This is a genomic window from Haloferula sp. BvORR071 (assembly GCF_000739615.1).
Lineage (GTDB): Bacteria > Verrucomicrobiota > Verrucomicrobiia > Verrucomicrobiales > Akkermansiaceae > Haloferula.
The window spans coordinates 1-57,671 of the sequence record NZ_BATP01000004.1; the positions used below are offsets into that span (position 1 = coordinate 1).

At 62.0% G+C, this 57,671-nt stretch carries 48 protein-coding genes and 1 pseudogene (1 of these 49 running past the window's edge); 30 read left to right on the forward strand and 19 right to left on the reverse strand.

The window, feature by feature from the left end; translation table 11 throughout:
* Positions 1-1,381: pseudogene (locus BV071_RS32435) on the forward strand (hypothetical protein); the annotation flags it as partial.
* 681 nt (positions 1,382-2,062) lie between these two features.
* Here the strand turns inward: BV071_RS32435 and hisC are convergent.
* Positions 2,063-3,166 carry a histidinol-phosphate transaminase gene (hisC, locus tag BV071_RS03260; RefSeq protein ID WP_035602145.1) on the reverse strand — a complete coding sequence of 368 codons (1,104 nt, stop codon included), beginning with the start codon at positions 3,164-3,166 and terminating at the stop codon, positions 2,063-2,065.
* A 280-nt stretch (positions 3,167-3,446) separates the two neighbouring features.
* Here hisC and BV071_RS03265 point away from each other — a divergent pair, with 280 nt between their 5' ends.
* Both BV071_RS03265 and BV071_RS03270 read left to right on the forward strand, forming a co-directional pair.
* Positions 3,447-3,977 (forward strand): hypothetical protein, encoded by a 531-nt coding sequence (locus BV071_RS03265; RefSeq protein ID WP_035602147.1) that lies wholly within the window; start codon positions 3,447-3,449, stop codon positions 3,975-3,977.
* A gap of 67 nt (positions 3,978-4,044) precedes the next feature.
* A complete protein-coding gene (locus BV071_RS03270) occupies positions 4,045-5,934 on the forward strand; it encodes an FAD-dependent oxidoreductase (RefSeq protein ID WP_265594020.1) in 1,890 nt (629 codons plus the stop codon).
* A gap of 10 nt (positions 5,935-5,944) precedes the next feature.
* Here the strand turns inward: BV071_RS03270 and BV071_RS03275 are convergent, their stop codons facing one another.
* The 4 genes from BV071_RS03275 to BV071_RS03290 all read right to left on the reverse strand — a co-directional run bounded on the left by BV071_RS03275 (position 5,945) and on the right by BV071_RS03290 (position 10,112).
* Complete coding sequence (locus tag BV071_RS03275; RefSeq protein WP_035602150.1) at positions 5,945-7,312, reverse strand: trypsin-like peptidase domain-containing protein; 1,368 nt, start codon at positions 7,310-7,312, stop codon at positions 5,945-5,947.
* 75 nt (positions 7,313-7,387) lie between these two features.
* Positions 7,388-8,650: a glutamate-5-semialdehyde dehydrogenase gene (locus BV071_RS03280; protein ID WP_035602155.1), complete on the reverse strand. Its 1,263-nt coding sequence runs from the start codon at positions 8,648-8,650 to the stop codon at positions 7,388-7,390.
* A gap of 121 nt (positions 8,651-8,771) precedes the next feature.
* A complete protein-coding gene (proB, locus tag BV071_RS03285; protein WP_035602158.1) occupies positions 8,772-9,542 on the reverse strand; it encodes a glutamate 5-kinase in 771 nt (256 codons plus the stop codon).
* A gap of 90 nt (positions 9,543-9,632) precedes the next feature.
* Positions 9,633-10,112 (reverse strand): hypothetical protein, encoded by a 480-nt coding sequence (locus BV071_RS03290; RefSeq protein ID WP_265594021.1) that lies wholly within the window; start codon positions 10,110-10,112, stop codon positions 9,633-9,635.
* 150 nt (positions 10,113-10,262) lie between these two features.
* Between BV071_RS03290 and hisI the strand changes: the two genes are divergently transcribed.
* The 6 genes from hisI to BV071_RS03320 all read left to right on the forward strand — a co-directional run bounded on the left by hisI (position 10,263) and on the right by BV071_RS03320 (position 14,709).
* A complete protein-coding gene (gene hisI / locus BV071_RS03295; protein ID WP_035602165.1) occupies positions 10,263-10,673 on the forward strand; it encodes a phosphoribosyl-AMP cyclohydrolase in 411 nt (136 codons plus the stop codon).
* A 137-nt stretch (positions 10,674-10,810) separates the two neighbouring features.
* Entirely contained in the window at positions 10,811-11,161 is a 351-nt protein-coding gene (gene rplS, locus BV071_RS03300; protein WP_035602168.1) for a 50S ribosomal protein L19, read from the forward strand.
* Positions 11,162-11,282: 121 nt separating this feature from the next.
* Positions 11,283-12,209: a hypothetical protein gene (locus tag BV071_RS03305; protein ID WP_265594022.1), complete on the forward strand. Its 927-nt coding sequence runs from the start codon at positions 11,283-11,285 to the stop codon at positions 12,207-12,209.
* 43 nt (positions 12,210-12,252) lie between these two features.
* Entirely contained in the window at positions 12,253-13,029 is a 777-nt protein-coding gene (locus BV071_RS03310; RefSeq protein ID WP_265594023.1) for a YdjY domain-containing protein, read from the forward strand.
* The gene (locus tag BV071_RS03315) at positions 13,026-14,180 is read left to right on the forward strand and encodes a prenyltransferase/squalene oxidase repeat-containing protein (protein ID WP_035602179.1); all 1,155 of its coding nucleotides are present in this window, start codon (positions 13,026-13,028) and stop codon (positions 14,178-14,180) included. Before BV071_RS03310 ends, BV071_RS03315 begins: the two co-directional genes overlap by 4 nt.
* Before the next feature lie 127 nt (positions 14,181-14,307).
* Entirely contained in the window at positions 14,308-14,709 is a 402-nt protein-coding gene (locus BV071_RS03320; RefSeq protein ID WP_035602182.1) for a hypothetical protein, read from the forward strand.
* Here BV071_RS03320 and BV071_RS03325 read toward each other — a convergent pair.
* A complete protein-coding gene (locus tag BV071_RS03325) occupies positions 14,700-15,962 on the reverse strand; it encodes a voltage-gated chloride channel family protein (protein ID WP_052572817.1) in 1,263 nt (420 codons plus the stop codon). The two genes, BV071_RS03320 and BV071_RS03325, sit on opposite strands and share 10 nt — an antisense overlap.
* Before the next feature lie 296 nt (positions 15,963-16,258).
* On the opposite strand from BV071_RS03325, the gene BV071_RS03330 reads away from it, so the two are divergent.
* On the forward strand, positions 16,259-16,759 hold the full coding sequence (locus BV071_RS03330; RefSeq protein ID WP_265594024.1) for a hypothetical protein: 501 nt from the start codon (positions 16,259-16,261) through the stop codon (positions 16,757-16,759).
* A gap of 72 nt (positions 16,760-16,831) precedes the next feature.
* On the opposite strand, the gene BV071_RS03335 is transcribed toward BV071_RS03330, so the two are convergent.
* Together BV071_RS03335 and mnmA are read right to left on the reverse strand one after the other, a co-directional pair.
* Entirely contained in the window at positions 16,832-17,917 is a 1,086-nt protein-coding gene (locus BV071_RS03335; protein ID WP_035602485.1) for a cellulase family glycosylhydrolase, read from the reverse strand.
* 551 nt (positions 17,918-18,468) lie between these two features.
* Positions 18,469-19,557 (reverse strand): tRNA 2-thiouridine(34) synthase MnmA, encoded by a 1,089-nt coding sequence (gene mnmA, locus BV071_RS03340; RefSeq protein WP_035602188.1) that lies wholly within the window; start codon positions 19,555-19,557, stop codon positions 18,469-18,471.
* Between the two features lie 169 nt (positions 19,558-19,726).
* Between mnmA and BV071_RS03345 the strand changes: the two genes are divergently transcribed.
* Positions 19,727-20,653, forward strand: a complete 927-nt coding sequence (locus tag BV071_RS03345) for an aldo/keto reductase (protein ID WP_265594025.1) — start codon at positions 19,727-19,729, stop codon at positions 20,651-20,653.
* A gap of 26 nt (positions 20,654-20,679) precedes the next feature.
* Here the strand turns inward: BV071_RS03345 and BV071_RS03350 are convergent, their stop codons facing one another.
* Complete coding sequence (locus BV071_RS03350; protein ID WP_035602190.1) at positions 20,680-21,480, reverse strand: ABC transporter permease; 801 nt, start codon at positions 21,478-21,480, stop codon at positions 20,680-20,682.
* Between the two features lie 183 nt (positions 21,481-21,663).
* On the opposite strand from BV071_RS03350, the gene BV071_RS03355 reads away from it, so the two are divergent.
* Complete coding sequence (locus BV071_RS03355) at positions 21,664-22,509, forward strand: hypothetical protein (RefSeq protein WP_035602193.1); 846 nt, start codon at positions 21,664-21,666, stop codon at positions 22,507-22,509.
* Positions 22,510-22,721: 212 nt separating this feature from the next.
* Positions 22,722-23,891 carry a cytochrome c peroxidase gene (locus BV071_RS03360; RefSeq protein ID WP_052572818.1) on the forward strand — a complete coding sequence of 390 codons (1,170 nt, stop codon included), beginning with the start codon at positions 22,722-22,724 and terminating at the stop codon, positions 23,889-23,891.
* Between the two features lie 102 nt (positions 23,892-23,993).
* On the opposite strand, the gene BV071_RS03365 is transcribed toward BV071_RS03360, so the two are convergent.
* On the reverse strand, positions 23,994-24,929 hold the full coding sequence (locus BV071_RS03365) for a choice-of-anchor A family protein (RefSeq protein ID WP_265594026.1): 936 nt from the start codon (positions 24,927-24,929) through the stop codon (positions 23,994-23,996).
* 272 nt (positions 24,930-25,201) lie between these two features.
* Here BV071_RS03365 and BV071_RS03370 point away from each other — a divergent pair, with 272 nt between their 5' ends.
* The 3 genes from BV071_RS03370 (at position 25,202) to BV071_RS03380 (ending at position 28,087) form a co-directional block, all read left to right on the forward strand.
* Complete coding sequence (locus tag BV071_RS03370) at positions 25,202-25,564, forward strand: hypothetical protein (RefSeq protein ID WP_265594027.1); 363 nt, start codon at positions 25,202-25,204, stop codon at positions 25,562-25,564.
* 70 nt (positions 25,565-25,634) lie between these two features.
* Positions 25,635-27,485 (forward strand): glycoside hydrolase family 16 protein, encoded by a 1,851-nt coding sequence (locus BV071_RS03375; protein WP_035602197.1) that lies wholly within the window; start codon positions 25,635-25,637, stop codon positions 27,483-27,485.
* A gap of 2 nt (positions 27,486-27,487) precedes the next feature.
* Positions 27,488-28,087 (forward strand): methyltransferase domain-containing protein, encoded by a 600-nt coding sequence (locus BV071_RS03380; protein ID WP_052572820.1) that lies wholly within the window; start codon positions 27,488-27,490, stop codon positions 28,085-28,087.
* 30 nt (positions 28,088-28,117) lie between these two features.
* Here the strand turns inward: BV071_RS03380 and BV071_RS03385 are convergent, their stop codons facing one another.
* The 4 genes from BV071_RS03385 to BV071_RS03400 form a co-directional block, all read right to left on the reverse strand.
* A complete protein-coding gene (locus BV071_RS03385) occupies positions 28,118-28,987 on the reverse strand; it encodes an alpha/beta hydrolase (protein ID WP_052572821.1) in 870 nt (289 codons plus the stop codon).
* A 29-nt stretch (positions 28,988-29,016) separates the two neighbouring features.
* Positions 29,017-30,381, reverse strand: a complete 1,365-nt coding sequence (locus BV071_RS03390; RefSeq protein WP_035602201.1) for a DUF1552 domain-containing protein — start codon at positions 30,379-30,381, stop codon at positions 29,017-29,019.
* Entirely contained in the window at positions 30,378-32,894 is a 2,517-nt protein-coding gene (locus BV071_RS03395) for a DUF1592 domain-containing protein (protein WP_265594028.1), read from the reverse strand. The genes BV071_RS03390 and BV071_RS03395 overlap by 4 nt, the downstream gene beginning before the upstream one ends.
* Positions 32,895-33,084: 190 nt before the next feature.
* Positions 33,085-35,280 (reverse strand): bifunctional rhamnulose-1-phosphate aldolase/short-chain dehydrogenase, encoded by a 2,196-nt coding sequence (locus BV071_RS03400; protein ID WP_035602206.1) that lies wholly within the window; start codon positions 35,278-35,280, stop codon positions 33,085-33,087.
* Between the two features lie 85 nt (positions 35,281-35,365).
* On the opposite strand from BV071_RS03400, the gene BV071_RS03405 reads away from it, so the two are divergent.
* The 3 genes from BV071_RS03405 to glpX all read left to right on the forward strand — a co-directional run bounded on the left by BV071_RS03405 (position 35,366) and on the right by glpX (position 38,796).
* Complete coding sequence (locus tag BV071_RS03405) at positions 35,366-36,133, forward strand: DeoR/GlpR family DNA-binding transcription regulator (RefSeq protein WP_035602210.1); 768 nt, start codon at positions 35,366-35,368, stop codon at positions 36,131-36,133.
* A gap of 92 nt (positions 36,134-36,225) precedes the next feature.
* A complete protein-coding gene (locus tag BV071_RS03410) occupies positions 36,226-37,698 on the forward strand; it encodes a rhamnulokinase family protein (protein WP_035602213.1) in 1,473 nt (490 codons plus the stop codon).
* A 48-nt stretch (positions 37,699-37,746) separates the two neighbouring features.
* Positions 37,747-38,796 carry a class II fructose-bisphosphatase gene (glpX, locus tag BV071_RS03415; RefSeq protein WP_035602216.1) on the forward strand — a complete coding sequence of 350 codons (1,050 nt, stop codon included), beginning with the start codon at positions 37,747-37,749 and terminating at the stop codon, positions 38,794-38,796.
* 27 nt (positions 38,797-38,823) lie between these two features.
* On the opposite strand, the gene BV071_RS03420 is transcribed toward glpX, so the two are convergent.
* Complete coding sequence (locus BV071_RS03420; RefSeq protein WP_035602499.1) at positions 38,824-39,570, reverse strand: ABC transporter ATP-binding protein; 747 nt, start codon at positions 39,568-39,570, stop codon at positions 38,824-38,826.
* 146 nt (positions 39,571-39,716) lie between these two features.
* Here BV071_RS03420 and BV071_RS03425 point away from each other — a divergent pair, with 146 nt between their 5' ends.
* From BV071_RS03425 to BV071_RS03450, 6 genes are all read left to right on the forward strand, one after another.
* Positions 39,717-40,553, forward strand: a complete 837-nt coding sequence (locus BV071_RS03425) for a ThuA domain-containing protein (protein WP_052572822.1) — start codon at positions 39,717-39,719, stop codon at positions 40,551-40,553.
* Positions 40,554-40,564: 11 nt separating this feature from the next.
* Positions 40,565-42,349 (forward strand): glycoside hydrolase family 9 protein, encoded by a 1,785-nt coding sequence (locus tag BV071_RS03430; RefSeq protein ID WP_081885761.1) that lies wholly within the window; start codon positions 40,565-40,567, stop codon positions 42,347-42,349.
* Between the two features lie 8 nt (positions 42,350-42,357).
* Positions 42,358-43,152: a ThuA domain-containing protein gene (locus tag BV071_RS03435; RefSeq protein ID WP_035602219.1), complete on the forward strand. Its 795-nt coding sequence runs from the start codon at positions 42,358-42,360 to the stop codon at positions 43,150-43,152.
* Between the two features lie 184 nt (positions 43,153-43,336).
* Positions 43,337-45,427 (forward strand): elongation factor G, encoded by a 2,091-nt coding sequence (gene fusA / locus BV071_RS03440; RefSeq protein WP_035602222.1) that lies wholly within the window; start codon positions 43,337-43,339, stop codon positions 45,425-45,427.
* A 182-nt stretch (positions 45,428-45,609) separates the two neighbouring features.
* The gene (locus BV071_RS03445) at positions 45,610-47,685 is read left to right on the forward strand and encodes a glycoside hydrolase family 172 protein (RefSeq protein WP_035602225.1); all 2,076 of its coding nucleotides are present in this window, start codon (positions 45,610-45,612) and stop codon (positions 47,683-47,685) included.
* Positions 47,686-47,741: 56 nt separating this feature from the next.
* On the forward strand, positions 47,742-48,077 hold the full coding sequence (locus BV071_RS03450) for a hypothetical protein (RefSeq protein ID WP_035602228.1): 336 nt from the start codon (positions 47,742-47,744) through the stop codon (positions 48,075-48,077).
* 169 nt (positions 48,078-48,246) lie between these two features.
* On the opposite strand, the gene BV071_RS03455 is transcribed toward BV071_RS03450, so the two are convergent.
* The 3 genes from BV071_RS03455 to BV071_RS03465 all read right to left on the reverse strand — a co-directional run bounded on the left by BV071_RS03455 (position 48,247) and on the right by BV071_RS03465 (position 51,114).
* The gene (locus tag BV071_RS03455; protein ID WP_265594029.1) at positions 48,247-48,882 is read right to left on the reverse strand and encodes an endonuclease/exonuclease/phosphatase family protein; all 636 of its coding nucleotides are present in this window, start codon (positions 48,880-48,882) and stop codon (positions 48,247-48,249) included.
* Between the two features lie 326 nt (positions 48,883-49,208).
* Complete coding sequence (locus BV071_RS03460; RefSeq protein WP_035602234.1) at positions 49,209-50,159, reverse strand: endonuclease/exonuclease/phosphatase family protein; 951 nt, start codon at positions 50,157-50,159, stop codon at positions 49,209-49,211.
* Positions 50,160-50,172: 13 nt separating this feature from the next.
* Positions 50,173-51,114 carry an endonuclease/exonuclease/phosphatase family protein gene (locus tag BV071_RS03465; RefSeq protein WP_035602237.1) on the reverse strand — a complete coding sequence of 314 codons (942 nt, stop codon included), beginning with the start codon at positions 51,112-51,114 and terminating at the stop codon, positions 50,173-50,175.
* Between the two features lie 125 nt (positions 51,115-51,239).
* Here BV071_RS03465 and BV071_RS03470 point away from each other — a divergent pair, with 125 nt between their 5' ends.
* Both BV071_RS03470 and BV071_RS03475 read left to right on the forward strand, forming a co-directional pair.
* A complete protein-coding gene (locus BV071_RS03470) occupies positions 51,240-53,282 on the forward strand; it encodes a sigma-70 family RNA polymerase sigma factor (protein WP_265594030.1) in 2,043 nt (680 codons plus the stop codon).
* Complete coding sequence (locus BV071_RS03475) at positions 53,279-54,556, forward strand: hypothetical protein (RefSeq protein ID WP_035602245.1); 1,278 nt, start codon at positions 53,279-53,281, stop codon at positions 54,554-54,556. Before BV071_RS03470 ends, BV071_RS03475 begins: the two co-directional genes overlap by 4 nt.
* A gap of 234 nt (positions 54,557-54,790) precedes the next feature.
* Here BV071_RS03475 and BV071_RS03480 read toward each other — a convergent pair whose 3' ends face one another.
* On the reverse strand, positions 54,791-55,297 hold the full coding sequence (locus BV071_RS03480; RefSeq protein ID WP_265594031.1) for a DUF3592 domain-containing protein: 507 nt from the start codon (positions 55,295-55,297) through the stop codon (positions 54,791-54,793).
* Between the two features lie 107 nt (positions 55,298-55,404).
* Here BV071_RS03480 and BV071_RS03485 point away from each other — a divergent pair, with 107 nt between their 5' ends.
* The 3 genes in view from BV071_RS03485 to BV071_RS03495 are tightly spaced (at most 1 nt apart) and all read left to right on the forward strand, a layout consistent with a single transcriptional unit that may run on beyond the window.
* Positions 55,405-55,866, forward strand: coding sequence for a GatB/YqeY domain-containing protein (locus BV071_RS03485; RefSeq protein WP_035602251.1), 462 nt, complete (start codon positions 55,405-55,407; stop codon positions 55,864-55,866).
* Position 55,867: 1 nt separating this feature from the next.
* Complete coding sequence (gene ispD / locus BV071_RS03490; protein WP_035602254.1) at positions 55,868-56,518, forward strand: 2-C-methyl-D-erythritol 4-phosphate cytidylyltransferase; 651 nt, start codon at positions 55,868-55,870, stop codon at positions 56,516-56,518.
* On the forward strand, positions 56,515-57,671 hold the 5' portion of the coding sequence (locus tag BV071_RS03495) for a pitrilysin family protein (protein ID WP_035602258.1). It continues 67 nt past the right edge of the window; the window shows 1,157 of its 1,224 coding nt (coding positions 1-1,157); the start codon lies at positions 56,515-56,517; the stop codon falls past the right edge of the window. The genes ispD and BV071_RS03495 overlap by 4 nt, the downstream gene beginning before the upstream one ends.

Sequence of the window (57,671 nt, forward strand, 5' to 3'; positions counted from 1 at the left end):
CCTTGGCAAGGCGTTCCTGTTCGGCACGTTCCTTGGCAACCCGCTCTTGTTCGGCACGTTCCTTGGCAATCCGCTCTTGCTCGGCACGCTCCTTGGCAAGGCGTTCTTGCTCGGCGCGTTCCTTGGCAATCCGTTCCTGTTCGGCACGCTCCTTGGCAACCCGCTCTTGCTCGGCACGCTCCTTGGCAACCCGCTCTTGTTCGGCACGCTCCTTGGCAACCCGCTCTTGTTCGGCACGTTCCTTGGCAATCCGCTCTTGCTCGGCACGCTCCTTGGCAAGGCGTTCCTGTTCGGCACGCTCCTTGGCAACCCGCTCCTGCTCGGCGCGCTCCTTGGCAAGGCGCTCTTGCTCTTTCGCAAGGCGCTCCTGTTCGGCGCGTTCCTTGGCAAGGCGCTCTTGCTCTTTCGCAAGGCGCTCCTGTTCGGCGCGTTCCTTGGCAAGGCGCTCCTGCTCGGCACGCTGCTCCTTTACGATCCGTTCGTGTTCAGCACGCTCTTTTTCGAGACGTTCCTGCTCGGCGCGCAGCTCTTTTGCAATCCGCTCCTGTTCGGCGCGTTCCTTCGAAATCCGCTCTTGCTCCTTTGCAAGGCGCTCCTGCTCGGCGCGTTCCTTCGAAATCCGTTCTTGCTCGGCGCGCTCCCTTTCGAGGCGCTCTTTCTCGGCACGTTCCTTGGCGAGACGCTCGTGCTCGGCACGTTCCTTTTCAAGACGCTCCTGCTCGGCGCGCTGCTCCTTGGCAATCCGCTCCTGTTCAGCACGCTCCTTGGCAAGGCGCTCTTGCTCTTTTGCGAGGCGTTCCTGTTCGGCGCGTTCCTTCGAAATCCGTTCCTGCTCGGCGCGCTCCCTCTCGAGGCGCTCTTGCTTGGCACGTTCCTTGGCGAGACGTTCGTGTTCGGCTCGTTCCTTTTCGAGACGCTCCAACTCGGCGCGCTGCTCTTTGGCGATCCGTTCGTGTTCGGCACGGTCCTTTTCGAGACGCTCTTGCTCGGCCCGCAGCTCCTTGGCGATCCGTTCCTGCTCGGCGCGGTCCTTCGCGAGTCGCTCTTGCTCGACGCGCTCCCTCTCGAGGCGCTCTTGCTCGGCACGTTCCTTGGCAAGACGCTCCTGTTCGGCGCGCTCCTTTTCGAGGCGCTCCAACTCAGCGCGGTGCTCCTTCGCGACCCGCTCGTGTTCGGCACGCTCCTTCTCAAGACGCTCCTGCTCGGCGCGCAGTTCCTTGGCGATCCGCTCCTGCTCGGCACGCTCCTTTTCGAGACGCTCTTGCTCGGCGCCTTCCCTGGTAATCCGTTCCTGTTCGGCGCGCTCCTTCGCCAAGCGCTCTTGCTCGGCACGCTCCCTCTCGGCGATCGAAGGCCCGGCCACCGACTGCGGATTCCGTAAATCCAAGCCCCCCCCGGGAACCGGCGGAGGAATCGTCACCCCGGAAAGCTCCACGCCCCCCAAGGACTCCACACGGATCGCTCCCGGGCTCGCCGGATAGGGCAAGTGGCGGGCCGCAAACCCCACATCCACCGGTTCAACCCGGATCGGGACAATCGGCGGCGGAGTCTCCCACGCCGGTGATACCATCCGCGCTTCGACCGGAGCAGCAGCAGAAGGTGGAGCGGCAGCTGCAGCGGGCGGCGGAGCAAAAGGCGAATGCGCCACGGCTAACCCAATCTCGACCATCGGTGGCGGAGCCACTGGCGGTGGTGGTGGTGGCGGAGACGAGTGAGGGGGCGCTGGCGGATTTTCAGACGCCCGGGCGTGTGGCGGCAGCGGCGGTGGCCCCCCTGCGGAGGGCCCGGCGGCAATGGCCATCGCCGCGGGTTCCTCGACTATCCCTCTGAAGGTCAGCCTCGCTTCCTCATCGGTCGTCGGCGATGTAATCGTACTCCCGCAATGCGGGCACGGTCCTGTCATCGGCGGCAGATCCTTGGGGACAAGGATCTTGCCACTGCAATGGGTGCATCTGAATTCTCTCTGGTCCTGGAAGGCGACTCCGGCCATAGCTTCCCTCTCTATCCGCGCATAGAAATAGGGATCTAGGGGTAAACTGTCAAACTAAGTGAAACATTATCTTCAAACAGCGGCCGGGCTCAGGACCGAATCCAGCACCTCCAGGCAGCGCCGGTTCTGGGCCGGCGTGCCGATCGAGATACGCACCCAGTCGGGCAATTTGTAGCCGCTCATGGCGCGGATAATCACCCCCTGCTTGAGCATATCGCGGAACACCCGGTCCCCTTCGCCGACCTTCACGAGGATGAAGTTCGCCACGCTGGGCACGAATTCCAGGCCACGCTCCTTGAAGGCGGCTTCATAGAAGGCTAGGCCCTCCTTGTTGATCGCCTTCGTCTTCGCGACGTGATCGGCGTCTTCCAGCGCCGCCAGGGCACCGGCTTGGGCGATCGCGTTCGTATTGAAAGGCTGGCGTGCCTTCTGGAGAATCTCCGCCACACCCTTCGAGCACAGGCCGTAGCCGATCCGCAGCGCGGCCAGGCCGTGGATCTTCGAGCAGGTCCGCAGCACCGCCACATTGCGGCCTTCGCGGACGTATTTCAGTACGTCCGGAGCCTCGTCGAGGAATTCGTGATAGGCCTCGTCGAAGCAGACCACCACATGATCCGGCACCTTCGCCATGAAGCGGTCGAGCGCCTCCTGCCCGACCACGGTTCCGGTCGGGTTGTTGGGATTGGCGATGAACACTAGGCGGGTGTCCGGCGTGATCGCCGCGGCCATCGCATCGAGGTCGTGGATGAAATTCGGGTCCGGCACCTCCACATATTTGGCGCCGAAGAGCGTCGCCATCAGCTTGTAGACCACGAAGGCGTGGTCGGAGGCGATGAGCTCGGCCTTCCCGTTCAGGAAGCTGTGGCAGAGCAACTCGATGATCTCGTTCGAGCCGTTGCCCAGCACCACGTTCGAAATGTCCATCCCGAAGCGCTGCGCGATCGCCGTCCGCAGCTTCCAGCCGCCGCCGTCCGGGTAAATGTGGGACTCGTCGAGCGCCTTGGCCATGGCCTCCTTCGCCAGCGGCGAGGGCCCGAGCGGGTTCTCGTTCGAGGCGACCTTCACGATATCGGCCGGATCCAGCCCCAGCTCGCGGGCGGTCTCCTCAATGGGCTTCCCGGGCTCGTAGGCGACCAGATCGCAGACGAAGCGGTTGGCAAAAGCGTCGATGGGCATGCCGGGAGGCTAAGAGGCCATCCGCCGGGAGGCAATAGCAAGGTCTGGACAGATACCGATACCGCGCTTTGAACGCAAAACCGATCCCCGCATGACTCGGTGAAGATTCTCCCGCCAAGGCTTCTTCTTGCCCTCAAAAACGCAAATCACGCCAGCAAACTCCGGAGGGGCAACTGGCGGACTCATTTCTGTCGGCAAGCGGCGCAAAAAGCATCGCCAAAGCGCCAATCTAACAGCAAGTTCCGCGTTAGATACCACTGCGGGAGAACATCATCGGGATATGGGTAACTTCTACACGCAACTCTGGATCGCGGACTCCGATGCTGAAACCTGTGTAGCCCTCATGAAGGACTTGGGCCGCCGCTCGGTGGTTGGCCCCAGCCACCGGCATCTGACCCCGATCTTCGATGGGCAGTGCGAGAAGCAAGACCCGGGGGAGTTGGATAGCCTCGGACTCACCGCTTCAGCCCGGCTCGGCTCATGGGCGATTGGATTCTTGAACCACGATGACGATCTCTTCCTGGCCCGGATCTTCTATCGAGGTGAGGAGCGGAAGCACATCTCGGCGGGCATGATGGGAAGTTTCGATACCTCGGGCGCCCGGGACCTCTGCTCGGCACTTCATCCGCGCACCGCCACCTTCTTGGTCGCGCTCGCGCTGATCCGTCCACGGCTCTTCCAAATCGGCCGACACAAGCGCTTGGCCAAGTTGCTTGACCTGCCCGAGTGGACCGTCGGTGCCGGCTACCGCTACATCATGAAGGGTGAATTCAACGATTACCCCGAATCCGAAGCTTTCGTCCGCACTTAGAAGGCCGCCGAGACCCTGCGCATTTAAGAAATTATATTGAAATTCATCACCGTTGAATGCAGTAGCCATGGCACCCGTTATGGCCGCGTTCCGCTCTCTCTTCTCCCTCGCCTGCCTCGCGCTACCCTGCCTGGCCGCCGATCAAGTCTTCATCGAAGCCGAGCAATTCACGGCCACCGGCGGCTGGGATACCGACCAGCAGTCGATGGAGCAGATGGGCTCGCCTTACCTGCTCGCGCATGGCCTGGGCGTGCCGGTGAAGGACGCCGAAACCAGCGTCAGCTTCCCGAAGCCCGGCGACTACCGCGTCTGGGTACGCACCCGCGACTGGGTCGCCCCGTGGAAAGTCCCGGGCGCGCCGGGGAAATTCCAGCTCCTCGTCGATGGCAAGCCGCTGTCCACAACCTTCGGCACTGAGGGCGCAGACTGGCATTGGCAGGACGGTGGCAGCGTCAGCGTGGGCAGTTCCGCCAAGCTGGCCCTGCACGATCTAACAGGCTTCGAAGGCCGCTGCGACGCCATCCTCTTCACCGCTGATAAATCCTATCAGCCTCCCCACGGCGGAGCCGAACTGGCCAAGCTGCGCCGCGAATGGCTGGGCCTACCCGACAAGCCTGAAGAGGCCGGCAGTTTCGATCTCGTCATCTCCGGCGGGGGTATCGCCGGCACCGCTGCCGCCGTCTCCGCCGCGCGCAATGGCCTGAAGGTGGCCCTGATCCAGGATCGCCCCGTGCTCGGCGGCAACGGCTCTTCCGAAGTCCGCGTCTGGCCGGAAGGCCATACCCGCCAGCAGCCTTATCCAAACGTCGGCGAGATCGTGGATGAACTCGTGCCGCAGCGGGACAAGAGCTCCGGAAATGCCAAGGGCGGCGATATCTATGCCGACGAGCGCAAGCTGAAGCTCGTGCGCGCCGAGCCGAACATCACCCTGCTCATCGGCCAGCGGGTGCTGTCGGTCGAGACCACCGATCACCGCATCCGCGCCGTCATCGCCCAGGACATCCGCAGCGCCCGCCGTATCCGCGTCTCAGGCAAGCTCTTCGCCGATTGCACTGGCGATGCCACCATCGGCGTGCTGGCCGGAGCCGACTACGAGGTGGCCAAGGAGAAGCAGATGGGCACCAGCAATCTCTGGAACGTCCTCGATACCGCCAATCCTGCCGAGGTCCTGAAGTGCGAATGCAAGGACAAGGACGCGCTCTCGCTGGCCGTCTCGCAGGGCGCCGTCCCCGCCCCCTTCCCGCGCTGCCCTTGGGCCATCGATCTCAGCGCCAAACCCTTCCCCGGCCGCAAGACCTCAAAAGGCCAGTGGGGCGGCAACCCACTCGCCAATCTCGGGGGCTGGTTCTGGGAAAGCGGCTTCGACCGCGATCAGGTCAATGAGATCGAATACATTCGCGATCTCAACTTCCGCGCGATGTATGGCGCTTGGGACACGCTCAAGAACGTCGACAAGATGTATCCGAATCATCGCCTCGGCTGGGCCGCCTTCATCGCCGGCAAGCGCGAGTCGCGTCGCCTGCTAGGTGACATCGTTCTAACAGGAAGCGATTTCCGCAATGGTACCAGCTTCCCCGACGGCTGCTTCCCCTGCTCCTGGCACATCGATGTCCACTTGCCCGATCCTACCTTCGCCAAGGGCAACGAGGGCGACGAGTTCATCTCCCGCGCCACCGAGGGCAGCCAGTATCAATACAAGGGCCCCTATTGGGCGCCCTACCGCAGCCTCTACAGCCGCAACATCACCAATCTCTTCATGGCCGGCCGCAACATCAGCGTCGACCGCGAAGCCCTCGGCCCCGTACGCGTAATGCGAACCACCGGCATGATGGGCGAGATCGTCGGCAAGGCCGCAGCCATCGCCGTGAAGAACGACACGAGCCCCCGCGGCGTTTACGAACAGTCCCTGGAAGAACTAAAAACCTCGATGCTGCGCTCCTCGAAGGCAGCCCCTTGAGCCCGCTGCGTCACGCGGCGGCAAACACCAGGTGAATCCCGCCCAAGCCTAGCATCGTCCCATCCCGCAGCGGTCCGCGCCGCTCACCCGCGGAGAGCCGCTCACCATTCACCAGCGTCCCATTGATCGATCCACAGTCCTCAATCATCACCCCCTGGTTGCAGAGAATGAACAAGGCATGCCGCTTGCTGATCGACTCGGAAGGAAGCTGGATGTCCACCTCTTCCGACTCACGCCCCACCTGAATCACTCCCGCCCTCAACGCAAAGTCGGTCTCGTGTAGCAGCAGCTCAAAGGGCCCGCTCTCCTCCCCATCGCCGCTCAAGCTCCACGCCCGCCCCAGTCGTCGCGACGGCGCGCTCCGCGAAGGGGCGACACTCAGCTCTAACAAGGGGGCCGATAGCGGCGCTATACCAAGAGCCTGCGCCGGCACATGCACCGGCACGGGGAAATCCGTCCGTCCCCGCTGTCGCCAGATCCGCCATTGCCAGACTCCGAGAAAAGTCACCATCAGCCCGGCCGGAAGCAGGAAGACCGCAACTCCAAAGCCCTGCCACAACGACGGCTTGCGGTAGGCGATCCGGTTCTTCTGCAGGAACGCCAGCAGCTCCGAGCAGTGCGAAGCCTTGCAAATCTTCCCACTGGCAGTCTGCCAGCCTGCGGTATTCACCCCCACCACCTCACCTTGGTCGTTGAAAAGCGGACCACCGCTGCTGCCCGGCGAGATCTCGGCGTCGTGATCGATCACCCGCGCATGGTAGCTCTTGGCGGTACCCCACTCCTGCAGCTTGATGTCGTTGATGCTACCGGTGGTGAAGCGGACGCTCGCCACACTGGCAAGTTGTCCGGCGTTCTCGATGTCCTCGTCGCCGCTCGCCTGCAAGCGCCCGACCAGATGAACAAGATCCTCCTGGCTGTCCGCAATCCCCGGAAAACCTGCCGCCCTCACATACCCAGCCTTGGGCGGCGTGTCCTCCGCGATCGGTAGCGCCTCCGCCTTCAGGCCAACCGCTTCCAGAAGGACCAGATCCCGGTCACGGTCACGGACCACCTCACGCGTCGAATAGACCGCGACCCGATCCCGCCCCGCGAATAGAAGATAGGTCTTCCAACCTGACGGCACACCCTCCAAGACATGGCAATTGGTGATGAACTGCCCGCCATCGTTGATGACGAATGCCGAGCCCGCATAGTAGTCGAAACCCGTCGGCGGTACCGCAATGACCCGCCCCACGCTCTTCTCCAACTCCGCCGTCCGCTCGGAAAAGGCCTTCTCCGATCGGCAGGAAGCCAACAAGGCCGCCGCCACCACCGCAACCACGCCGCTGGTACATTGGCACAAGCGGCAGGCATTGCGGGCAGCATCCGGGAGACTCATCAGGGCTGCAATTCCCCTAGATGCTGGAGATGAGGCTTTCGAGCTTTTTGCGGATGTCACCGCAGATTGCGGCCGCTACCACTTCGCCTGCCCGTTCCCGCGCACGCGATACTGGTAGCTCGTCAGCTCGCGCAAGCCCATCGGTCCGCGCGCATGCAGCTTGTCGGTGGAAATCCCGATCTCTGCACCGAAACCGAACTCCTCGCCATCCGCAAGCCGCGTCGAGACGTTGTGGAAGACACAGGCAGAATCACAGCCGGACAGGAAAGCATCCGCCGCCGCTTGATCCGCAGTGACGATACTATCTGTGTGGTGCGAGCCATGGGTGTTGATGTGATCAATCGCCTCTTGGAGCGAATCGACAACCTTCACCGACAGGATCAGGTCGAGATACTCCGTCTCCCAATCTTCCTCCGTGGCCGGCACCGCCTCGATGATCACCCGCGTCCTTTCGCAGCCGCGGATCTCCACGCCCTTTTCCACCAGCACCTCCGCGATCACAGGCAAGTGGCTCGCTGCGACTGAGGAATGCACCAGCAGGGTCTCCAGCGCATTGCACACGCCGGTCTTCTGGGTCTTCGAGTTGACCGCCAGCTTGACCGACATGTCGAGGTCCGCCGCGGCATCCACATACAGATGACAGATCCCGTCGTAGTGCTTGATCACTGGCATCCGCGCTTGAGAAACGACCGCTTCAATCAACCCTTTGCCACCACGCGGGATGATCAGGTCCAGCCACTTGTCCATCTTGCACAGCGCGCTCACGCTGGAGCGGTCAGTGAAGGGAATCAGCTGGATCGAGTGCGGCGGCAGCCCCTCCGCCTCACCGCCCGCCTGGAGCGCTTCGGCGATGGCGGTGTTACTATGAAAAGCTTCCGAGCCACCACGCAGAATCGTCGCGTTGCCAGCCTTGAAGCACAGCACGGCCGCATCGCTGGTCACATTCGGGCGACTCTCGTAAATGATCGCGATCGTGCCGATCGGCACTCGGGTCTGGTGGATGTGCATCCCGTTCGGGCGAGTCCACTTCTCCATGATCTGCCCCACCGGATCCGGCAGATCCACCACTTGGTCGATCCCATGGGCAATCGCTTCTACCTTGCCCGCATCCAGCTTCAGACGCTCGAGCATCGGCTTGGTCAGCCCCTTCTCCTCACCCGCGGCCAGATCCTTGGCATTGGCTGCCACGATCTCCGCGCTGCGGGCCCGCAGTTCCGCGGCCATCGCGCGTAGGATGGCGTTCTTTTGGTCGGTCGAGAGCTGGGAAAGCTTATACGAAGCCGCCCGCGCATTGCGGGCGAGCACTTCGACAGCGGACAAGACTTCGGCTTCGGTCATTGGCGAGGGACTAAAGGCGGTTCGGTCGCGAAATCACGCGAAACGATCCGGAATTTTAACAGTCGGAAAAACTTCGATTGGCAAGGACTGCCCGGAACTCATTGAGCCTTTGCGCTCATCCTCACTTCCCAAGCCGCGCCGCAAAGCGCGTCGAAAGTCCCTTTTCTCCAGCCAGAATTCCAGAAAGGCGCTCCGGCTTGCGGCCATGGGCAATGTGCACGGTGATTCCGGAATCCACCGAGTTCTTCACCGCCTGAAGCTTGGAGGCCATCCCGCCGATCGAGAAGCGGCCACGCTCGTCCTTCGCAAAGCCGAGCACCGCATCCACGTCGGGCACTTCTTGGACCAGCTCGCCGCTGCCCGGTGCCAGCAGACCGTCCACCGAGGTCAGCAGCACCAAGGTTTTGGCACCCAGCAGGATTGCCACTTGGGAAGAGAGCATGTCATTGTCCCCCACCCGCAGTTCCTCCACCGCCACGGAATCGTTCTCATTGATGATCGGCACGATCCGTGGCGAGGCCAGCAGGCGCTGCAGTGTATTGGAAACGTTCTGGCGCCGCTCCGGCGTCTGCAGGTCAGAGGCCGTCAGGAGCACCTGCGCCACCGCCAGATCGAAGTTCCGGAACAGATTCTCGTAGGTGTGCATCAGCCGCGCTTGGCCCACTGCGGCACAGGCCTGACGGGTGGTCAGGTCATTCGGATACCCGTCCAGATTGAAGGCAGAGACGCCCGCTCCCACCGCTCCGGAGCTCACCAGCAGGCAGCGGTGGCCGTTCTCCACGAGCCCGGCAATGGCGGTGACGAGACGGACCAGCGAGGCTCCGTCGAGGGTGCCGTCACTGGCACGGGTGAGCACTCCAGTACCGGCCTTGATGATAGTCAGGGATTCCATGGCGGGAAAAGCGGGCGCGGCTATGGCCCCAAAGCTCGCGGGATGCCATCGCAAAGCGTGGCACCAAAAAGGTCCGGCCACAGGTACTCCTCACTCGCCCTTCTTTTCGGAAGCAGGCTTCGCCGCTTTCTTGTTGGCGGTGATCGCCTGCTGCTCCCTCTGGATCGCCTTGTAGAGCTTGGTCACCTGATCCCACTGGATATCGATCTGATCGCCCACATCAGTCCCGAACTGGAAGGAGACCGAGCCCTGACTGAGGAAGAGCGTAAGGTCCGATCCCCACGGCACGCGGACGTTGCCATATTCGATATTCCAGTCGCCGGCCTTGCTCATCTGGCAAAGCAACTTGCCCAGCTCGGTAATGTCCTGATCGAGGATCTTCTCCTCCCGCTTGGTTCCGCCTGGATCAGGGCTCCAACGGAGGGCCACCTTTTGCTCCGCGGGCCCTTCACCCGAGCGGACCACACACATGTATCCATTGCCACCGGTCCAGCGCTCCTGCTCGGCCGCAGCCACCAGCGGAAACAAAAGGAAGAGAACAGCCAGCAGTTTGGAGAATCCTCGGATCACGAGCAAAGACTCGCAGGACTGACCGTCAGGTAGAATCCGGAAATCGAAGGCTTGGCTTCAGCGCTTTCGCAAGGACTCGACGATATCCCCGGCAGGAAGCGGAAACGCGGGTCTTGCCCTAAGTCCGGATGCTGCTTACAGCCCCCGCCCATGAACGCGTTTCCGCCGCCCGGTGATAAGAAGCAGCTCGAAGAGGGTCTCGTTTTCACTCCCAAGTTCGACGCGGACGGCTTGGTCCCGGCGATGGCGATCGACGCGACGACGAAGGAGCCGCTGATGCTGGCTTACATGAATGCCGAGTCTCTCAAGCTCACCTTGGAGCTTGGCGAGGCGGTCTATTGGTCCCGTAGCCGCAAGGAGTTGTGGCACAAGGGCAAGACTTCCGGACAGGTCCAGAAGGTGGTGGAGATCCGCACCGATTGCGACCAGGACGCGCTGGTGGTATACGTCGAGCAGATGGGCGGCGGCTGCTGCCACACCGGCCGGAACGACTGTTTCTACCGCAAGGTCGCAGGCCGCACGCCGGAAGGAGGAGCGCTTTTGGCCTTCAAGGAGGCATAAGCGTTGTCGGGAGAGCTTGAATTTCCTCGAAATTCTGTGAATTTCGCGGTTGCAATCGGAAGATCGTTCCCCTAGTTCTCCCGCCCCTCGCGCCGCCGGGCGCGAATTATTCACTTTCCCGAAGCAAGGAGGACGCCATGGACATCATCAAGAAGATCGAGCAAGAGCAACTGAAGGCCGACGTCGCGGATTTCCGCGTTGGCGATTCCGTGAAGGTCCACACCCGGGTGGTGGAAGGTGGCAAGGAGCGCGTCCAGATCTTCGCTGGCATCGTGATCGCCCGCCGTGGCACCAGCGTGAATGCCTCCTTCACCGTGCGGAAGATTTCCTACGGCGAAGGCGTGGAGCGCGTGTTCCCGCTGCACACCCCGCGTATCTCCAAGATCGAAGTGGTCAGCAAGGGCAAGGTCCGCCGCGCCAAGCTGCACTACTTGCGCCAGCGCGTCGGCAAGAAGGCCATGCAGGTCAAGGCTGCTGAAGCCAAGTAAGCCACTTCCGGCTAGTTCCAATTTCAAAAACGCGCCGCGGCCACCAGCCCGGCGCGTTTTTCGTGCCTGCCACTGGATTGAATTCTTGGCGGCTGCTGACAGATAACGGATGCTCTGGCGCGTGAAGCGGGTTCCGATTCCGGTGGTCATAGTCTTGAGCCTGGCGGCGATCGGGATTCCTTGGGTGCAAGGCACCAAGGACATGGACTTCATGACCCCGCCGAATGAGGCGACCTTGGCCCATATCCGCTCCAAGACCGAGCTGCTCCACCGCGAGAAATCGCGCCTGTTCTCGATCCGCCCGGAGCCGAAGGACACCGCACTGATCGAAGGCCCGATCCGCGCCGCGCCGGCGATTGATCCCGGTGACCCGAAATCCCCGGCCCTTCTGAATGAATACGCCGCGCACGCGGCGGAGGGGGCCGGAGCCTTCATCACCCTAGCAGTTCACTTGGAAGAGCAGGGCGCGAATGCCCGAGCCCTCTTGGCATGGGAGCGGGTCCTTGATTCCTGCCCGGAAGCCAGCGAGGACCAGCGGAAGACAGCACTCGCGGGTGTCCAACGTCTCCGTCCAATGGTCGCCCAGTGGAACATCGAGCCCTCGGCCGCGAAGCAAGTGGTGCTGGAAGCCACCCTGCCCGCAAATATCCAAGCCGACGCCCTGGAAGAGGTCGTGACCAAGTGCGCCAATGAATTGAGCCGCTACTCCTCAGGTCTGCTGCACTTCGAACCACGGGTGGAGCGCCCCGAGCGGAAAGGCACGCCAGCGGCGGTCCTGTCCCTCCAGCTTATTGACGAAAGCGTCGGCGCGGCGTCCACAGGTTTGCTTGATTTCCCGATACCCTCGGATCCTGACCAACTGAAGCGGGAGATCCTCGCCGCCTGCTACCGGCTGGTGGCCTCGCAGTTGGTTGCGGTTTACGACCAGTATACCGCCTTGGCCCCGCTGGCCGAAACGGACAATCCCACTCAAGCACTCGAAACACGCATCACGCGGCTGTGCTGGGACGAGTTCGGAAAATCGCTGATGCCGCGAAATTCCCGCTAAGAGAACGCTGGACCTAGCCGTTTCCCGGGAGAAGTTTGACCGCATGTCACGCGGAATCCTCCTACTCTTGGCCCTCACCAGTACCGGTCTGCTGTCTGCGGAACCCGGCGAAAAAGACCGTGCCCCGGTCGAACCCAAGACCCTCCCCGCCCCGGAGCAGAAGGTCACGGAGACCCAGCCGGCGGCAAAGGAACTCGACGGCGACCGCCTCCAGGTCGGCGAAGTCATCTTCAATCGCAAAACCCGCGAAATCCGCTTTCCCGCCGCCGTCAACATGACCGATGGCGAGATCCTGGAGTTCGCCATCGTCCACTCCACAGGCAAGGTCCACGAGTCGTTGCTGATCACCGAAGTGCCGGCAATCGAGCTGAATGTCGCCTTCAAGCTCCTGCGCTACCCCGAGTCGCCCGAATTCTACGCCGAGCGCGAAGCCGACGGCACCCCCTCGAACCGCTTCCCGGAAGTGAAGCAGGAGACCAAGGAAGGCTCCCGCATCGACATCGGCGTGGAATGGAAGGAGGGCGACAAGACCCGCACCGCCAAGATCAACGAGTGGATCGCCCACGGTACCACCGGCGAGTCGATGCCCGCCGATCCTTGGGTCTATGGCGGCTCGATGATCTACAAGGGCAACTACCTCGCCCAAGCCACCGGCGATACCGCCGCCATCTACCTCAGCAATTCCGCGCTGATCAATTACTCCGGGAAGGACAACAACTCCGACGAGGTGTGGTTCCCTTTCCCCAAGCGCGTGCCGCCGGAGGGAACCAAAGTCACCGTCATCATTACGCCCCACAAGAAAACCGCTGAAAAGCCATGAAGTCCGCCATCAGCCTCGCATTTGCAGCCACCCTGGCCGTCTCCCAGGGACAGGCTACCAAGAACCCCTACCTCTCACTACAGGTCGAGATCAAGGAAGCCATCGCTCGTGGCAACGCCTACCTCGCCAAGCAACAGAAGGATGGCGGTTACTGGGGTGACAACGAAGAGCTCCCCGCCTTCACCGCGCTGGCCTTGAACGCCGCCGTGCGCGACCCCGCCGTGGACCGCAAGAAGGACTTGCCACCGCACATTTCCAAGGGCTTCGAGTGGCTGCTCAAGCAGCAGAAGGAAGATGGCGGCATCTACAACAAGGGCTTGGGTGTCTACAACACCGCCACCGCAGTCACCGCCTTGACCGCCGCCGAGCAGGCAGCCTACACGCCCGCGATTGTGAAGGGCCGCGGCTATCTGGTCGGCCAGCAGTGGGACATCGGCCAGAAGAAGGAGACCGACAACAAGAACGACGGCGGCATCGGCTACGGCTCGAAGAACGACCGCTCCGACATGTCAAACACCTACCTCGCGATTGAGGCCATCGCGCTGTCGGAAAAGGTCGTCGAAGACGGTCAGGGCGACCAGCCGAAGCTCGATTGGAAGGCTGCGATCACCTTCCTCTCGCGCTGCCAGAACCTGAAGGCGACCAACGACCAGGACTACGCCTCGGACGATGAGCAGAACAAGGGCGGCTTCCTCTACGGCCCCGGCGAAAGCAAGGCCGAGCCGACCCAACTTCCCGACGGCAAGACCGCGCTGCGTTCCTACGGCTCGATCTCCTATGCCGGTCTGCTCTCGCTGATCTACGCAAAGCTGACTCCGGACGATCCCCGCGTGAAGGCGGTTAAAGAGTGGCTCGGCAAGAACTACACGGTTTCCGAGAACCCGGCCATGGGCAGCCAAGGCCTCTTCTACTACTATCAGACCATGTCCAAGGCGCTCTCCGCCGGTGGCATCAACAAGCTGCAACTGGCAGACGGCAAGGAAGCCGATTGGCGCAAGGACCTGGCTGGCGCGATCCTGAGCAAGCAGAAGGCCGACGGCTCCTGGATCAACGAGAACGCCCGCTGGATGGAAGGCAACCCGGTGCTCACCACCGCCTACACCGTGGCCTCGCTCGAGCAGATCTACTACTCGATCCCGGACGCGCCCTGATCGGGACGCAACACCGAGACTGATTTCAAAAGAGGGGCGGATTGAAAGGTCCGCCCCTTTTGCTTTCCGGAGGAAGCAGCGATCCTTCTTCCCAGGAAAGCCGATGCTGACTAGACCTCACCAAGGAATGAGCCCCGACTTCGACGCCGGAGACCTTGCCCAAGGAGCGGGCGAGGTGGCACAGCATTTCGTGCCTAGCAAGATCCTGAGATACCTGCTGCTCCTGCCGGCATTGGCAGGAGCCGGGATTTGCGAGTTGATCTCTTCAGTTGCGACGAAGGGACTGCCGAAGTGGGACGAGGCCGGGTTCGCGCTCGGTGTCCTCCTGCTCAATATCCTGTGGGTGATTCCGCCGCTGGTCGTGCGTCGCAGGGCCCTTGCCCAATGGCAACCGGGACAGCAGCGTAGCAGTCTCCAAGCGACTTTCCTGAGCTTCTCCTTTGGTGCCGGGATGCTGCTGTGGATCGCCGCTTACCTCATCGGCATCGCATTTGTTCTCTGCTATCCCCTGATCTATCCTTACTTGTAGGGCTTGCGGAGCAGCATGCGCTGCGAGCGGTAGATGCCCGCGTGCCCACTGCCGAGGAACGCGAGGAAGCAGGCCAAGCCGAGCGGCAGACCGTAGCGGATGCCGAAGAGTTCCATACCCATGATCAGGCAGGCGACGGGGGTATTGGCGGCACCTGCAAAGACCGCGACAAAGCCGAGCGCGGCGAAGAGTCCCGGCGGAGCTCCCATGACTCCAGCCAAGGCATTGCCAAGGGCGGCACCGATGAAGAACAGCGGTGTGACTTCTCCGCCCTTGAAGCCGGAACTCACGGTCGCGGCGGTGAAGACGAACTTCCAGAACCATGCCCACGGATGGATCTCGGGGCTGTCAAAAAGGGACACCAGAGTGACCGCATGGGGATCCGGGGACCAAACGCCGAGGCCCAGGAAATCGGCGCGGCCGATGGCGTGATAGAGTCCGATCACGAGCAAGCCACCCACCGCGGGTCGTAGCCAGGCCGGGCGAATCCGTGCCGATAAGGTCCGATTCAGGCCGTGACAGGCTTGGGAAAAGGCCCGGGCGACCAGCCCGAATGCCAGTCCGGCCACCGCCACCTTCCCCAACAGTAGGGGGGTGAACGCCAGGGCATCGGGAGTCCCCACCACCTCTTGGATATGGTAGTGGGTGTGCCCGGCACCCCAGGCGCGGCAGACCCAATCCCCGCCATAGGAAGCGCAGAGGCAGAGCGGCAGAGCTGCCAGCTTGGGACGGCCGACGACCGCGACTTCCACCGCAAAGATCGCCCCCGCCAAGGGAGTCCCGAAGACCGCGCCGAAACCCGCGGCGATCCCCGCAATGAGCAGGGCGGACAGCTGCTTGGCGTCCAACTGGAAATGTCGGCTCATCGCACTCGCGATACTGCCGCCCATCTGGACCGCAGTCCCCTCGCGACCTGCCGAGCCGCCGCAGAGATGGGTGGCAAGGGTCCCTAGCAGGACAAGCGGAGCCATCCGACGCGGGACGCCGCCACCGGGATCGTGGATGCGGTCGAGGATCAGATTGTTGCCTCCGTCCGAGGTTCCGCCATGGCGCTGGTAGAGCCATGCGACCGCCATGCCAGACAAGGGCAGCAGGTAGAGCAGCCAGAAATGATCGAAGCGAATGCGGGTGACAGCGTCCAAGCTCCACAGGAAGAAGGCGCAGGCAGTGCCGGTGGCCGCCGCGATCAGCAATACCAAGGCCCAGGGCTTCAGCACTGAGGCCGCGGTTTTTGCCTGTGGTTCGTCTGGCATCGTTGGTCCCGGGACAGAGGCAATAGGCACGGGGACAGCGCGTCAAGGAAGGCTACGGGGTGCCAATCGGGCAACATGCAATTCAACTTCATGCACATGTTAGATCAAAGTCTTGCTTCTATTATCTCGGCTTGACGAAGCAGGCGACAGGCTGCCCATGATTCCGCCGTAGCAAGGGCCATAGCCGTCCGCATCGCTTCCCTCCCCACCCCCCTTCCCCGAAAATTGGAATGGTCGGATGGTGTCGTCGCGAAGCAGCCGCCCCGGTCCGCCGGAAGGAGTCCAGCCCGCCGTCCATGTCCAGCAGCATTGCCACCTTCTACCTGCTCCGGGAGAGTGCCCGGGGTGAATTCGCCGAGGCCAAGCGCACGGAGAAGAAGATCACTTACAAGCACGGTCTGTTCCGGACGAAGGAGATCGTGACCGGGGAGCGCTTCCTATGGGAGTATCTGGATGAAGCGGCGGAGGAGCGGATCGAGTTCCCCCACTCCGGCTTCGTGCTGATCGACTATCTGTTCACTTTCCTGGAGGGTGCGGAGCGTATCCAAACGGAATTCGCGGCCGCGGCAATCGATGCGAATTACTACTCGATCCCTGGTGAGATGGCGGAGCGTGTGGCGCGCTTCCTGGAAGACAATCCGCCGGACGACAAGGCGCTGGAGAGCTTCGCGGACCAGCACGGGGCACAGTCACCGCGGCAGCATGCGAAGCTGCTGAAGGACACGCACGAGACGCTGAGATCTTGGTTCAGGCGCGTAAATGGGGACAAGTTCGGGGTACTGCAGTTGACGTTTTGAAGGCGAGGCAGAGTTGTTAGACGACCCCCGACTGTCCTGGCAGATCTGAAGACCCGCGTCCCCCGGCAAGCCTTAGAACTTGGGCGCCTTGGATCGGAAGTGCTTCAACCAATCGGCGATGAGGGTGCCCTTGATGCCACCCGCCGCTTCGCTTTCCGCGATGGTCTTGCCCCAGTAGAAGCTGAGCCAGCCATCGCAGTGCGGGCGGGAGGCTTCGATGAACGCTTCGGTTTCGGGGATGCTGGCGTGAAGGGGAAAGATCTCTTCGATAACCAAGGGCTTGCCGATGTCGTAAACCTTGAGAGCTTCGAGAGTGGCGTCCCGTTCACCGGACTTAGGATAGAAATGAACGCTGACGAAGTCGAGGGGGCCGTGGACCTGGGGTGCATAGAAGATCGGCTTGGCACCTTTGAAGAATTGGGCCCAAGGGATCACACCGACGGTGAGCAGATGGCGCTGGTCGACCTCGCGGATGGCGGCGCTGAGCTTGGCAACCCACTGACGGGCGACTTCCTCACGACCACGACCAGCGAGGTCGAGGGTGATGCGCTGGACGTAGGACTTGCCATCGAGTTCGCCGCCGAGCCACTCGCTCTCCTTGGCCTCCCCGCCCGGGAGGATGGGCTCGTTCATGAGATCGTAGCAGAAGACTGCGGGAGACTCCTTCGCGACCTTGGCAATGGCTTGCCAGAAGCGCGCCTGCACTTCCCAGCGGGCAGATTCTGTTAGAGAGTCGTACCAAGCGGGGACCTCGTGCTTGAGGTAGCAGCCGAGGCCGGTGAGATCGAGGTAGAGGCCGTTTTCCTCCGCGAGCTGGAGCAGCTTCTCAAGGCGCTGGAGGTTGGCGGCATTGGGGGTCTCGGGGCCAGCCATGAACTTCGGGAGTTGCAGGTGGATGCGGACGAGGTTGGCACCGAGTTCTTTCATCTCGGCGAAGTCGGCTGCGACGGTATCCCAGTCTTTGTCCCGGTAGTCTTCGAGCAAGCGGCCGGAATCGTCGCGGTCGTAGTTGAAGCCCCAAGCGATGAAGCGTTGTTGGGACTTCTCTCTAACAAAGTCTTTGCCCTCCTTGGAGACTTGGATCCATTCCATGGGATCAGCAGCGGCGATGTGGAGCAGGCCCATCGCGATCGCCCAGAGCCCAAGCCATGATCTCATGATGTGAGTGTTCACGAAGGCGGCCGTGATGGCGAGCGGTTCCGTGATTGTGCACAGTCGCGTCAACCTCAAAAGCGGAGTGAAAAACATTCGAAGTTTAGAACGCGATGAGGGCGTGAAATGGGTTGCATGCAGCGGGTAGCAGCCTAGGATCTCCCCCGACTGCTGTGTTCGTCCGTCAAGGTAGCGTGCCCGGACCGATGTATTAAAACGGGGAGAAAAAACCGAGTTCGTAATAACGGCCACGCCTTTACAGGACGGCCCTACAGAACCGGCACTCCCACTTGTTGAGCAACTGGAACGTGGCTCACAGCGCCTAGGACGGCACAGCGGTTTTTCTTGTACGGATGGCAAGGGTAAGGCGGAGCCTTGCTGCGATCCCTTCGGGATCGAGTGATGGCGCGGCACGATTCCGGCGGTGTCGCTCGTTCCTCGCTCAACCGCCAGCTACTGTGGCTGTGATCCCTATCGGGATCGGGAGACCTGCGGGTGCTGGACGAGGGGTGAAGCGGGGATCCACTATGCGGCTTGTGGCCGCCGAAGTGCGACGGTCATAGACGCGCCGCTACCGACTCGAAGACGCCGCCGCCAAGAAGCCGACCGCCTTCGTAAAAGCCACAGATCTGGCCGGGGGCGACAGCACGTTGCGGACTGAGGAAACGGAGGTGGAGCTTGCCGTCTTCGAGCGGAGTGATGTGAGCGCGCTCGGCCCGGGCGCGGTAGCGGGGCTGGGCCTCAAGGTTCCGGGGGGAGTCGAAGCTGACGCCGAGAGTGGAAACGCTGCCGATGACGCACTCGCTGGCGTAGAGGCCGGGGGTGTCGCTCTCATCCCAGCCGACGACGAGGCGGTTGTTTTCCAGATCCTTGGCGACGACCACGTAGGCCATGCCCTCGCGTGGAGAGGCGACGCCGTGCCCCTTGCGCTGGCCCAAGGTGTAAAGGTGCAGGCCACGGTGTTCGCCCATGACCCGGCCATTCAGGTCAACGATCTGGCCGGGCTTGTCGGGGATGTAGTGGCGGATGAAGTCACTCATCTTGATATCGCCGATGAAGCAGATGCCCTGGCTATCCTTCTTGCCAGCGGTAGGGAGGTCGAAGTGGCGGGCGACTTCGCGGACTTCCGGCTTGAGCAATTCGCCGGCGGGAAAGAGCGCGTGGTCCGCTTGGAAGGCAGTCATGAGCGCCAGGAAGTAGCTCTGATCCTTGTTCGGGTCGGCGCCGCGGAGGATCGCGGAGTGGCCATCGGAGAGCGTGCGCTTGCGGGCGTAGTGGCCGGTGGCGACGGTTTCGAAGCCCTGCTCGAGGGCGTAGTCGAGGAAGACGCCGAACTTCATCTCGCGGTTGCACCAGACGTCGGGATTCGGGGTGATGCCCTGGCGGTAGCCTTCGACGAGGTAGTCGACGATGCGCTCCTTGTATTGGTCGATCAGGTCGACGACACGGAATTCGATGCCGAGTTTGCGGGCGACGGCAAGGGCGTCTTCCAAGTCCTGCTCCCAAGGGCAATCGCCAGGAAGTCCCTCGGCGTTGATCCAGTTTTTCATGAAGGCACCGTAGACTTCGTGGCCCTGCTCAATCAACAGGGCCGCGGCGGCGGAGCTGTCCACCCCGCCGGAGAGGCCAACCAGCACCTTCGACATGCGGGGAGTGAGCCTCGAAAGTGGGCCGGTGCCAAGAGGGAGTAAGAGATTTGAAATCTGAAATTTGAGATTCGAAACCGGGGACTTGGAATCCGGGGGCTCAAAAAAGGGCACGATTTGGACAGGCTGGAAGTTCGACAAGCGGGAGCGGCGTGGCATGCTTGCCGGAATGACGCGTCGAGACAGCTTGCGGATTCTGGCTGCTGGGGCCGGCTGCGGTGGGTTCGCCGCGGGGGATGAATCCCCTGCTCCTGTTCCAGCCCCTGACCTTGCCGCGATGATTACCCGAGCGATTCCTTCCAGCGGCGAGAAGCTGCCGGTGATTGGCATGGGGACTTGGCAAAGCTTCGACGTGGCACCGGGCAAGACGGGACCGGTGGAGGAGGTGCTGCGGACTTTCGTGGAGCTGGGGGGCAAGCTGCTGGATTCTTCGCCCATGTACGGGCGCTCCGAGGAGGTGGCCGGAAATTTGATCAAGAGGCTCGGCCTCCGGGAGAAGGTCTTCGTGGCGACGAAGGTGTGGATCGAGGGCAAGGAGAAGGGCATCGAGCAGATGCAGGCTTCGATGAAGAAGCTGAAGGCCAGCCCGATCGATCTGATGCAGGTGCACAACCTGAAAGACGTAGCGGTGCATCTGGACACCCTGCGCGGCTGGAAGAAGGACGGCCTGGCGCGCTACCTGGGGGTCACGCATTATCTGGCTAGCGAGCACGCCGCGGTGGAGAAGCTGATGGCGGCGGAGGCGCTGGATTTCGTGCAGATCAATTATTCGGCTGCCGAACGGGAGGCGGAAAAGTCGCTGCTGCCATTGGCAAAGGATCGCGGCGTGGCGGTGATCGCCAACCGGCCCTTTGCCGGCGGGGATGCGTTCAAGCGGCTGGCACCGACTCCCCTACCCGACTGGGCGAAGGACATCCAGTGCACGAGCTGGGCGCAACTGCTGCTGAAGTTCGTGGTCTCCCATCCGGCGGTCACTTGCACGATCCCGGCGACGACGAAGGTCCAGCATCTGCAGGACAATATGAAGGCCGGTGTGGGGACGCTACCGGACCAAGCTCTGCGGCAGAAGATCGCGGAGCTGATCCGGCCGGCGTAGGAGGCACTTGGCTATCGGGGACCTGATCAGGAGGCGCTGGTCTTCACCAGCAAGCCCTTGTCGCGGGCGGTGCGGAGGACGCTGGAGAAAAGCCAGCCTGCGAGGCCGAGGTAGACGGCATTCAGGGCGAGGGCGATGGAGAAATGGCTGAAGTCGAAGCCGCCGTTTTTGATCGCGCCGCGCATGCCTTCGAAGACGTGGGAGGGAGGCAAGCAGAGGGCGATATAGCGCATCCACTGCGGCAGGGCGCTCATGGGATAGAAGACGCAGGAGAAGGGCTGCACCATGAAGGGCAGCGCCCATGCGAGGGACTCCGCGCCATGACCCCAGCGCAGGATCAGCGCGATGGAGGCGATGCCAAGAGCCCAACCGAAGAGCATGAGATTCGCATAGTAGGCGATGACGCCGAACTGGAGCTGGAAGAAATTGAAGTGATAGGCCAAGTAGGCGACGATGAAGAGCATGACCGCAGTAATGGCGACTCGCGCCAGCCCGACACCGAAGGTGGCGGCGATGTAATCGGTCATTCGCACCGGGGCGGCGAAGATATTGAGGAGATTGCGGGTCCAGACGTCTTCCAGGAACGAAATCGAGACTCCCTGTTGGGAACGGAAGAGGGCATCCCAGAGGATGATGGAGGCGATCAGGAAGGAGATCTCACGGGCGAAGCCTCCGCTGCCCTGGGTCTGGAGGTAGACGGTGACAAAGCCCCAGACGAGCAACTGGACCAAGGGCCAGAAGAAGAGCTCGAAGGTCCGCATTGGGTTCTTCGCGTAGAGCAGCATGTAGCGGGTAAGCAGCGCGCGGATGACGGAGGGCTTGAACATGGCTGGAGGCGGGCAGGCGGACCGGCGCTGAGATGAGCAGCGGGCGTGGGGGGAATCCAGCGCGGATCGGCGCGGGGGCAAGGAGAAAGAGCAGGCGGCGGGCGGTCTACCGCGGGGCCACACCGGGCGGTACTTTTCTGGACGGATGGGCGGTGGGGCGGCGATAGTCCGGGTAAGGAACTTATGAAGACTCCCCTTGCCTTCTTGGCCGGTGCCGCTGTGGGTGCCATCGCGATGTGGCTGGCTCAGCCGAAAGGACATGAGGCCGCCGCGGAAAAGGTCCCGGGCAAGGTCGAGGTGCCGCAGGTAACCCATACCAACAGCAAACCGACCGAGGACGCACAGGATGGATTGCCGACGAAGACCAAGCGCCCGGCCGGCAAGGAGGAGGAAGAGCCCGACGCCGTGGTGCTGGACGACAACGACATGAATTCCGCGGAAATGAGCGGGCTGCGGGAGGCGATGGCGAAGGAGCTGGGCGAGCGCAAGCAGCGTCGTATCGATGAGCGGCTTTCGGCGCTCAAGTCCCGCCTGAATTTGGATGATGCCACGGCGGCGAAGGTCAAGGCGCTGCTGGAAGCGGGCGATGAGGAGGAAGATCTGCTGCAGAAAGTGGCGGCCGGTGATGATCTGGAGCCGCCGCAGCCGGGCGAGGAGGCGCGGAAGCGTGCCGCTACCGAGCAGGAGATCGCGAAGCTGCTGACGCCGGAGCAGGCCAGCGCTTTTACACAATTCACGGCGGAGCAAAGGGAGAACCGGATCGAGGTGGCGACAGGTCGCGAGATGACACGCCTACAGCAGGAGCTCACGCTGACGCCGGATCAGAAGGACAAGGTCTTCCAAGCCCTGAACCAAGTGGCGGCGAAGGAAGATGAGAGCGGCGGTCTATCGATCACCGCAGACGTGGAGGAGATGAAGGCGCGGCGACAGAGCCGACTGGACGCCCTGAAGCCGATCCTGACGGCGGAGCAGTATCAGGCGTATGAGCGGAGTTCGCAGTGGATGATCCAGATCCAAGAAGTGAAGTGAGATCTGGCGGGGCTGGAGTTATACCGAGCATCACGCATTTTTCACACTTCCAGGGTTTACGCCACGGCACGCGTGATCACAAAGTGATTACGTGAAAACCCATTCACTAATCCCCCCTTGCTGCGGTTCTTCTGGGAATCGCCAGCGGAAATGCGGCCACGCCGCCGAGACTGGAGATCGCCAGCCAAGGGCCCGAGATCGGGCTGACCGCCATGGACCGCGCGAACGGTTCATGGATCCTCCAATCCTCCCCCGATCTGATAACTTGGACCGATGTGGGGAATCCCTTCTTCATCCGGAACAGCTTTCAGCCGCTGGCAGAGCGTCCCAAGGCGGGACTCAAGCTCTACTACCGGCTGAGCGAGACGTCCTTCATGGCCTATCACAGCACCGCATTCATGCTGGATCTGCCCCCCGCTCCTTACCCCTATGCCACGAAGTCGTCGGCATCGATGAAGATGGCAGGGGCGGGACTGAATGTGACCCTAAGCGACAAGACGGTCTTGCTGGGCCGGGTGCTCTTCTACGATCGCCGCCTATCGAAGGACAACTCGATATCCTGCTCGTCCTGCCACCTGCAGGAAAACGCCTTTGCCGACAAGGTGGCCTTCAGCCGCGGTCATCTGGGTGGCCTTACGGCGCGCAACGCGGCGCCACCCACCGACCTGCCTAGTTATAGCACCACGGACGGGCGGGTCTTCTGGGATGGCCGCAGTCGTTCGCTGTCATCGGCGGTGCTGGAGCCGATCTCTCATGCGGTGGAGATGGGGCTGAGCCAAGAGGAGTTGGTGGCAAAGCTGAGCCTGGAGCCCTACTACACGGAACTCTTCACCTCGGCCTATGGCACGGCGGACGTAACGGCCGCCAAGATCGGGACGGCACTGGCGCAATTCTGCAACGCGATCCCGCGCTTCGACGCCAAGTATGACCAAGCTCGCTTGGGAACCGCGACCCTCACCGCCTCCGAGCAGGAGGGAAGCACACTTTTCTCTTCCAAGTGCATGACCTGCCATACCCTGACCGGAGCGCCGCGAACGCCCTTTGCGAACAACGGGCTGGACCTCGTCTATGCGGACCAAGGAGTGGCAATCCAGACCGGCCTCACCGCCGACCGGGGCAAGTTCAAGATCCCGAACCTGCGACAGGTGAGCCAAACCGGTCCTTATATGCATGACGGGCGCTTCAAGACCCTGCGGCAAGTCATCGACCACTACTCGGAAGGGATCAAGAACCACCCGAATCTCAGCTCTCCGCTGAGATCCACCGGGCCGATGCATTTTACGGAAGAGCAAAAGCAGGCGCTGGAGGACTTCCTCAAGACCCTGACCGATCCTGAGATCGCGACGAATCCTGCGTTTGCGGATCCGTTCCGGAAGAACTGACTCGAGAAATGGCCGGTCTCCCCTACCCCCGGACACGCGGGGGCGGGGCTTCCGTAAGAGTCATGTGACGATCCAGAGGAAGGCCTGTCAGAACCGGCGCTGTTAGCGGCGGCGGCGAAGGACCAACAAGGTCAAGGTGGCCACGGAAAGCAGCGGGACCGAGGGCTCGGGGACGGAGACCGGACTCGGCAGGGAGCCGGTGAAGAGGTAGTTGTGAGCCTCGCCGTTGCCGTAGAGATTGCCCGCGATGAGGTTGCCCTCGACGTTGCCATTGCCGAAATTGACGGTGGCTTTCGGGGCAAGGATGCTTCCCTGGACACTGATACCATTGATCTCCAGCGAGGTGGCCTCGTAGAAATTGTAGAGCACGTTTTGGCGATTTGCCACACCAGTGCCGTCTCCATTGAGGTCCTGAAATTGGATGCCCATGTAGCGGAAGAGGTCTGTGGTGCCGCTGACATTCACGAGTATGGTGGAGCCCGCGGGAGCATCAATCGTTACACCCCACGAACTCGACAGCATGGAGCCGGAAAGGGTGAAGACATTGAGGTTTGGATCCGTGCCGATCAACTGAATGCCACCGTAGTTGTTGATGGTGGAACCGGTGCTGGTCAGATTGCTCCAGTAGGAAGAGGCGGTGAGCAGGTAGTTGTTCGTGGCGGTAAAGTCGACGGGGCTACCGTGGGTGATGCTGCCATTCGGCACCCCGAAGTTACCGGAGAGAGTGCCGCCATAGACAATATTGCCGTAGTGGACCTCGCCACCGTTGTAGGCAAGATTGCCGCCGACCACGAGGGAGTTGCCCGCGCTGGAAGGACTAGCTTGAAATTTACTACCAACGCCGTAGTTCGTGAGGGTGGCATTGCCGGCGACGGCAACGCGGCCCTCGGAGTCGACATTCGACTCCTGCATGGTGCCGAGGACATAGACGTTGTACGATGAGGCCGAGGAAAAGACGGTGGTGGCGTGAAGGCCAGTGCTGGTCGCAGCGAAAAAACAGACGAGCAACGAGGGCACGAGGGTGCGATGCGTTTTCAAGGGGTGGAACAGTTGGTCTGGGGTGAAGACCGAACGGGAAAGGAGACCGGCCGGGGGCGCTAGTCGAGCGGCAGGAGCCGCCGGGCTGCGGCGGAGGAGTAGTCGCAAAATCGGACATCTGCCAAGTGATTAAGATCAGCTAAGGATCAAAATCGGCCAAAATCAAAAAAATGCAGAAGTGACTGCGTTTCAATCGCTACGCGATCGCGTGGGTTTTCCCGAATCCCGTCGCCTTGGCATGGCAAATGACCTTAAATGTCATCCTCTCTCCCATGAAATCCGCCCCGAATGCGAAACGCTCGAAGCTCCTCTACGCGGGTCTTGCTCTGCTCATTCTTACGGCTGCGGCGGGAGTGCCGCTGGCGCTCAAATGGAAGGAGGGCAACGATCGAGCGGCGTGCATCATGAACCAGCGAAATGTCCAGCAAGCCTATCGGGCTTACTCCTGCGTGAACGGGACGATCGGGGAGCCTGTCGACAAGTCAGAGATCATTGGCAAATATCTGAATGAGCCACACTGTCCTTCGGGAGGCACCTATCTTTGGTGTTCGAAGATGCCACCGCTGGGGACATTGGCCGCGCCCTGCTCCGATCCGAAACATGCGCTGCCACCGGAAGTCATCAAGGACTGGTAAGCTCGCCGCGCATGCGCGCGCGTAGATCAGGCTCGCGGTGAATGTCTCCCGCTGATAGGGCTGCGACTCCATGTCACGACCCTTCTTCCTTCGCGCGCTCGCGCTGTGCTGTTTGTCGCTGGCCGCGGCCGATGCTGCACCCGCCGAGCCTTTGCTAGGTAGCGCGGCCGCGAAGAGCGAGTCCGCCCAAGTCAGCTTTGAAACGTCGGACAAAGGCCTCGCCATCAAGATCCTTCCCGGCGGTGACGGCTACCCCGGCCTGTCCCTGGTTCCCGCGAATGGCAAAGTCTTCGACCTTTCGGCCCACGGCCATGTGGATGCCACCTTCACCAACACGGGCAAGGTGCCGGTCGATATCGCATTGCGGGTGGACAACGCCGGGGACTGGCAGAATGAGCCTTGGAACACCGAAAACCTATCGGTCGCACCCGGACAACAGGCGACGCTGCATTTGGTGTTCGGGCATTCCTACGGGCGGAAGAAGGGCTATGCGCTGAATCCAAAGGAGGTGGTGCGCCTATTGATCTTCACGGGGAAGACGGAGCAGGAGAAGGCCTTCCGGATTGATTCGATCATTGCAGGCGGTGAGCGGGGAGAGAAGCCGGAAGAGTCACCGGAGCAGGTGCGGTTACTGCCGGAGAAGGGAGCGATTTTTCCGGCTCCGCTGCACATCGAGGGACGGGATGGGGGCAATGGCGCGATGGACTCGATCACCAGCGTCAGGGCCAGTTTCCCGAACGCTGAGTCGCAGGTAGCACTGAGACCGGAGGAAGGGCGTTGGGATCTCTCGCAGTGCATGCAAGTGGTGGTGACGCTGCGAAACGAAGGCGGGAAGCCGGTGCGGCCGCGCTTAGGACTGGAGAGCAACGGCGGCCCGACGGATACGGTGCAGGGTGAGGAACTGGCAGCCCGGAAGAGCAAGGAGTATGCAGTGTCCTTCATTCCGAAGAAACCTTGGCTGGGACGACCGGACTATGCGGGCAAGGGTGAGACAGCAGTCGAGGGAAGGGGCTCGCGCTTCACGAGTGATGCGGTGGCGGCAGTGGTGATCTCGGCGGGAGTGGCGGACGCCAAGTTAGCGATCACTTCGATCACAGCGGATGCCCCGGCGGCCAAGCTGCCGGAGTGGCTGGGGAAACGCCCGCCGGTGGAGGGCGAATGGGTACAGACCTTTGCGGAGGAGTTCGACGGAAATGCGGTCAATGAGAAGCAGTGGAACGTGCATGCGGCGAACTACTGGGACAAGGTGAGCTGGTTCAGCCGGGACAACGTGATCGTGGGCGGAGGGGCGGCGAAGCTGCGCTACGAGAAGCGAACGGGGCATCACAATGATGATCCGAAAGAGAAGGAGTTCCACTACGCGACCGGTTTCCTGGACACCTTTGGCAAGTGGACTCAGCGCTATGGCTACTATGAAGTGCGGGTGAAGCTGCCGACGGCACCGGGGTTGTGGCCGGCCTTCTGGTTGATGCCGGAGCGCGGCAAGGATGTGGGCGAGCAATGGCAGCGTCAGGATACGGGAAATGGCGGGATGGAGTTTGACGTGATCGAGCACCTCACGCGCTGGGGGCCATGCCGGAACAACATCGCGATGCACTGGGATGGCTACGGGGAAGAGCACAAGCAGCTTGGCACAGACCGGATCTACATGCAGCCGGACAAGGATGGCTACGTGACCGGCGGGCTGCTGTGGCTGCCCGGCCAGGCGATCTACTACGTGAACGGCAGTGAGACAGCCCGCTGGGAGAGCCCGCGGATTTCAAGCGTGCCGTCGTGTTTGCTATTCACTTTGCCACAGGGCGGCTGGGACAATAGCGCGATGGACGATAGCAAGCTGCCGGATGTTTTCACCATCGACTACGTGAGGATCTGGCAGCGGAAGGATCTGGCATCCCAGGCCGATGGGCCCAAGAATCCGTGAGCATGGAGCCTTCCGAGACAGCCGACCACTACGATCAAATCGCCCGTTGGTGGCAGGGCAACGTTCCACCTACGTATGGGCTGGCAGCACTGGAGCGGGCGCTGCGCTTTGCGAAGAAGGAAGGTGCCTCGCTGGATGTCGGCTGTGGTAGCGAGGGGCGCTTCATGAAGGTGCAGCGGGCACACGGTTTTGCGCCGGAGGGGCTGGATGTCTCACCGGCGATGGTCGAGTTGGCGCGCGAGCGCGATCCTGAGGCGGTCTTTTATACGGCGGATGTCAGCACTTGGGAGGTGCCGCGGAAGTATGTCTTCATCTCGGCGTGGGATAGCACCTTTCATTTGCCCTTGGATTTGCAGGAGCCGGTTCTGCGGAAGCTATGCGCGGCCTTGGGGCCGGCGGGAGTGATTCTCTTCACCTGCGGTGGAGGGGAGGCGGGTGAGATCAAGGGCTCCTTCCAGGGGCAGGATTTCGAGTATAGCACGCTGGGGGTGGAGGCCTTTGTGCGGATCCTCGATGAGTGCGGCTGCTTCTGCCGTCATTTGGAGTATGACCAGTATCCCGAGGGACATGTGGTCATCATCGGCGCGAGGAAGGCGAACTGACCTCAACGCGCCCCCTCGAAATTTAGCAGGCTACTTGTCTTCCCCCTTCGCCGGGATGGCAGGCTTCAGGTTCACCATCCATTCATTGAAGCGATCCAGCCAACCGTAGACCGGGCCGGTCTTGCCCTTGCGGTAACCAAAGCCGTGGCCGCCATCCGTGTAGAGGTGAAGCTCCACCGGCACACCTGCGTGTTTGAAGTCCAGATAGACCTTGGTGAGACCTTCGGAGATATCGGGCCGATCATTGATCGAAGCGCACAGGAAGGCTGGCGGTGAGTCCTTCGAGGGCACGATGCGGCTGGTGCCGCCCGGATAGATCAGCGCTTGGAACGCAGGCCGATCGCTGAAGCGATCCAAGGGATCGGCGGCATCCGGCTTTCCGGCATCATAGTTCATGCTTGCGGCTGAACAAAGCTCACCGCCTGCGGAAAAGCCCATCACTCCGAGCGTGTCGGGATTCACGTTCCACTCGCTCGCGCGGCTACGAACTAAACGGATGGCGCGCTGGAGGTCCGGCACTGCATCCCCATCAATACTGTAGGTCGAGCCGGTCTCCCGGGCCAAGCGGTACTTCACGACGAAGGCGGCGATGCCGTGCTCCGAAAGCCACTCGCCGATATTCTTGCCTTCGAAGGTGACCTGCAACTCGCGATGCCCGCCGCCGGGTGCGACGACGACAGCCGCCCCGGTGGCCTTATCCTTCGCCGGAAGATAAGGCGTAATACTCGGCTTGTGGACGGTGGTGACTTTCTGATCGCCATTCGCGGAGGTGATCACGACCTCGGGATCGGTCTTCCCCTCCGATCCGGGGGCCCCGTCGGGCCAGATCAGGATGGGGTCAGAGGCATCGGCGGCATGGAGCGGGGCAGCCAACAGGAACAAGGAGAGGAGAGCTTTCATGATATTGGGATGAAGATGAGAGATAGGGATCAGATTCCAGAGAGGCGGGCGGTGCTGTCGCCAAAGCGGTCGAGGGCAGGCACGCCGGCATGGTCGAGCATGTTAAGGTAGAGGTTGCACATCGGCTTGGAGCCGGCCTCCACATGGCGTCCCGGATGAAGCATCCCTCCCCCATTCCCCGCGAGGACCACGGGCAAATCGGTATGAGTATGACGGTTGCCATCCGAATTGCCGCAGCCGTAAACGATCATGGAATTGTGCAGCAGCGATTGCCCGTCTGCGTCTTTCTTGGACTCCAGCATGCCGAGAAACTCGGCAAAGCGTTCGGCGTAGAAACGATCGATCAGTGCCACCTTGGCAATCATCTCGGCATTGTCGCGATGGTGGGAAAGCGAGTGGTGGCCCTCGGAGACTTCGATCTCCGGGAAGGAGCGGTTGCTGCCATCGTGAGCCAGCAATAGCGACGCAACCCGAGTGGCATCCGTCTCAAAGGACAGCGCCATCATCTCGAACATCAGACGGATGTAGTCATCGTAGCGGGCGGGTATACCCTCCGGCGTGACGGTCTCCGGATCCGGGATGGCGGAGAATTTCTCCGCCGTGACGATGCGCTGTTCGATTTCCCGCAGGCCGGTCAGATACTCATCCAGCTTGTCCTGGTCGCGGCGGCCCAACTCGGCCTGCACCGCCTTCGCGTCGTCCATCACGAAATCGAGAATGGAGTGCTGTTGGGCACGGCGCAGCGCGAGATTGTCGTTGCGCTCGCCATGCGCACCCGCGCCGAAAAGCCGCTCGAAGATAAGACGCGGGTTGGACTCCGGGGACAACGGTGAGCTCGGCGAGCGCCAGGAGATATTCGACTCGTAGGCGCAGGAGTAGCCTGAGTCGCAGCCACCGGACTTCCGGTGGGGATCGGTCGAGAATTCCAGGGAGGCGAAGCGGGTGCGGGTGCCGATGTGATTCGCGGCGACCTGGTCGATCGAGATACCGGCATGGATGTCACTCCCGGAGGTCTTCTTGACACGGACCCCGGTGAGAAAGGTGCCATTCGCTCGGGCGTGGTCACCGCCACCGTCCGCTCCGGCTTCAGCGTTCTTGTGATCAAGGCCCGAGATGACCTGTACCCGGTGGCGCAGCGACTCCAAGGGCGCGAGGGTCTTGCCGAAGCTGAAGTCCGCCCCGCTACCAAGCGGCTTCCAATCCTTCTGGATCGCACCATTCGGGAAATAGATGAAGGCCATGCGCAGCGGCATGCCGCTGGCAGTGGTGGCTACGGCCGGAGCGGCCCCGGCGGCGGCAAGCGCGCGACCGCCCAGGGTCGACTCAAATGCGGGAAGAGCGATGCAGGCTCCGATTCCGCGGAGGAAATTGCGGCGACTGGATTCAAGCTTCATGGGTTGCGGCGTTGGCTTCTCTGGAATGGCGTGGACTCGACGATTCCGGTGATGAGATCTGAGAATTCCCCGTTGGATTGGCGCAGCTTCTCCACCAGCGCATCCACCGTGAGGATGTCGCAGGCTTCGGGCCCGCGACCCAGCGAGTAGGTCAGCAGCTTCTCCGTCAGGCAGCGGTAGAAGTCGTCCCGCCGGAAAGTGACGAGCACATGTTTGAGCTCTTTCACGTCCGCGAAGGTTTCGCCGGTGATCAGTTTACCGGCAGGTGGTCCAAGGTCGGCCCCGAGTTCACGGTCGCGCCAGCGGCCCATCGCGTTGAAGTTTTCGAAGGCAAGGCCAAGCGGGTCCATCCGGTCATGGCAGGACGAGCACAGCGGCTTCTCGCGATGCAAGGCCAAGGCTTCGCGCAAGGAGCGCTCGGTCCCGTCGTGGCCCTTCCCGGAGGCCTCAAGCGAAGGAATGTTAGGCGGCGGCGGCGGTGGCGGGCTGCCCAGGATATTGTCGAGGATGAAGAGCCCCCGCTTCACGGGTGAGGTGCGGGTCGGATTAGAAGTCACCGCAAGCACGGTGCCCATGGTCAGCACACCGCCGCGCAGGCTCTCCGGCGGCAGCTTCACCAGGCGCATCTCATCACCGCGGACGCCGGGTACCCCGTAGTATTCGGCGAGTTCCTGGTTCAAGAAGGTGGAGTCGTTTTCCACCAGGCTCAGGACGCTGCCATTGGTCTTCAGCAGATGGCTGAAAAGCATCTCCGCTTCGCGGCGCATGGCACTTCGCAGCGAGCCCTTGAACTCCGCTTTGTTATTGTTGTTGCCGGACTTCGCCCGCAGTTCGGCGAGTTCCTGGCGCAGCCGTTCCACTTCGGCCTCATCGTGGCTCGCTTCGGCCTGATCGATCGCGAGATTGATCCGCTGCTTGGCCGCATTGTTTTCACGGATTTGCTTCTCCACGCCGTTGTCACGGGCCTGCACGACCCGCGCATCAATGCTGACGCCTTCCACGTCCCGCGTTTGCAACCACTGCCCGGCGAAGTTCTTCACGAACTCGGCGGACTTCTCGTCCTGAATCATCCTAGAGATCTGCCCGCGCAGTCCCTTCCTCAGCTCTCCGCGCTCGGCGAGCTGGAGCAGAGTCTCGTCCGGCATGGTGGACCAGAGGAAGTAAGAGAGGCGGGATGCCAGCGCCCACTCGTCGATCAAGGGATGAGACGCCGGATCCGCCTCTGGTAGTGTTTTCTCGATCCGGAAGAGGAAGCGTGGCGAAGCAATCACCGCCGTCATCGCCCGGGCAATACCCTTCTCGAAACTGCCGCCGGGCGCGGATGCAGACTCCATGGCCAGCCCCGCGAGCTTCCCGATCGTGCGTTCATCCACCGGGCAGCGGAAGGCGCGACCGGCGAAGCTGCCCAGGATTTCCCGGGCATAGGCCAAGCGCTCCGCCTCGTCGGCGGGCGGCTCGGGCCGCGGGAAGAACTTGCTGTAATCTTTTGGCGGAATGGAGAACTCCGGTTCCAGTGGCCCGACCAAGGTCACGCCTTGAAAACCCAGGTCCACGCTGGTCCTCCCCTCAGGCGAGCTGTGGGAGACCTCGTCGTATTTCACCAGTGGCTTGATGGTGAGGCGCAAGGCATGCTTGCCTGCTTCCCATTTCACCGCGGTAGCGCAGTCGAGCTTACTACCCTGCACCCACTTGAGTTCCTTCTTCAGCTCGCTCTTGCCATCCACGAGCCACTCCACGTCCGCCCGGCCTGGATCGAAGGCATAGGAGCGGCGGACCGGGGAATTCAGCACGACGCGGTAAGTCCCGGCCTGAGCTATGTCCACCGTCGCCATGATGTCCGCGGACTCATAGAGAGAAACATTCAGCTCGCCGTAGGAGCCATCCCGGGCTCCTTGCCCATTGAAGTAGTGGGCCTCCACCTGCCTCTCGGGGGCAACCCTCCGCTCCGTGGGGACAGCCCGTGTGACGATTGTCTCCGCAGCCTGCAGGTATTTCTCCAACAGCATCGGCGAGGTGGACAGGACATCACCGATCGTGTCGAAGCCGTAGCCGGTATCGTCGGCGGGAAACTCCTCGTCGGTCCGGAAGTCGATGCCAATCAGGTCGCGGACGGTGTTCCGGTATTCCACTCGGTTCAGGCGTCGTAGCGTTACCCGGCCGGGATCGGGATGATCAGGATCGAGTTTCAGCGCGTCCCGTTTGATCCAGTTCTCCAGCTTTGAAAATTCGTCGGCGGGAATCCTCGGCTTCTTCGCCGGCGGCATGGTCCCGCTGCGAATATTCTTCAAGGCGCGCACCCACAGATCGGTCTGCTTCAACAGCTCCCGGGTAGACCCGAAGGCATCAAAGGCCACCTTCCCCTTGTCCTCGCCTTCCCCATGACACTGATAGCAGTGATCCTCAAGGATCGGCAGGATATCCCGTTCAAATTCCCCGGCCTGTTCCTCCTCTGCAGCGGCCTGCAAGCAGCCCGCGCCTAGCATCGCAGCGAAGGCCGATCTTTTTTGGAGCAAGGATCCAAGGACCAAAAACAACATGGATTCCAAATAAACGCAGATATGGACAAACGAGCTTACGGCGATCCTACATTTCGCTGCATGTCCACCCATCCGGGTAGTCACACACAAACACAAAAGGGCGGCCCCTGCGAAGGAGCCGCCCTTGTTATGAGTGCCTTGCGCTCAATCCGCCGCTCTGGATCGCCTAGCGCAGGAAGGCCTCGTGCAGGCCACCATCGACGGTGATGACCTGGCCGGTGGTCTTGCTGAGGCGGTTGGTGACGAGGAGGAAGTAGGCTTCCGCCTGGTCGGCCGGGGTGATCGGGGCCTTGGTCAGGGTGCGGTCGGCGTAGAATTGCGCGAGCTTGCTGACGAGAGACTCGGTGGCTTCGTCCTCGGTGTAGGCGATGTTGTATTTCGCCAGCGAACCAATGACGCGGTCGCGCGGGAACATGGCCGAACCTTGGACTACGGTGGCCGGAGCGACGCCATTGACGCGGACCAGCGGGGCAAGCTCGATGGCGAGCTCGCGGACGAGGTGGTTCGCGGCGGCCTTGGAGGTGTCGTAGGCGAGGCTACCCTTCTTCGCGACGGCAGCGTTGGCGCTGGTGGTGAGGACGAGGTTGCCCTTGAGGCCTTGTTCCTTCCAGGTCTTCGCGGCTTCGTCGGCGACGTAGTAGGAACCGCTGACGTTGATGGCGAAGGTAAGCGCCCACTTGTCATCCGGGATGTGGCCGGAGGTGTCGCTTGGCACGAAGATACCGGCGGTAACGCAGATGTGATCGAAGCCACCGTAAGCGAGCGAGACTTGGTCGAGCATCGCGCGGATGCTGGCGCGATCGGTGATGTTCGCGGCGAGGCCGATGGCCGGGCCGCAGCCAGAGATGCCGGTGCCGGCTACGCCGATGCCCAAGCCATACTTGTCGGTGATCTCCTTGGCGGTGGCCTCAGCGGCTTCCTTGTTGAGGTCGACGCAGACGATGTGCGCGCCTTCCTTCACAAGGCGATGAGCGGTTTCCTTGCCGATGCCGGAGCCGGCGCCGATGACGATGACCACCTGGCGGGCGAGCTCCTTCTCGGCGGGCATGCGCTGAAGCTTCGCTTCTTCAAGCAGCCAGTATTCAATATCGAAGGCTTCCTGCTGCGGCAGCGAGATGTATTTGTCGATGGCCTCGGCGCCTCGCATCACTTCAACCGCACAGTTGTAGAACTCGGCGGTGACGCGGGATTCAGACTTGTCCTTGCCCCAAGCCACCATGCCGAGACCTGGGATGAGGACCACGGTCGGATTCGGGTCGCGCATCGCCGGGCTGTTGGAGTGCTTGCAGGCGTTGTAGTAGGAGGCGTAGTCCTTGCGGTACTGCTCCAAACCAGCGCTGAGCTTGGCCTTGAGCGCGGCGGCGTCTTCGGTCTGCGGATTCCAGTCGACGTAGAGCGGCTTGATCTTGGTGCGCAGGAAGTGGTCCGGGCAGGAGGTGCCGAGCTCGGCGAGACGCGGGGCATCGGCGGAGTTGACGAAGCGCAGGATCTTGTCGTCGTCCTGCACGGTGCCGATGAAGCGCTTCTGCTGGGACACTTGGCCGCGGAGCCATGGCAAGATCGCGGCGAGGGTGGCCTGGCGTTGGGCTTCCGGGAGCGTCTGGTATTTCGCACCGCCGAAGGCTTTGGCGTCGCCGCCTTTGGCTTGGTACTTCTCGTCGATGTAGGCGGCAGCCTTCTCGATGAACTCGAGGGTGCGGGTGTAGCAGACGACATCGTCATCATCCCAGGAGATGAAGCCGTGCTGACCCATCATGATCGCCTTCACCTTGGGATTGTTCTTCGCGATCTCCTGCATCGCGAGGCCGAGCTCGAAGCCCGGGCGCATCCACGGCACGTAGTCCATTTCGCCGCCGAAGATCTCCTGCGTGAGCTTCTGGCAATTCGCCGAGGCAGCGATGGCGATGATCGCATTCGGATGCATGTGATCGACGTGTGCGCCGGGCAGGAAGCTGTGCAGCGGCGTGTCGATCGAGGAAGCACGCGGGTTCAGGTTGAAGGTGGTGTGGAAGTACATCGCCACCATCTCGTCCTCGGCCTGCGACTTGAGGCCCTTGTCCGGGCGTGCGGCGTAGAGGCCCTGCATGGCGATCAGCTTGTCCTGATACAGCGAGGAGAAGTTGTCGCGCTTGCTGGTCCGGAGGTCGCCGCCAGAGCCCTTCACCCAAAGCACGGTGGTCTCTTCGCCTGTAAGCGGATCTCTCTCGGTGACCTTTGAAGAAGTGTTGCCGCCACCGGTGTTGGTGATGCGCTGGTCGGCTCCGAGAATGTTGGAACGGTAAACCAAGCGACCGACGGGATCGAGCGCAGCGGCTTCGGGACCATTCCAGGAGAAATTGACGTGCTTAAAGTCAGCGGACATGGAGTGCTATTGAGTTTGCGATTGACTGGAGCCGGGGATGCGGGACAAAACCCACGAAAGCAAGCAATTTCCCACAGAATCCCACATGCTCGCCGCAGAACGACAACGCCAGATCCTGGAGAAGGTGCGCCGGCATGGAACGGTTCGTACCACAGACTTGGCAAAAGGTTTCTCCGTCACCGAGGAGACCATCCGCCGCGATCTCGACCTTTTGGGCCGACGCGGACACCTCCGCCGGACCCACGGCGGGGCGATGAATGCGACCGCACCGCTGGGCGAACTCTCTCAGCAGGAACGCGAGGAAAGGCAGCTCGATGAGAAGCAGGCAATCGCCCGTGAAGCGGTGCGGCTACTGCTGCCCGGAGAGACCGTTTTGCTGGATGCCTCCACCACGGCTCTGGAATTTGCCAGCAACCTGCCGGAAGGATTGCCACTACGGGTGGTGACCTATTCGCTGGCGGTGGTCGAGCGGCTGGCAACGCGGGACGAAGATATCGAGCTGGTCCAGCTTGGCGGCATGTATGAGCAGCGCGGCCGGCGTTTCTCCGGGATCATCACGGAGAACTCGCTGCGTTCGCTGCGGATCGACCGCTTCATTTTCTCCGGCGGCGGGCTGCATCCGACATTGGGTGTGAGCGAGCCGAATCCCGAGCAGGCGCGCTTGAAGCGAATGATGCTGGAGCATTGCACCTGGCGCTGTGCGCTGCTGGACCACACGAAGTTCGGGGTGAAGACGGACTACTTCTTCGCCGCGCCGAATGAGCTGGAGGTGATCGTCACCGATCGTGAGTCGCGGGCCTACGCCAAGAGTCACTTGAAAGAGCAGCCCTACGATTTGCGCTTCGCGAGGTAAGCGGCGGCGCTGGCAGGCTCGTCGAGCAGCCCCTGCCTTCTCTAGCAGATTTCAAATTTCATATCTCAAATTTCAAATTTCATCGATCGTCCATGCCCGTTTTCCTTGCTATTGACCTGGGTGCCGGTAGCGGCCGCGTGATTGCTGGCATCGCGGATGACGCGAAGCTGGAACTCCAGGAAATCCACCGCTTCGACAATCCCGGCACTGACCTGCCCGGTGGCTCGTATTGGAACATCATCGGGCTCTTCCGCGACATCGTGGAGGGCCTGCGCCGCGGCGTGGAGAAATATGGCAAGGAGATCGTGGCGATGGGGATCGATACCTGGGGCTGCGACTTTGGCCTCTTGGATGGCCACGGGCGCTTGCTTGGCAATCCGCACCAGTATCGTGACGCCCGCCACGAGGGGATGCCGGCGGTGATGCATGCCCGCCTGTCCGAGGCGGAGATCTATGCGCAGACCGGGATCACCACGAATTTCTACAACTCCTCGCTGCACCTGATGGCGGAGGAGCAGGCCTGCTCCCCTGCCCTCGCGAGCGCGAACCAACTGCTCTTCATCCCCGACCTGCTGGCCTACTGGCTGAGCGGCAAGAAGGTGGTGGAACGCACCATTGCTTCGACCTCGCAATTGCTCGATGCCTCCACCGGCGATTGGGCATGGGGAGTGATTGAGACTCTGGGACTGCCCTCGCGGATCTTCGGGAAGATCGTGCCTCCTGGCACGGTGCTGGGACCGATCCTTCCGGAAGTCGCGCGCTTGATCGGGATGGAAGGCATTCCGGTGGTGGCCAGTGCCTCGCATGATACGGCATCCGCCGTGGCTGGCATTCCGATGGAAGGCGAAGATGCGCTGTGGCTATCCTCCGGCACTTGGTCGATCATGGGGCTTGAGACCCGCGAGCCGATCCGCACGCCCGCAGCCTTTGCCGCGCGCTGCTGCAATGAGCTGGGCGTGGAGGGCACGGTGCGCTTCCTGAAGAACATTGCCGGCCTCTGGCTGATCCAGGAATGCAAGCGCCAGTGGGCTCTGGATGGTGAGGCGCTCTCCTATGGCGAGATGGCGAAGCTGGCTGCGGATGCTCCGGCCTTCTCCGCTTTCATCGATCCGGATGATGCGATCTTCGCAGCGCCCGGGGAGATGCCGAACAAGATCCGCGCGTGGTGCGAGCGCACCGGCCAAGCGGTGCCGCAGGACAAGGGCACGATCCTCCGGATCGCCTCCGAATCCCTGGCTCTGAAGTACCGGGTGGTCTTCGAGAATTTCTGCGCGCTCTCGGGCAAGCGTTTCGAGCGGCTCTACGCCGGTGGCGGCGGCATCCAGAATGCTTTCTTAGCGCAAGCGACTTCGAACGCGCTGGGGATCGAGGTCGTCGCCGGACCGATCGAGGCCACCTCCTGCGGGAATATCGTGGTGCAGATGATCGCAACCGGAGCTTTGCCGGATCTCGCGGCGGGCCGGGCCCTGATCCGGCGCTCCTTCGATTTCCAGACTTATCAGCCACAGCAGCAGGACGATTGGCAGGCCGCATACCAGCGATTCAAAAGCGTCATCGCGAGCTGAGGTGATTTGCCCTGTCCCAGCCAAGAAATTGCTTACTCCTCCCTCCCCATGATCGACGCTGAACGTATCTTTGAAATGGACTTCCTCCGTGCCACGGAGGGAGCCGCCATCGTGGCCCACCGCTGGATGGGCCGCGGCGAAAAGGAGGCTGCCGATGCGGCTGCCTGTGATGCCATCCGCGGCATGTTCGACCTGATGGACATGCGTGGCGAAGTGGTGATCGGCGAAGGCATCAAGGACGAGGCTCCCGGCATTTTCAAAGGCGAGAAGGTCGGCACATGGGAAGAAGGCGCACCGCAATTCCACATCGCGCTGGATCCGGTGGACGGCACCACCAATGTCTCGAAGGGCATGGCGAACTCCGTCTCCTGCATTGCCGCCGCGATCCCGGTGGATGGTGAGGCGAGTGCGCTGGAGGACATCCCGGCCTTCTATCTCGAAAAGCTCTCCTATCCGGAGAAGGTGCGGAAGGCCTTCATCGCCGATCCCAAGCTGCCGATCAGCGTGGAGGCTCCGACCGAGGAGGTGATCAAGCTCACCGCGAAGATTCTTGAGAAGGACATCCGGGATATCGTCGTGATGATCCTCGATCGTCCCCGCAACCAGCCTTACATCGACGCGGTGCGGCGGATGGGGGCCAAGCTGCGGATGATCTCGGACGGCGACATCGCCGCGGCGATCGCGCCGGCCCTGCCGGAGAGCAATGTCGATCTCTACGTGGGTATCGGAGGTGCGCCGGAGGGTGTTCTTTCTGCAGCTGGCCTGCGTTGCCTAGGCGGAGGCTTGCAGGCGAAGATCTGGCCGAAGGATGGCTTGGAGAGACGCGTGCTGATCGCCGAGGGCCACGAAAAACTGCTGGACCGGGTGTATCTGTCGAAGGACCTGGCGAAGGGGGACCGGATCCTCTTCAGCGCCACAGGCATCTCCGACAGTTCGCTGCTCCGCGGCGTGCGGGTGGACGGCAAGATCGCGCGCACACATTCCGTGCTGATGCGGGTGAAGAGCCGCACGGTGAGGTCGATCAAGGCCTCGCATGACCTTTCGGCGAAGACCTTCCGCCTGCGGTCGGCGAACGCGGAGGTCTTGTTGGTGGATTGAAGCCCCTCCGCCCGGACTGCGTGCAGACTACTTCAAAGCCCCTTGATCCGAGCGCGCGATCTTGATGAAGACATCTTCGAGATCGTCTTCCTGGAAGTGCTTGGTGATCTCGTCGGGCGTTCCCTGCGCGAGGATCTTGCCGGCATGGAGGAAGAGCACGCGGTCGCAGACCTCCTCGATGTCGCGCATGTTGTGCGAGGTGTAGAGGATTGCGGGATGTCGCTCCCGCTGGACGTGACGGACGAGCTTGCGAACCTTGTCGGCGATATCCGGGTCGAGCGAGGCGGTTGGCTCATCAAGCAGGAGTAGCTCGGGATCGTTGAGCAGGGCCTTGGCGAGATTAACACGGGTCGATTCACCGGCGCTGAGCTGGCCGGTGGATTTCTCCGCGAGCTTGCTGATCTCCAGCAGCTCCAAAAGCTCGGCAACCTTTTGCTTCGGCTTGGGGACCGAGTAGAGGCGAGCAAAGATTTCGAGATTGTGGCGAACGCCGATGTTCCCCGGGAGGGTGGCGTAGGTGGTGCAGAAGTTCGCGCGCTGAAGGATTTCCAGGCGGTGCTTCTGGAGGTCCATGCCAAAGGCGCGGATCGCCCCGCCGCTGGGCGTGGTCAGGCCCAGGATCATGTTCATCAGCGTGGTCTTGCCTGCGCCGTTCACCCCCAAGAGGCCGACAGTCTCTCCGGCGCAGACCTTGAGTGAAACGCCGTCCACCGCGGTGAAGTCATCGAACTTCTTCACCACGTTATCGATTTCGAGGATGACTTGCGGGGTCACGCGCGGAGCATCGGACGGATTTTCGCGGCGTCCAGCATTCTTCCCGCAGGCAGGGAGGAAGGAAATGCGGCCTTCCGAGCGCTGCAAAAAGATGCAACACTTTAAGGAAAGGCATTCGTCATGAAGCGCGTTTCCAGTGATCGGACATGAAACCCAAGATGATCCTCACAGCCGTGCTGACACTCGCGGCGGCATTTCCCTTTTCCCTCCGCGCGGAGGAAGCCCCGAAGCCCTTCAAGGTCGCGGCCTTCTACACCGGCAAGGAGGACCAAGCGCACATCAGCTTCATGAAGGAGGCAAACGAGTGGTTCCCGGCGATGGCCAAGGAACACGGGTTTACCTATGAAACGACGAATGACTGGAAGAAGCTGAACGCGACTTATCTGGCGGACTGCCAGGTGGTGGTCTTCCTCGATACCCGGCCCGAGGGTCCAGAACAGCGGCAGGCATTCCAAGAATACATGGAGAAGGGTGGTGCGTGGATGGGCTTCCACTTCGCGGCCTTTGCGCTGAAGGACTCCTCGGTGAAGCCTGACTGGGCCTGGTATCACGATACCTTTCTTGGCTCCGGCGAGTATGGGAGCAACACGTGGCGACCGACTTCGGCAGTGCTGAAGGTGGAAGTGCCGGACCATCCCGCGCTGAGGGGACTACCCGCGACCTTCAAGTCCGCGCCGAACGAGTGGTACCGCTGGAAGAATAACCTGCGGGAAAATCCGGACATCACGGTGCTGCTCTCAATCGATCCCTCCAGCTTCCCACTCGGCACCGGACCGAAGCCGCATGAGATCTGGCACAGTGGCGACTACCCGGTGGTGTGGACGAACAAGAAGTATCACATGGTCTATTTCAACATGGGCCACAACGACATCGACTACGAAGGGAAGACCAACAAGGAACTATCCTTCACCTTCAAGAACGAGATCGAAAGCCAACTCATCCTGAACAGCCTGCTCTGGCTCGGTGGGAGGAACGAAAAGTGAGATCGCGATCCATGTCCCCTTCCCGACTTCAATTCATCTCTTTTCTGGGGATTCTGACGAGTTCCCATGCGCCTGCCGCGGAGGAAAAGGAACCGAGATCCAGCGTGGCAGCGGTGGTGATCCACGCGAACCAAGTGGTGTATGATTTAAAGGCACCGAAGGTCGCGGTGGTGGAAACGGCCGAGCCTCTGACGGAGAGCGTGCGCTTTCGGATTGCCGGGGACAAGGGGAAGGTCTTCGAAGCACCGCTTGCGAGTGGGACGAAGTGCGAGGACTGGTTTCCCGGGCGGAACTTTTACCGGATGGATTTCTCGGGGCTCGCGGAGGCGGGGAAGTTCCACTTGGAAATCGAGGACAAGGGGAAGACCTGGAGCTCCACGGATTTCGAGATCGGCGAGCAGGCACTGCCTAAGCTCGCGATCCCTGCGATCACCGGCTTCTACAAGCACCAGCGGGCGGACTCAAAGGAGGAGCTGGAGGCGGACCGACAACTACTGCTTCATGGCAGCGACAAGCGCGTGGATCTGCGCGGCGGCTGGTGCGATGCCTCGGGCGATGTCAGCAAGTATTTCTCCCACCTGGCCTACACGCGCTACATGTGCCCGCAGCAGACCCCGCTGGTGGTGTGGTCGATGGTGAACACGCTGGAGACGGCCGGTCCCTTGTTAGAGAAGATGGGTGCCAAGGCGGCTTTACAGGATGAGGCACTCTATGGCGCGGAGTATCTGCTGCGCTCGCTCTCGGACGAGGGCTACTTCTACATGACCGTCTTCAGCTACTTTAAGAAGGATCCATCGGAGCGTCGCGTGGTGGGGCTGCTGGCGGATAGCAAGACGACGGACGACTACCAATGCGCCTTCCGTGACGGAGGAGGAATGGGCATCGCCGCGCTGGCCCGGATTTCCAAGTGGAAGAAGGATGCCGGCTATCTGGAAGCGGCGGAAAGGGCCTTTGCCCACCTGCAGGTGAACAACCTGAAGTATGCCGACGATCACAAGGAGAACATCATCGATGACCACTGCGCGCTGCTGGCCGCCACCGAGCTGTGGATTGCCACAGAGAAGCCAGAGTATCGCGATGCGGCAAGGGATCGCGCAGCCAAGCTGATCAAGCGCCAGAGCCCGGAAGGCTACTTCATTGCCGACGGGGGCAAGCGCCCCTACTGGCATGCCTCGGATGCGGGCCTTCCGGTGCTCGCACTGGCGCGCTATCTGGACAAGGAAGCGGAGAGCGTGGCGCGAGAACCAGCGCTAGCTGCAATCCGCGCTTTCCTCGACTACCAGCTCCGTGTGACGGCTAAGGCGACGAATCCCTTCGGCTATGCGCGGCAGTCCTTTCTGTTCCGTGGAGAGGTGAAGGATGGCTTTTTCATCCCGCACGAGAATGAGAGCGGCTGGTGGTGGCAGGGCGAGAATGCGCGGCTCGGCTCGCTCGCGGCGGCGGCGATTGTCGGCGGGCGGCTGGTGTATCCGGACAAGGCAGCGCCCTATGGGGTGAAGGCGGAACTCGGCCGCTTCGCCGCGGATCAGGTGGCATGGATTCTGGGAGGCAATCCCTATGACGTCTGTTTCATGTATGAGCATGGGAAGACAAACGTGCCCTACATGAAATCGATGTTCGGCCATGGCTCAGGCCGCGGTGGGATCTCGAACGGGATCACCGGCAAGAATGCCGACGGGTCCGGGATCGACTTCCACTTTCACGCGAATGGCAACGAGTGGCGCTGGACCGAGCAGTGGATTCCCCACTCCGCCTGGTTCCTCCAAGCCGTCACGGCGATGTCCTCATCCAACTGATCTACCCCATGAAAACCCTGCTTGCCACTGCCGCTCTATTGATCACCGCCCTGCTTTCGGTCGCGCGGGCTGAAGATCCCCCGCCCCGCTTCCGGGCGGTGGTGCTGGCGGAGAAGGACGATAACCATGGCCCTTTCGTAACTGCGGCGCTGGATTGGCTGAAAACCACCGCGGCGAAGGAAAACTTCGCCTACGATGTCTTCGAGGAGCCGAAGGGTTTCAATAAAGGGCTCTTCGCCAAATATCAGCTCGTCATCCAGCTCAACTACCCGCCCTACCGCTGGAGCGATGAGGCTAAGGCCGCCTTCGAGGACTACATCGAGAACGGCCGGGGCGGCTGGGTGGGTCTGCACCACGCCACTCTGCTCGGTGAGTTCGACGGCTACCCGATGTGGCCGTGGTTCTCCGACTTCATGGGCGGGATCCGCTTCAAGTCCTACATCGCCAAGCGCGCCTCCGGCACGGTCGAGGTGGAGGCCGCGGATCACCCCTGCTTCAAGGGGCTCCCCAAGACCTTCACGATCGACGAGGAGGAATGGTATACTTACGACAAGAATCCCCGGCCGAAGGTCCTAGTCCTGGCCAAGGTGGACGAGGCCTCCTACAAGCCGGATTCCGAGGTCAAGATGGGCGACCACCCGGTGGTCTGGTCGAACCCGAAAATGAAGGCCAGGAACGTCTATATCCAGATGGGCCACCACCCGAGCCTGATCCAGAATGAAAACTATACCGCCCTGCTAAGGAATTCGATCCTGTGGGCGGCGACAGGTGCGGAAAAGGCGGCTGAGCATAGCGGTTCCTGAGGCGGGGGAATCTTGAGCACAGGACGTCCTGAATTGCGCTCCAGCGGGTCTGCTCTGGCCCTTTGTCCCAAGCCTCTGATTTTACCTGAAATTCCGTGAGTCCGGGATTGCCATTTGCCGGAAGCCGACTAAGGAAGTCGCCCCGGCGCATCCCGCCGGTGCCCAACGCATTACACCTAAGAGCATGAAGGACCTCACCAAATACCGCAACATTGGCATTTTCGCTCACGTGGATGCGGGCAAGACCACCACGACCGAGCGGATTCTCAAGCTGACCGGCAAGATCCACAAGATCGGTGAGGTTCACGACGGCGCTTCCACCATGGACTTCATGGAACAGGAAGCCGAGCGCGGTATCACCATTCAGTCCGCCGCCACCACCTGTTTCTGGAAGGGCCACCAATTCAACGTCATCGACACCCCGGGCCACGTCGACTTCACCATCGAAGTGTATCGCTCGCTGAAGGTCCTCGACGGCGGCATCGGCGTGTTCTGCGGCTCCGGCGGCGTGGAGCCCCAGTCCGAAACGAACTGGCGCTACGCGAACGACTCCAAGGTCTCCCGCGTGATCTACGTCAACAAGCTCGACCGTATCGGCGCAGACTTCTACCGCGTGATCGGCCAGGTGAAGCGCATCCTGGGTGCCCACCCGCTGGTGATGGTGCTGCCGATCGGCACTGAGTCCGAGTTCGTCGGCGTGGTCGACCTTCTGACCCGCAAGGCCCACATCTGGGACGAATCCGGCCAGCCCGAGAACTTCAAGATCGAAGACGTGCCCGCCGACATGGTGGACAAGGTCGAGGAATACCGTGCCGCTCTGATCGAAACTGCCGTGGAGCAGGACGACGAGGTGATGGAGAAGTACCTCGAAGGCGTGGAGCCGGACATCGACACCATCAAGCGCTGCATCCGTAAGGGCGCGATCGAGATGGCCTTCTTCCCGACCTACTGCGGTTCTTCCTTCAAGAACAAGGGCCTCCAGCTCGTGCTCGACGCCGTGGTCGACTTCCTGCCTTCCCCGCCGGAAGTGAAGCCGCTCCCGGAAGTGGATGCCGAAGGCAATGCTACGGGCGAATTCGCCGTCAGCGATCCGAGCAAGCCGCTCCGCGCGCTGGCTTTCAAGATCATGGACGACAAGTTCGGCGCCTTGACCTTCACCCGTATCTACTCGGGCACGATCAAGAAGGGTGACACGATCCTGAACTCCTTCACCGGCAAGACCGAGCGCGTCAGCCGCATGGTGGAAATGCACGCCGACGACCGCAACGAAGTCGACTCCGCTCAGGCGGGTGACATCGTGGCGATCGTGGGTCTCAAGAACGTGCAGACCGGCCACACCCTCTGCGACGAGAAGAACCCGGCCACGCTGGAGCCGATGGTGTTCCCGGATCCGGTGATCTCCATCGCCGTCGCCCCGAAGGACAAGGCCAACGCCGAGAAGCTCGCCACCGCCATCGGCAAGATGGTGCAGGAAGACCCGTCCTTCCGCGTCGAGACCGACGAGGAAACCAATGAGATGATTCTCAAGGGCATGGGTGAGCTCCACCTGGACATCAAGATCGACATCCTGAAGCGCACCCACAAGGTGGAGGTTAACGTCGGCGCCCCGCAGGTCGCCTACCGCGAAACCATCACCAAGCCGGTGACGGACAGCTACACCCACAAGAAGCAGTCCGGTGGTTCCGGTCAGTACGCCAAGATCGATTACACCATCGAGCCCGGCGAACCCGGCTCCGGCTTCATCTTCGAGTCGAAGGTCGTGGGCGGCAGCATCCCGAAGGAGTTCATCCCGGCCGTCGACAAGGGCTTCAAGACCTCTGTCGATAAGGGACCTCTTGCCGGCTACCCCTGCTTGGACTTCAAGGTCACGCTCAATGAAGGTGGTTTCCACGCCGTGGACTCCAGCAACATCGCCTTCGAAATCGCGGCCAAGGCTGCCTATCGCCAGACCATGCCGAAGTGCGGTCCGCAGATCCTCGAGCCGATGATGAAGCTCGATGTCTTCGCGCCCGAGGAAAAGGTGGGCGACGTGATCGGCGACCTCAACCGTCGCCGGGGCATGATCCAAGGTCAGGAGCCGACTCCGGGCGGCGTGCGCGTGAAGGCGGAAGCTCCGCTTTCCGCGATGTTCGGCTACATCGGCGACCTGCGCACCATGACCTCCGGCCGTGGCCAGTTCTCCATGGAGTTCAGCCACTACGCCCCTTGCCCGAAGAACGTCTCCGACGACGTGATCAAGGCCGCCAAGGAGCGCGAGGAAGCCAAGCGCAAGTAAGCTTCCTGCTGGCAGTTTGATTGATTTATTGACCCCGTCGTCCGCAAGGGCGACGGGGTTTTTCATTTCGGCGGAAGGTTACCCGTTACAGGTCCGTGAAGCTGCGAGGACAACATTTGCAGCGCGGGCTCACAAGTTCCTGTTCTCAGCTTGCCAAGCCCGCCAGAGATTCGCCGGAACCGATGAAACTCCTCCGTTTCGCCTCAGCTGCCCTGATCCTCGCTGGAAGCGTCCGTGCCGAGACCGCAGCACCGGTCACACTTGCCAGCTTGATCGCGGAGATGACGGACTACGATTCCGTCGCGAGATGGCCGGAGCCCGCCTACACATGCCTGCAGGCGAGCAGCTATGACCGACGCACGGTGGCCGCGGATCGCGACGGCTGGTTCGCCAATGACGACCACACCCAGTTCATCCGCGACGAGGTTACCGAAAGCCGCAAGGAACGCGTGATGATGGATGCGGAGGGGCCGGGGTGCTTGGTGCGCTTCTGGCTCACCACGGTGAAGAACAAGCACGGGGTGATCCGCATCTACCTCGATGGTGCAGCTGCCCCTTCGCTCACCTTTCCCGCCTATGATCTCATGAGCGGAACACTCGGCCTGAAGGAGCCTATGGTCATCCCCCACCCCGGCTACACGGCGGACGGCAATGGCGGCAACACGCTGATGCTGCCCATCCCCTACGCGGAGCACTGCAAGGTCACTTGGGAGGAGAAAGGCGAAGGCCCGCGCTACTATCAGATCAACTATCGGAAGTATGCGGCTGGCACGAAGGTGGAGACCTTCATGACTGAGAAGCTGGAAGCGGCACGCAGCGCGATCGAGAAGGCGGGTAAGACCTTGCTTTCACCACCGGAGCCGGAGGGCATGCCGCCGGAATTTACCGGCGGCATCGAGACTTCCAGCCCGCTGGGGGTCCACGGCTTCCAGGCGGGTGGCGTGGAGAGTTCCCTCGACCTGCCCGCGGGAGCAGCGGCCGTGCGCCAGATCCGGCTTCGCATCAAGCCGGACAAGGGCGAGAACCCTGCCACACTGCTGCGAGCCATGATCGTGAAGATCAGCTTCGACGGGGAGGAGACGGTGTGGTGTCCAGCCAGCGATTTCTTCGGCAGCGGTGCCGGGCTCAATGAACTCCAGAGCTGGTACCGGAGTGTGTCCGCGGATGGCTGGATGACATGCCGATGGGTGATGCCCTACGCACGCTCGGGCCGGATCACGCTGCTGAATGCCGGACGGACTCCCATCATGAGCGAGTTGGAGTGCATCCTCGGCCCCTGGACTTGGGACCAGCGCTCAATGCACTTCCACACCGCGTGGCATTATGAAGGCAATCTTCGCACGCCGCCGGCGCGCGACTGGAACTTCATCAAGCTCGGCGGTCGCGGCGTCTATGTCGGCGATACCCTCTCCCTCTACAATGAAGTCCCCACCTGGTATGGCGAGGGTGACGAGAAGATCCGCCTGGATGGCGAGACCCTGCCCTCCCATCTCGGCACCGGCACGGAGGATTACTACGGCTACTCCTTCGCCCCACGCGGGATCATGCAGACGCCCTTCGCCAACCAGATCCGGGTCGATGAGCCGCGGACGCAGGGGCACAACGTCCTGACCCGCACGCGCAACCTTGATAGTATTCCCTTCACGCGCTCTTTGGACTTCGATATCGAGCTGATCTCCTGGGCACCCACCAGGATGATCTATGCCGCCACCACGCATTGGTATGCCTTCCCCGGCGGGTCATCGAATCGCCAGCCGGAAGTGGCGAATGCGACAGCTCCCATCCCGACCTTGCAGGACGCCCAAAAGCCGCCCGCGGCCTTCCCCGGTGTAGTGGAGGCAGAAGGACTGAGGATCTCATCCTCCACCGCCGGCATGGTTCGGGAAACGCAGGACATGCAGCTCTTCGGCATCGGCATGTGGAGCAGTGGCAAGCAGCTTCTGGTTCGTGGCACGGCAGAGGAAAACCAGGTGACACTCGAGCTTCCTGCTCCGGATGCGAGGCCGAAGAAGCTGATCGTGGGAGCCACACGTGCGGCGGACTATGCCACCCTGTCCTTCACCGTGAACGACAAGCCGGCGGCAGTGAGATTCGATGGCTATGCCAAGTCCGTGAGCCACTCCGGAGACATCGAGCTTGGCACCTTCACGCCGGTGGATGGGAAATTTGAGATCCGGGTGGAAGTCACCGGGACGAATCCCGCAACGACCGGGCCGCGCTATTATTTCGGGCTCGATTACTTCCGGCTCCAGGAGTGACAAAAGCCGCGAGGGCATTGGCTTGAGCGCCTTCGATCTTCTGCAAAGCTCCGCTCATGTCTACCGCCTTCGGCCCGCTCGATGAATTGATGGGGCGCTTGCTCGAAACATGGGAGCAGCGCTACGACTTCGAGTTTGATCGGAAAAAGCGAGTTGCCAGCTTCTCACGAGACGGAATGCAGGTGCAGGTCGACGAATTACCAAGCGGCGAACTCTCGGTCGTGTATGAGCACGCTCTCCACGAGACCGCCACGGAAGTTTGTGGACCTGCGGAGGCGGCCTCACTCATCGAAGCGATTTTGTCGCGGCGGAACCTCTGCCGCGTTCCGATGCCAAAATGTGGATCCGTCGCAGTTCAGCGACCTTGGTGGAAGCGGATCTTCGGGAGTTAGAGCATTTCATAAAAGACGATACCCCGGGTAGCCGACTGTTGCCATCTTCGCCCTTCGGGCTAGGACGGCCGCGGCCGGCAACCTTGGGCCATATGATGGAGCGGCATAGCCGTTCTCGGAAGGGATTTCCCCAAAGGACGGCCACGACCCTTCTTCGAATGCTCTAACCTCACCATGCGATCTCCGCCACCACCGGCCGGTGGTCGGAACCGAGATCCGGGCCTACCCAATGCTTCCAGCACTTTGCGGCAAGCGGTTTCCCCGGCGGTCCCCGGTAGAGCAAGTGATCGATCGGAATCGCGAATACCAAGCTTCCGCGTTGCCACGTTGGGGAGACCGCAGTACCTCTCAATCCTGCGACAAAAAGAGGCTTCATCGCGCTGCTCCATGGAGTCGCATTGAAATCCCCCGCCACTACCACGGCTCCAGGCTCCTGAGCCATATCGTCGGCGACGGCCTTCAGATAGCTATCACGTTCGTCGGTGTGAGCGGCGCCGCCGGGTGGATTCGGATGAACGCCGTAGCAGGTCATCACTCCCGCAGGAGCTTGCAGGTGCACCTTCAGGCAAGGCAGCCGGCGCTTGCCTTGAGACTCTATCTCACGATCCAGAATCGGCAGCTTCGAGTAGAAGACGAAGCCAAAGTTGCCCCGGCCTGCATACTCGACGGAGTAAGGGTAACTCGCCGATAGCAGCCTCAATTCGTTGGCCCAAGTCTCATCTGCCTCGGGAAAGAAGACCACATCGGGAGCCGTTTCCCGAACCCAGGAAACGGCCTCCGCATACCGCGTGTTTGAAGTCTCCACATTGAATGAAGCGAAACGCAAAGCGGTTCCTCCCGCTTGTTCGCTTGGGACCACCCAACAAGGGATTACGCGGGCTGCCGGCACCAACAAGAGAGCCACGACAAGAGCAGTCTGCCGCCAAGCCCTCCGGCAAAGGACAAAAATTAGAACCGCTAGCAGGAAGGCGGCGTACTGAAGTTGGAAATGGTTGAAGAGATCGAAGAACCAGAAACGTCCCCCGATCCATCCCAGAACCGGCAGAAGCCCCACAACTACAGCAAGGCCGACAAACAAGTTCATGGGCCCAGGTGGGAACAAACGTGGACACTTCATCACTCCAAGAAAATTCACCACGCGATCTCCGCCACCACCGGCCGGTGGTCCGATCCCAGATCGGGGCCGACCCAGCGGCGTTTGAGGCCATCGGACTGAGGCTTATCCAATGGACCGCGGTAGAGCAGGTGGTCGATGGGGGTAGCCAAGAGCGGGTTGCCGCGTTCCCAGGTCGGCGAGACCGAGCGCCCCTGCAATCCCGCAGCGAAGAGCGGCTTCATCGCACGACTCCAGATCGTCGCGTTCAGATCTCCTGCCAGCACCACCGCTCCAGGTTCGGCCTTCACTTGCTCGGCAATAATCAGAAGGAAGGCATCGCGTTCATTCGCCCAAAACTCGGTGGCGGGCGGCACCGGATGCGCGCCGAAGAAGGTGAACTCTCCTTGCGGACCTTGAAGGCGGAGCTTCAATAGAGGCAGCTCCATTTCGCCACAGGGAATGATCTCTTGTTTCAGGATGGGTAGCTTCGAGTAGCAGGCAAAGCCGAAGTTTCCTTCCACGATGTGCTCCACCGCATGCGGATGGCTGGCGAGCAGCGGCTTCAGGTGCTCCGCCCACACTTCATCCACCTCGGGCAGGAAGATCACATCCGGATCGGTCTCGCGGATCCACGAAACGGCATCCGCGTAACGCTCGTTTGCGGTCAGCACATTGAAGGAAGCGAAGCGCAGGGACGCGCCGATCGCCGGCTTGTGCAACGAAGGCAGGGATGGCTCCGCTAGCCTAACAAGTGGCACCGCCAGGAACAGCGCAGTCAGCAAGGCCAGCCGCCATGCCTTCCAGCAGCCGAGACAGATAACCGCAATCGCAAGGGCGCCTGCATACTGCCATTGGAAATGATTGAAGAGGTCCAGCAGCCAGTAGCTGCCGCCCAGCCAGCCAACGATCGGCAAGATGCCTGCAATCACTGCCAAGCGCGCGATGAATGGCTTGGGCTTGGGCATGAGGACGGATCGCCAGGTCATCTCTTACTCAAGGTTACCACGATAGCTCCGCGACCACTGGCCGGTGGTCTGATCCGATATCCGGGCCGATCAAGAAGCTCTTGCAACTCATCCCCTCACCGCGAAACAGGATGTGGTCGATGGGGATGCCGAGCACCGGATTGCCGCGGCTCCAGGTGGGCCCGGGAGCCTTGCCCTTCGAGGCATCCTGCAGGCCAAGCTTGTAGAGGTCCTTGGTCTTCGCACTCCAGCGCGTGGCATTGAAATCCCCGACCAAAACCACCCTGCCCTGCTCTTGTGAGACCTCCTGCTCCGCTGCGGCCATGAAGTCGTCCAATGCTTTCGCCCAGTCCGGGGTAAGCGGCGGCAGCGGATGCCCGGCAAAGAAAACCAGCGGCCCGCCCGGGGTCGCCAGCCGCGCTTCCAGCAGGCGAAACTCGATCTTGCTCACCCGGTGCATCTCGAAGCTAGAGATAGGGAACTTGGAGAAGAAGGCCATGTCCGGGCCATCATTGATGAAGTGCGGGTACACGCCCTCCAGCGCCTTCAATGCCTCCGTCCATTCTTCGCTCACCTCCGTGAAGAAAATCGCATCAGGCAGCGTTTCCTTCACCCAAGCGATGGTCCGCGCATGCTTTTGATTTGAGGCCAGCACATTGAAGGATGCGATCTTCACGACCGTCGAACCCTGCGCCACCGCCGGCGCCGGTAGATAGCCCGGGACGACCCGCGATAACGGGATGAGTGAGAGCAGCGCTGCCACCATCGCCATTCGCCGCGACTGCAGCCTCAGAAGCAGGATCGCGCATAGCAGGAGGAACCAAGCGTATTGATACTGGAAGTGATTGCAGAGATCGAGGAGCCAGAAGCTCCCGCCGCCGATCCAGCCCAGCAAGGGCAGCAGACCTGTCACCACGGCAAGGAAACCGATCAGGCGCGTAAGCCACTTCGTAATGCCGTCGCTGGGTTTGCTCATCGTTCGTCGTCGGCACATCCTTCCTGCTTCCAGCAGCCACGGCAAGAACCCCGGCTTACGGCGCATGAAGGAGAGGTGAATTTTTCTGTCTCATCCCGGGTGGCTGCGGTGTCTTGATGGAAACGATGGCGGACAATCCATTCGAACTTCTGCAACGCTTCAACCGTGACCGCTCCGAAGCGGCCTTCCGCGAACTGGTCCGGCAGCACTCGCCGCTGGTCTTTGCCACCGCCCTGCGCCGCCTGAATGGCGATCGCAGTGCCGCGCAGGATGTGATGCAGGAGGTCTTCACCCTGCTGGTGCGGAAATCCTCCGGACTGGATCCAGCGCAGCTTTCCGCGTGGCTCTACCGCCAGACCTGCCGCCGGGCAGCCAACCACGTCCGCAGCGAAAGCCGGCGGCGCCAGCGCGAACTCGTCTCCATGGAAGCCATGAACCACCCTCCCACCCCTGATGAGTCCGACCGCGAACTGCTGGCCCGCGAACTCGACTCCGCGATGCTCAGCCTGCCTTCGTCCGACCGGAGCGCGCTGGTCATGCGCTATTTCGAGGATCGAGATTTCCGCAGCGTGGCGGGAACCCTTGGCTTGAGCGAGGTCGCCGCCCGCAAGCGTGTCTCGCGGGCCTTGGAGAAGCTCGCAGCCGTCCTCAAGCGGCGCGGCATCACAACCGGTAGCGCCTTACTCGGCAGCACGATGAGCAGCATGGGGCGAAGCATTCCACCAGATTCCATGGTGGCGAAGGTTTCACTGCAGGCCATGAAGTCTCTACCCGCAGCGGGATCACCATCGCTCTCCGGGCTCATGAAGCCTGCGCTCGCGGGTGTCGCCTTGGTGTCCCTCATCTCTGCTGGCCTCCTCGCGAAGTCCCGCCCGACACCAGTGCCTCCGGTGCCCATGGCAAGCACTCCCACATCCGCCCGAGAATCCGGACTCGCCTATCTGCTGCGACCGGTGACGGATACCTCGATCGAAAACCTGATCGCGGAGATCAAACGCAACCAGGCGGGTCCCGGACATTCACTGGTGACGCTGCGGCTGAGGGCAATTCTCGATCGCGTCGCCATCGCGGATATCCCTGCATTCGTCGTGCTGGCCGGGGAAAAGCTCACGGTGGCCGAGCAGACTGCCTGCTACGCCCCCCTGTTTGAGCGCTGGCTCGACCAAGATCCGGCGGCAGCGCTGAGCTACGTCCTCCTCAACAAGCCAGGGGAGAAGGTCGATGCCGAGACATCCACCTACATGTTAGGCAATCTCTTCCGGGCTTGGGTGGAGAAGGACCTGAAGCAAGCGGATGCCTGGCTACGTGAGCATTGGGGCGACGAGGGATTCAAGGAGCATCGCTGGAACGGCAGCGTGGGCGAAGGATTCGCGATGGAGGTGGCGAACGACTATGTCTTGCGCGGCAACGTAAGCGACGCCTTCGAGTTCATCCGAGCTCTGCCGAATGCCGATGCGCGACGCCGTTGCTTGCGCGGACTCGCTGGCGAAGATCCCTATGGCAACGCTTGGCACAATATCGATCCGGATCGCCTGTTAGAGGTCCTCCGGGCCTTATCGGGATTTCCCGAAACAGAGCCGGCGGGAGAGGCACGCGTGCTCTTGTGGCAAAGCCTCAACCGAAGCCGGCCGGAAGACGCCGCGAAGGTGCTAGCAGCCCTGAGCCCGCAGGAACACTTCGAAGCCGCCCTCGCCAAGACCGGTCACTACAGCAAGCTCGCCTCGCGGACCAAAACAGCCGGCGGCGGAACGATTTCTCATTTCGACCAGATCACGGATACCACCGCAGGTGAAGCCGACGCGATGGCCGCAGGTCTTGCCGCCGGGCTTTCGCGCCAAGAGATCTTGAAGGCCATCGGTGCTGCACTGGTATCCAAGGGCAATCCCGCAGTGGCAGTGCCGTGGCTGGCGGGACACCGCGAGGAAGTCGAAGTCGACGCGGTTTTACTCGGGGCGATCCGGGATGCTGCGCGGCGGGAGGATCACAGCAATCTTATCCTCTGGGCTGCGTGCCTGAGGGATCCTGATCTGCGCATGAGTATCGCGCGAGCTGGATTCCGCCAGATCCTCGCTCAACCGGGCGATACCGCGAAGAACCTATTGGCCGATCCCAGCTTGGATGCCGGGTTGCGGGAAGAACTCGTGGAAATCCGTGATGCCAAGCCATGAATGCTTTCCTCCAGCGCCAAGTCCTCAGCTTCGGGTGTGCCGCTTTGCTCACTGCGGCAGTTTGGTATGCCTGCTGGCCGCAGAGGCTGCCGGTGGCAAGTGCCCGATCTCATGCCGAGCCTTCACCACAGGAGCCAAAGTCCAAGAACTGGCAGGAGGCCGTGGCCCAAACTGCAAGCGCGGAAGGCAATGAGGCGCGCCTGGCCGCGGCCGTTCGACTGGGTGAGGTGCCCACAGCCGAGATCCCGGCGCTTCTCGATTCGATCGAGTTGGTCAAGGACCGGCAGCTGACTCTTGCGGCCAAAACCTTGCTGATCCGCTGGGCCTCCGAGGATGGCAAGGCAGCCGCGGAGTGGTCGTGGCTCAAGTTCCGGGCGGATGGCATGTGGTATTTCGTGCTCCTGGAGATCGCGGGGGCATGGGCATGGCGAGACCCGGAGGGCCTTGCCAAGTGGACGATGGAGATCGTGGCGCAGCAAGGCCCCGGCTTTCAAGACAGCCTGTCAGTTGAGGAAGTCTTGAAGCGCGATGTGCCGGTGATCGAAAGGGGGCGGGGCGCGAAGATCTGCGAGCTGCTGATCCGACAATCGCCGCGCTGGGCCTTCGAGCTCTTCCTGAAGCTTCCGGGATGGTCCACCGGAGATGGCTTCATGACCTCCTCGCTGCAGAGTCCCGAGCAGATCCAAGATGCTCTGCTGGCCTTCGACCTTGAGTCTATGAATCTGGATGCGACTCGCGGAATCAGCGGCCCTGCCATCTACGCCCACAGCCTGCTCACCGATTGGCGGAAATTGGATCCGCAGGGCTTTGCATCCTCGCCTTATGCCAAGTATCTCAAGCTGGGGATTTCGAATGAGGAGATTGGCCAATACCAACGCTGGACGACCCTGCCGAAGGAAGAGCGCGGCACAGCCGCCGCGAAGATGCTGGAGGCTGGAACTAACCAAGCGCGGTCCGGCTTGGTGCTTTCGATGACGGAGGATTGGGCCAAGGAAGACCCCGCGGCTTGCCGCGAGTGGCTGGCTTCATTGCCAGCGGAATTGGCCGAGGCCGGAGCCCGGCCCTTCGCGATGGCAGCGGGCGGGAGCTACGTCGAATCGATCTGGAAGGAGAGTGAGTCATTTGACACCTCGCTCCGTGAAGGATGCCGGATCGACTCCCACAAGGCCTGGCGGAAAGACCATCCGGAGGGCAATCCGGACATGAATGGCTGGAGTGAGGAGGCGAAGCAGGCGTGGAGCGATCTGGATGCGCTGTGGCGGGTGGAGAGATGAGGAGAGTTCGGGCGGCTCTTCCCGAAACTCGCCATGGGGCATTTGCCTCATTTGATTGCGGCGGTGAAGCCCTGAATCTGGCCATGGCGCAACCTGAGAAGGCGCCCGCGAAGTGGCGCCCGGCAGGCACAACAAATTCTCCGATGCGGGATAGGACGGGTCCCGCGCCACGCTTCCTGCCGGCATACCGGTCACATCAATGTTGTCCGGGCTGAAGACGAGGCCCGCTGCCCGTCAAGCCACATGAACCGCCTGTTTCCGCGGCCGCCACGCTCCAACTACCATCCCCAATCCGCCCACGACGAAAATCCCCGGGAACCACAGCGAGTAGCCGGGGGCCTTTGATTCTTTTTCCAGCACCGCTGTCTGTGGATTCTCCGGGTTCACGTGGCACTCCTGCTGCGAGCCCTCCGGGTAGCGTTTGACGTAGGCATCGCTGATCGCCGTGCCCGAACTCCAGCCGCTGCCCCACAGCTTCACCAAGTTGCCTTTATAGGGCTGTTTCTCCCACTCGTAGCCGTAGCTGACCTTGAAGCGGTATTCCGGAGAGCTGTTCGGGTCGATCTGGCGGTCCTCCACCCCGGACTCCAGGATCACGCAGGGCACCACCGGCCAGTGTTCCACGGCCCGGGCACGCTGGAAGCTCCGCCACATCAGGGCGAAAAAGAGCCCGCCGGCCAAGGCGAGGCCCAAGCCGATGAAGGAAAGATAGACTCGGGAAGCGGTAGATGGGCCAGCCACGGGCTTGGCATAGCCTCCCCCCGGGCAACGCGCCACCGCTTTTCCGGGGTGGCGGGGCGTGGATTCCACTTTCCCGCGAGGGGCGGCCCGGCTACCAAGTCCCTCCCATGAGCGACTTGGCTACCCGAATCCCCGAAGACCTGAAGGCCGCGATGAAGGCGAAGGACACCGTCGCCCTGGCCGTGATCCGCGCCCTGAAGACCGCGATGATGAACGTGATGACCTCGGCCGAGCGCAGCCAATCAGGCAAGCCGCTCGACGATGAAGAAATCACCGCGCTGATCCGCAAGCAGATCAAGCAGCGTCAGGATTCAATCGCGCAGTTCACCGCCGCCGGTCGCACCGAACTGGCCGCCACCGAACAAGCCGAAATCGTGGTGCTGGAGAAATATCTTCCCGCCGCCCTTTCCGCTGAGGAGATCACCGCGATCGTGGACGCGGCAGTCGCCGAGCTCGGTGCGAGTTCCAAGGCCGACATGGGCAAGGTCATGAGGCTGGTGCAGGAGCGCACCGCCGGCCGGGCCGATGGCAAGACGCTCTCGCAGGAGGTCGCCAAGCGCCTGTCCTGAGATGCGCTGCGCCGCCGTCATCGTCGCTGCGGGCAGCAGCCGCCGCATGGGCTTCGACAAGCTCGCGGCGGAAATCCGCGGTGTCTCCGTGTTGCGCCGCAGCGTGGATGCCTTCATGGCCACGCCGGAGGTGACCCGCGTGATCGTGGTCGCGCCGCAAGAGCGTTTCGCGGCGCTGGGAACGGGTCTCCCCAAGCCGCTGCTGCGTGCTGATGGTGGCAAGGAGCGGCAGAACTCCGTCGAGAATGGTTTGGCCTTGGTGGAGGAAGAACTGGTGGCGGTGCACGATGGGGCCCGCCCTTTGGTCACTCCGCAGGCCATTTCCACCTGCATCTCGGAAGCCGGTGACACGGGAGCCGCCACCTTGGCGCGACAGGTCACGGAGACGATCAAGCGAGCCGATGCCGATGACTTCGCCCGCGAGAGCGTGAGCCGCGAGCTGCTGTGGTTCATGGAAACCCCGCAGATCTTCCGCACAGCGCTGCTGCGGCAGGCCTATGCCACGGTGCGTGAAAAGGGCCTGATCGTGACCGATGAAGTTTCCGCCATGGAAGCCATCGGCGTGTTTACGAAGCTGGTCGCCTCCCCTTCCCCGAATCTCAAAATCACGGTGCCTGCGGATATCGAACTCGCCACCGCCCTGCTGCGATGAATCTGGCCACCTACGAATCTCTGGTCCTGCCTTCCGGTTTCCGCCTCGCGGTATCCACCCTGCCGTGGAGCGAGTGCGCCGCCTTCTCGATCCACGTCGCCGCCGGTAGCCGGGATGACTTGGCGGGGCTGGCGGGCACGGCTCACTTCGTGGAGCACATGGTGTTCAAGGGCACCCAGCGCCGCGATGCGCGGGCAATCAGCCTGGACGCCGAGGACGCCGGTGGCTCGCTGAATGCCTGCACCACCGAGGACCAAGTGGTTTACGAAGCCCGCGGCGATGCAGACTCCCTGCCGCTGCTGGCGGACATCACCGCGGACATCGTCTGGAACGCAACCTTTCCGACCAAGGAGATCCCCTTGGAGCGCGAGGTGATTGCCGAGGAGATCGTGATGTATCGTGAGTCGCCGGGCGACCACATCGGCGATCTGATTTCCGCGGCGCTGTGGTCGCCGCATCCCTTGGGCGAATCCGTCTCCGGCAGTGAGGAAAGCATCGCCCGCATCAAGAAGGCGGAGCTATCGGCCTTCCGCGACCGCCACCACTTCCGCAACGACACCGTCATCTCGGTCGCCGGGCCTTTCAGTCCGCAAGCGGTGGCGGAGATTCTAGCAGCACACTTGCCGGCTTCCCGGGAAGCGGTGGAACTCGTGCCGATCGGCAGCCTGCCCAAGCCCGGGCATGTGATCGACGAGCGCGACACCGACCAACTCCAGCTTGCACTCGCATGGCGCACGCCCGGTCGCACCGACCAGCGCCGCCATGCGCTGCGACTGCTCTCGATGATCCTCGGCGAGAGCGCGGGCTCCCGGCTCTTCCAGGAGCTGCGCGAGAAGCGCGGGCTCTGCTATCATGTGTCCTGCGATGCGAGCTTCTTTGCGGAGGTTGGCTCCTTCGAAATCCACAGCGGCCTCGCGCCGAAAGGCCGTGCGGAAGCCTTGGGCTGCATTGAGCGTGAGATCGAGGACCTGGCCAAGAACGGCCCGCGTCCGGAGGAACTCGCCCGCGCCAAGCGCCTGGCGGCAAGCCAGATGAAGATGGCGATGGAGAGCACCGGTGCCCATGCCTCGTGGGCAGGAGACAGCATGCTACAGTATGGCGTGATCATCACGCCTGCCGATGCACTTGCCACTTGGCAAGCGGTGACGGCCGA

Coding starts and splice junctions, on each gene's coding strand:
- hisC (WP_035602145.1), bottom strand. CDS start 3,166: ATGCCCATCGACGCTTTTGCCAACCGCTTCGTCTGCGATCTGGTCGCC.
- BV071_RS03265 (WP_035602147.1), top strand. CDS start 3,447: ATGGGTAACTTCTACACGCAACTCTGGATCGCGGACTCCGATGCTGAA.
- BV071_RS03270 (WP_265594020.1), top strand. CDS start 4,045: ATGGCACCCGTTATGGCCGCGTTCCGCTCTCTCTTCTCCCTCGCCTGC.
- BV071_RS03275 (WP_035602150.1), bottom strand. CDS start 7,312: ATGAGTCTCCCGGATGCTGCCCGCAATGCCTGCCGCTTGTGCCAATGT.
- BV071_RS03280 (WP_035602155.1), bottom strand. CDS start 8,650: ATGACCGAAGCCGAAGTCTTGTCCGCTGTCGAAGTGCTCGCCCGCAAT.
- proB (WP_035602158.1), bottom strand. CDS start 9,542: ATGGAATCCCTGACTATCATCAAGGCCGGTACTGGAGTGCTCACCCGT.
- hisI (WP_035602165.1), top strand. CDS start 10,263: ATGAACGCGTTTCCGCCGCCCGGTGATAAGAAGCAGCTCGAAGAGGGT.
- rplS (WP_035602168.1), top strand. CDS start 10,811: ATGGACATCATCAAGAAGATCGAGCAAGAGCAACTGAAGGCCGACGTC.
- BV071_RS03310 (WP_265594023.1), top strand. CDS start 12,253: ATGTCACGCGGAATCCTCCTACTCTTGGCCCTCACCAGTACCGGTCTG.
- BV071_RS03315 (WP_035602179.1), top strand. CDS start 13,026: ATGAAGTCCGCCATCAGCCTCGCATTTGCAGCCACCCTGGCCGTCTCC.
- BV071_RS03320 (WP_035602182.1), top strand. CDS start 14,308: ATGAGCCCCGACTTCGACGCCGGAGACCTTGCCCAAGGAGCGGGCGAG.
- BV071_RS03325 (WP_052572817.1), bottom strand. CDS start 15,962: ATGCCAGACGAACCACAGGCAAAAACCGCGGCCTCAGTGCTGAAGCCC.
- BV071_RS03330 (WP_265594024.1), top strand. CDS start 16,259: ATGTCCAGCAGCATTGCCACCTTCTACCTGCTCCGGGAGAGTGCCCGG.
- BV071_RS03335 (WP_035602485.1), bottom strand. CDS start 17,917: ATGAGATCATGGCTTGGGCTCTGGGCGATCGCGATGGGCCTGCTCCAC.
- mnmA (WP_035602188.1), bottom strand. CDS start 19,557: ATGTCGAAGGTGCTGGTTGGCCTCTCCGGCGGGGTGGACAGCTCCGCC.
- BV071_RS03345 (WP_265594025.1), top strand. CDS start 19,727: ATGACGCGTCGAGACAGCTTGCGGATTCTGGCTGCTGGGGCCGGCTGC.
- BV071_RS03350 (WP_035602190.1), bottom strand. CDS start 21,480: ATGTTCAAGCCCTCCGTCATCCGCGCGCTGCTTACCCGCTACATGCTG.
- BV071_RS03355 (WP_035602193.1), top strand. CDS start 21,664: ATGAAGACTCCCCTTGCCTTCTTGGCCGGTGCCGCTGTGGGTGCCATC.
- BV071_RS03360 (WP_052572818.1), top strand. CDS start 22,722: ATGGACCGCGCGAACGGTTCATGGATCCTCCAATCCTCCCCCGATCTG.
- BV071_RS03370 (WP_265594027.1), top strand. CDS start 25,202: ATGAAATCCGCCCCGAATGCGAAACGCTCGAAGCTCCTCTACGCGGGT.
- BV071_RS03375 (WP_035602197.1), top strand. CDS start 25,635: ATGTCACGACCCTTCTTCCTTCGCGCGCTCGCGCTGTGCTGTTTGTCG.
- BV071_RS03380 (WP_052572820.1), top strand. CDS start 27,488: ATGGAGCCTTCCGAGACAGCCGACCACTACGATCAAATCGCCCGTTGG.
- BV071_RS03385 (WP_052572821.1), bottom strand. CDS start 28,987: ATGAAAGCTCTCCTCTCCTTGTTCCTGTTGGCTGCCCCGCTCCATGCC.
- BV071_RS03390 (WP_035602201.1), bottom strand. CDS start 30,381: ATGAAGCTTGAATCCAGTCGCCGCAATTTCCTCCGCGGAATCGGAGCC.
- BV071_RS03400 (WP_035602206.1), bottom strand. CDS start 35,280: ATGTCCGCTGACTTTAAGCACGTCAATTTCTCCTGGAATGGTCCCGAA.
- BV071_RS03405 (WP_035602210.1), top strand. CDS start 35,366: ATGCTCGCCGCAGAACGACAACGCCAGATCCTGGAGAAGGTGCGCCGG.
- BV071_RS03410 (WP_035602213.1), top strand. CDS start 36,226: ATGCCCGTTTTCCTTGCTATTGACCTGGGTGCCGGTAGCGGCCGCGTG.
- glpX (WP_035602216.1), top strand. CDS start 37,747: ATGATCGACGCTGAACGTATCTTTGAAATGGACTTCCTCCGTGCCACG.
- BV071_RS03425 (WP_052572822.1), top strand. CDS start 39,717: ATGAAACCCAAGATGATCCTCACAGCCGTGCTGACACTCGCGGCGGCA.
- BV071_RS03430 (WP_081885761.1), top strand. CDS start 40,565: ATGTCCCCTTCCCGACTTCAATTCATCTCTTTTCTGGGGATTCTGACG.
- BV071_RS03435 (WP_035602219.1), top strand. CDS start 42,358: ATGAAAACCCTGCTTGCCACTGCCGCTCTATTGATCACCGCCCTGCTT.
- fusA (WP_035602222.1), top strand. CDS start 43,337: ATGAAGGACCTCACCAAATACCGCAACATTGGCATTTTCGCTCACGTG.
- BV071_RS03445 (WP_035602225.1), top strand. CDS start 45,610: ATGAAACTCCTCCGTTTCGCCTCAGCTGCCCTGATCCTCGCTGGAAGC.
- BV071_RS03450 (WP_035602228.1), top strand. CDS start 47,742: ATGTCTACCGCCTTCGGCCCGCTCGATGAATTGATGGGGCGCTTGCTC.
- BV071_RS03460 (WP_035602234.1), bottom strand. CDS start 50,159: ATGACCTGGCGATCCGTCCTCATGCCCAAGCCCAAGCCATTCATCGCG.
- BV071_RS03465 (WP_035602237.1), bottom strand. CDS start 51,114: ATGAGCAAACCCAGCGACGGCATTACGAAGTGGCTTACGCGCCTGATC.
- BV071_RS03470 (WP_265594030.1), top strand. CDS start 51,240: ATGGCGGACAATCCATTCGAACTTCTGCAACGCTTCAACCGTGACCGC.
- BV071_RS03475 (WP_035602245.1), top strand. CDS start 53,279: ATGAATGCTTTCCTCCAGCGCCAAGTCCTCAGCTTCGGGTGTGCCGCT.
- BV071_RS03485 (WP_035602251.1), top strand. CDS start 55,405: ATGAGCGACTTGGCTACCCGAATCCCCGAAGACCTGAAGGCCGCGATG.
- ispD (WP_035602254.1), top strand. CDS start 55,868: ATGCGCTGCGCCGCCGTCATCGTCGCTGCGGGCAGCAGCCGCCGCATG.